The following is a 57,671-nucleotide window of genomic DNA, read 5'->3' as shown; positions in this document are numbered from 1 at the left end:
GCAAATAAATTGCAGCTCAGTGAAGTCACTACTGGAGAGATAAATACCGGTTTTAGACGCTAATAAAAATGAATTCTCACTGGTAAATGCAATGGCGGTCACGGGAATACCGACATCAAAACACTGGACAGTTTGGCTTAACAGCGCGAACTGAAATACTTGGCTCGCTTCGGCATCTACCCAATAAATAAAGTCTTCGTCAGCAATGGGCGATTCACCAATGATATTTCTATATTGCCGATGTGTGGTAATTCTATTCATAACAGATCTCAATTTTTTTAAAAGTGCATAAAAGGGCGAGCTTTCGCCCTTTGCTATGGTGGATGTTCAATTCAGATTGAATTAAACGATCTTAATTTGAAGGGTGCCTAAATTTCGCATCCGCCCAATTTGCATGATCATAACCATTGCCGGCACCTGACTTTGCTTTAAGTTCAATTTGCGTAACTAGCTCGCCTATTGGCACAACCACCTCCAATGCCCCATCGGCGCCAGTCAGCTCTGAGGAGCTGAAAGCAAGCGACCCATCAAGTAGGATATCAAACGCGACGCTGCCATTATTTCCGACCTCGTCATCTATCCCGACAAAGGCGCGAAATTGATCAAAGGAACCTGCCGTAAAGCTATAAATCACACTTGAGTCAGCATGAACGCCTATCCCTTTAGCGAAAGTTACCCCATTGATTGATTGGATGACACCATCACTAACAGCGGCTTCGCCATTTGAAAAGTCTTTTTCAATAGGTCCCCAGCCGTTGGTAGCGCTGGTTTCGGCCAAATCACTGGCGTAAGTGAATTGCTCAGGCAAGGTTGTGCTAAACAAATTACCCGATCCGTTATCTGTAGGATGAACCCAATTGGCTCCGCCATTTGGATCAAAACCAAAACCAATCGGACCTGACGGTCCACCTGGCCCACTGGTATTACCGATACGCAACTCAAATGAATGCCACCCCGGGCTAAGCGCTAAATTTCCCGTTGTCGTTTGTTGATTCCAAGCATCGTTATTTAGAACCAAGATGCCATCAATCCATAGCCTTGTATTGTCATCAATATTTTCCATGAATGCGATGTTGCCATCGGCGTCAAATACGTAACCCGAGAATACCCTTGTGGTATTAACCGGCAGTGACGTTTCAGTTTGCGCGAGGTCTAAGGTGATCGATGTGTTCGGATTAGCTTGAGTGGTATTCATTGCCCCTGCAATCTCACCTTGATGCAACCCAGGGTTTACTCCACCTACTACTTCACCTGGTAGACGCAATTTTGCATCGCCCCAATCGGCATGATCGCTGCCAACGCCATCATTTGCACCTGTCACAATAAGGCGAAGCTGACTAGCCATTGCAGGCAGGTTAACAAAGACAGCTTGGGCAACATCGGACCCCGTCAACGTGCCGCTTTGGAAACTCAAAACACCATCGACATACACTTCGAAAACTACAGAACCAGAGTCTCCTACTTCATCATCAACTCCAATAAATGCTTGAAAGCGATCATAGGGCTGGTCGGATATGTCATATCTAATATCCGAGTTTGCATGTACACCTAAACCTTTCTCATACTGCGAACCACCTATCGATAAGGTACCGCCATCATTGGCTGCATTTTCACCATTCGATGCATCTTTCTCAAAAGGTCCCCAACCGTTTGTCGCCGACGTTTCGGTACGGTCGCTTAAATAAAAGTACTGACTAGCTGCAGGCGGCGTAGGTACAATCACAGGCGGCCCTTCGTATTCAATTTGCTCAAGATAAGCCACTAACTGCGCTCGCTCAGTTGCATCATTCACACTGTGTTCCTGCCCCGTTTGCAGAACATCATTTAGTGTCGCTGCCTGACCGTTATGAAAATAAGGCGCTGATTCAAACAACCCTAAAAGTATTGGCGTTTTAAAACCAACGCCTGAAAGTGATTGCCCAATACCTAAACCAGACGACGGCTGAATTGTACCGACATCATGGCGCTGTTGATCGGTGAAAAAATCGCCGCTGTGACAACTTGCACAACCCTTTTGTATAAACAATTGCGCGCCAGCTTGTGCGGCATTCGTCAAAGACCCATTGGCATTTCTAAACGGGCTCAACGGGAACTCATTTAAACTTTCTAAGTAAATCGACAAATTGTCTAAGTCATCACTTAGACCAGCTTTTTTATCCCCTAACGGATTTTCAACGGAGGCAAATAAAGCATCATCAATAAACCCACGACCACCAAAGCCATGACGAATATCATTTTCAAAATCATGAATTTCGTCAAAATTGGCCGTCCAGTGCACATTGCCCAAACCCGTTCCAGTTCGGCCTTGCAGCACAATTGTATTACGCAAACCTTCACCGCGGTCTGTAAAATCCCATACCCGATGATCCGACCCAGCACCCGTATGGCAACTGGCGCAAGAAATGTAGCCATCTTGAGTCATACGTGCGTCTTCGGCGTTATAAAACAGTTGTTTACCTGCTAAAACTCTTGGATGCAAAACTTCATTTGCGACCGTTTCAATACTGGCGAGCTGACTTGAATTGCCAGTCCCACTGCCATTTTCAAATGATGACACATCAAAAACCGAAACAGTTCGCGACATAAAATTATGCACAAATAAGTTTGTACCTACTTTAACAAGGCCTCTAGGAGCCAACCCAGTGTGTGCTAATTCACTCGCTCGATTGTTAGAGTAAGCATCTCGTATTTCAACGCTATTTTGGCCTTCCAAGGCTACATAGACGTAATCACCCAATTCGCTGAACACAATCGCTTTTGGCTGAGCTCGATTGTCTATATCCAGTTGTTGATTACTCAGCTCAAGACCACTATTGATATCAATCTTTGCCGTTATGGCTCTTATAGTCGTCTCAAATGTTAATCGTTTTGTAACATCGTCTTCCAAAAACGGACCGCGATCGACATTGGCTTTATTTGCTGCGACCCAAGCGGTCTGTCCATCGGGTGCTATCGTAATACCACTTAAATAGTTTGGTATTCCTCGCGCACGGTCGGGACCATCCACAGTGGTCGTGTCTTTGGCCAACGCTATTGTTTTCGCTATCGTCATTGTCGCGATATTCACTTCGATAACTTCGGCTTGGCTTTGAGGAGACACAAAGCGAGTCACCAATGCCGTAGCTGAATTACTCGTGATTGCTATTGCACGTGCAGATTGGCCAACGTTAACGCGACCTAGTTCTTGTCTTGTATTGGTATCAAACTTCACCAGCTCACCCGTGCCTTGCAACGAAACCAATGCGATGGATTGATCTGGCGTAAAAGCAATTCCGTAAGCTTGACTGCCTCTTGGAAGGTCAATCGTCGTGATCGTGGTTCCTAATGCCGAAAGCACAGTAATTGCAGAGTCTTTTTCACTTACGACCCATACCGAGCTATCAGGAGCGAGTGCTAGCGTTCTAGGCTGCGCCGCAACGGGCGACTCCCAAAGTTTATTAAATGGAGATTGTGCATCAATTGCACTAACAGTGTTGTTATCTTCATTGACGACAAAAATCGTATCGCCATTATCTGCAATGGTGCTTGTTTGAGTGGGTGTGATTGCGTTAACTGGATTGTAAATAGTAATGGGGATAGACGCTGTTGTGTCTAGACCATTTTCTCGTGCCGTGACAATCGCCGTGTAATGACCTGGAGCGGCATAGCTGTGTGATGCAGATCCTTGGGAGCTAAATGCAGTGACATTGCCATCGCCAAAATCCCACGAATAACTTATCGCACCGCCTAGAATAGGCTGACTAGTAGCACTGACATTTATCATTTGTCCAGTTTGGATCGGTGACACATTATTAACGTTTATTGTATGCCCAGATGCATTACCAGTGGAAAACCGAAATTGTTGTGATGCAAGCGTATTGCCGGAAAAATCTTGAATACCGCTCAATTCAATTATATAAATTTGGTCGGCTTCAAGCGCATTTGTTGGAGCAAAATGAACAAAACCCAAATTGACTGAATATGTACCATTAAGTGGCGTATTGGTGCCCAGTTTTGTTACCTTAAAGGTCGAACTGTTCACCGACGCCATTAATATACTATCGGAAAGCGCCAAACCAATACGCGAAGTTAACGGTTGATTTGTCGATAAATGTTCAGGCACCATACGATTTAACGTTGGCGGCGTTAAATCTTGGCTGGAACTGTGTGCGATAAGACCACTGCCACTGCCATGGTCATTGCCGACCCACACCATATTACCAAAAGCAAATACTTGACCATGATCGACATCGGTTCCTGTTGCATTGAGTGACGCTGTCCCTTCAACAACAAAGCTATTGATGTCAGAAACATCGAGCATATTTATATCGTCTTGATTGCCTAAAAATAGTTTTTGATCTTGTAAGTTACAATATAAATTAACAAAACCATTCGTCTGATCATGAACTAACGCAATTGGCGTTTGGTTGGTATCATAGACACGCAACTGATCGCCTGCTGAGCGTGACGCGAAATAAGCTAGATTACCATCCCAACAACTGGCGTAATAAAGTTGAGGAATACTCGATACTGATTTTGTCAGTACAGGATTCACCGGGTCAGAAATATCAACCATGGAGAAGCCAGCCGTTCCCTCCATACTTGAAATGTATAACTCATTTCCTAACGCAAAAACAGGCCCTACATTAAAACCACCTAAAGCCGACCGTGGCACCGTTTTTTCAACATACGGACTCGCAATATTAGAGGTATTTACAATAGTTAAACCCGCATTTCCACGAGATACATAAAGATAAGGCGCCTGCCAAAACAGTTGCCAAGATACATTATTATAATCACCGAAATTAACACCTGAAATAGGCAGTTTAGAAACTTGAATTGGATTTTGTACATCTGACCAATCCCATATTTCAATGCCTTTGCCAGATTGTATGGCAATCAAATTACCTTCTGCTAATCCTAATGAATGAGGCTCTCGAAACTCTGCGGTACGTAAACCATTCCCAGTTCGATGTATATTAGTGGTATCTGGCTCGTAGACTTGTTTCACCAATTGGAGGTTTCGTGGATTAGAGGCATCTAATGCAATCCAGCCACCAGGTCCTCCACCACTGTCGGGTGCGAAAATCCCGATCATGTATCCATTCAACATCGTCATGACGTTAACGCCGTAGTGCTTAGACCCAGGGTAATCTGGCGGCAGTAATCCGGTACTATCATCCACTAAAGGTGTAGATACTTGAGTATTCACCTCCCCTGCGGAATAACTAAGATTACCTAGGCCAGGTCCTTGTACGGCATAAGTTGGTGCAGTGCTTGCAAATAATGCTAAGCCTACGCTCATTGAAGCCATTTTAATTAAACGGCTTTTCCTCTCTTTAGTTTTGTAAAACATAGCTAACCCTTTTTATTATTTTAGCCAAACACATGTTTGGCCAATTTTGGCTATGTACAGTATCCTTTGCGTTACTTCGTTCTTACTCCTTCTCCTAATACCATTTGCGACCTTTAATAATCATGGCGTTATAAGCTTTCGTTAACCGATCAACAATTTGTGGATCGACTGAACTGTTAAGTGCTAAATATAATTCAACGTGTGTTAGCTCTTGTGCTTCCATGATTTCTGGGAAGCCCGTTTCAAAGGCTAACTTAAATGCGCTGCTACGAGATGTGGCCCATAGATCGATCAGTCCGTAATTAAGACGATATGGGTTGACTCTGTCTTTCGATTCGACATTGATAGGTATGCCCGCATCACTTAAAAACATAGCGATGGGAGAGTCTTTTTGGGCGCCTATTTTAAATTTAGATAAATCACTCATCGAAGCGACGCTTAGACTGGATTGCCTGGTTTTATATAATGCCCAATAATCTCTAGCTATTGGGCCAAGCCAGATTAAATTATCTTCAGCAGAATCATCCCGGCTCATCGCAAAAAAACCGACGTTCGGCTCTGAATTAACGCGCCGAAGACCCACAGATAAATTTCTTAGTTTGATGTTGTATTCAACACCCGCTTCTTGAAATAGGTCTTTCACAAATTGTACGGCCATTCCAGAAATCATATCTGTATGATGTTCAAACTCTCGGCCATTGACACTGTGACTGTATATACCATTACTGCTGGTATATAAGGTAAGGTGGGCATCGGCAGTGGCACTGGATGCCAGTACCACCATCAAGATAAAGCCGTGCAAGAATACCATTAGCTGTTGCATTATTTTTGCCCTTTTGATGTTACTTCATCGTTGGCATAATGAAATCGGAGGTCACTTGCGAAACATGCGGCCAACGGGTCGTGATGGTCTTCATGCGGGTAAAGAACCGGACACCATCGGAGCCATGCATATGCAGTGGGCCAAATAACGATCGTTTCCAGCCGCCAAAACTGTGAAAAGCCATTGGCACTGGAATCGGTACGTTAATACCCACCATGCCGACTTGAATTTGATCACTAAACTCGCGGCTTGCCATACCATTTTGAGTGAATATCGAGGTACCATTGCCAAACTCATGATCGTTGATCAACGCAATCGCTTCATCCAGACTCTTAACACGCATAACACATAACACGGGTCCAAAAATTTCTTCTTGGTAGATCGACATTTCTTTGCTTACATGATCGAACAATGTGCCGCCAAGGAAGTAGCCCGACGACGTTTTAGTGACGTCATGTTCACGCCCGTCAACTAGCAAAGTTGCACCTTCGGCTTTTCCTGCAGCTATATATCCTTTCACCTTTTCGAGATGCGCCTCAGTCACAAGAGGACCCATTTCATTTTCTTCACTAACACCGTAACCCGGACCCACTTTCATTGTTTGCAGTTCATCACTTAATTGTGCGACCAAGGCATCTGCTACTTCATCACCAACTGCCACAGCAACAGAAATAGCCATACAACGCTCACCAGCAGAGCCATAAGCAGCGCCCATTAACGCGCCCGTCACTTGGCTGATATCGGCATCAGGCATCACCACCATGTGATTCTTTGCACCACCTAACGCTTGAACACGCTTACCGTACTGACTGCCTTTTTGATAGATATATTCTGCAATCGGAGTTGAACCGACAAAGCTAACAGCCTCTACCTGGCAATTTTCTAAAATTTCATCGACACTTTCTTTACCACCCTGTACAACATTAAAGACGCCGTCTGGCAAACCGGCTTGAGTTAATAATTCGGCCATGCGAATCGAGATCGACGGATTTTTTTCAGACGGTTTAAGGATGAAGGTATTACCCGTTGCAAGGGCAATTGGAAACATCCACATTGGCACCATCGCCGGGAAGTTGAAGGGCGTAATACCGGCACAAACACCCAAAGGCGTCATCAATGAATGCGAATCTACATTGCGGCCTACGTTACGGCTGTGTTCGCCTTTTTGTAAATGCGGAATACCACAGGCGAACTCAACAACTTCTAGCCCGCGAGTTAACTCGCCTTTCGCATCGCTTTCGACTTTGCCATGTTCTCGCGAAATCAAGTTCGCCAACTCATCAATATTGGCTTCCATTAAGTCTTTAAATTTAAATAAAATTCGCGAGCGATTAAGTGGTGTAATTTTTGACCAGGTTTCAAATGCCTTAGCAGCATTAGCAATTGCATCGCGCGTTGCTTGTGCTGATGACAATTGAACTTGCCCTGTAACTGCCCCTAATGCGGGGTCAAAAATTTCTGCTGTCGGTGCACTGTCATCTGTTACCCGTGCGCCGTTTATATAATTACCAATCATGATTAGGCTCCTAATGCCAAACTTTTCTATAGAGTTGAATAATGTCTTCTTTCGAAGGGACTTTTGGATTATTACCTGGTGAGCCTGATGCAATGGCTTGCTCGGCCATGAGGTCTAAGCTGTCAAAGTACTCGGCTTCCTTAACGCCGAATTCCGCTAAGCTCGGAACACCCAAGTCTGCATTAAGTTGCACAAGCTCTTCAATGAGTGCGGCAACGGCTACTTTGTCACTCTCATGCTTATCTGCAATACCCATAGCACGAGCACAATCTGCATACTTGTCAATTGCCGATGGTATAGAAAATTCGGTAATATCCGGTAGCAACATGGCATTGCTCATACCGTGTGGCACATGAAAATGCGCGCCAATCGGTCGACTCATACCATGCACCAATGCAACCGATGCATTCGAAAAAGCCATTCCTGCCATGTTGGCACCCAACATGATTTTTTCTTTTGCCAGTAAATTTTTCGGGTTATTCACCGCTTCACGAAGGTTGGGGGCAATTAGGCCCATGGCACTCAATGCAAGTTGCTCAGTAAACAGGCCAGCCTTTTGACTCACGTAGGCTTCGATGGCGTGTGTCAATGCATCGATCCCGGTGTCAGCAGCAATACGTGCAGGCGCCGTCATCGATAACTCATAGTCAATGATTGAGGCTACAGGCAGTAGACCCGGACCCATACACAACATTTTTTCATCGGTATCGTTATCGGTAATTATCGTCACTTTCGTGACTTCTGATCCTGTTCCTGCGGTGGTTGGTATCGCGACAATCGGCACAATTTCTTCGTTGACTATGTGCGGTACTTTATAATCTCTCATGCGCCCACCGTGTTTTGCGAGCAAACCAATGGCTTTTGCGCTGTCTATGACGCTGCCGCCACCTAATGCGATGATGCAATCAAACCCGCCTGACTTAAATAGCTCAACCGCTGGCAATAGTGAAGCTTCATCGGGTTCGGTCATGGTGTCTAGAAACTGATCACTTGCTATATCATGTTTAGCCAGAAGGTCGCGAATACGACTGACGTTTCCGATGTTATCCATGACTTTATCAGACAAAACTAGTGGTTTTTTACAACGTAAATCAGCCAACAATAATGGTAGATTAGCAACTGCGTTTGCGCCGATATCTAAGTATTTTGGCAAATAGATTCTTTGACTCATACACTATTCCTCTTAATGATACTTTTTGTATCGTTTTAATTTTTAAAAGGCAAAAAAAATTACCATTCATTAAGAAATGCGGAAATTTTTTGATACTTTTTTTGCCTCAGTGTCAGTAGTTCATGCTTATCTTTATTCGGGTGGAAGCAATGGTAGTCGCCGCGCATTGCAGAGACCGCAGATTCTAAACTGCTAAACAAACCCACAGCCGTGGCTGCGGCAATGGCAACGCCACGAGCCCCAGCTTCTTCACAAGGTGTGACATACACCTCAATGTTTAAAACATCTGCAAACAATTGACACCAAACCTTCGACCGTGAGCCACCACCGCTTAACACAACGTGATCGAAACCAATGTCAAAGCGAGCAAGCTTTTTAACATGTTCAAGGTGCCCAAAAACAATACCTTCATATACGGCATACAAAAGGTGTGCCCTATTATGCCAACCAGAGACACCAAAAAAATTTGCGCCGGTATGGGCATTGTCTTTAGATCCGTAAAGGTAAGGATGAAACAGTGGCAAGTTTTCTTCAAGCTCTACTTGCTCTACCAAGTCATTGCAAAATTCAAAAACTTTTTTATCTAAGACTTGTGCAACTTGCTTTTCAGTTTGAAAAAACTCACTAACAAACCATTCAAGATTCGACGCCGATGTCGCACTGTTCTCTAGGGCTAAAAACCGATCACCCGGAAACACACAGCACATAAAGAGCTCTGAAGTGGGCAGATGATTACTGACAACTTGATTGATACTCCACGTGCCTGCGATCATTGAGGCTTGTGCGTGCTCAAACACGCCTGTGCCAATGGCACTGCTGACAACATCAAACATTCCCGCTATAACGGGTGTTCCAACGCTTAATCCTGTTAATACCGCTGTCGATTCAATTACCTGACCAACAATTTCTTCAGAGCTATAGATAGTCGGCATTTTATCTGCGACTTCGCTTATATCGAACATCTGTAAAAGCTTTTCACTAACGGTGTGGGTTTGAAAATCGAACAATCCCGACGCACTTACATCGCCAAAGTCAGTCGCTAATTCACCGCTGAGTTTAAAATTCAGATAGTCTTTGCAAAACAACACCGTGGCACCCTCGGCGTAAGTTTCTGGCTCAACTATTTTTAGCCATTTAAGTAAGGTGGCAGTTTGCGATGGCCAAGCACCCTGATGGTTAACTTCTCTCAAATTGGCATAGTCATTACGGTCTTGAATTTCGTTGGCGAGTTTTTCTGCGCGGCTATCAAGTGATTTAATAGCTTTCAATGGCTCATTGCTACGGTCAAGCAAATAGAGTCCATTGCCGTGACCGCTGGTACCTATTGCTTTAATATCAGCTCCGGTTAAACGCGCTTTCGATAAAGCCGCACGTATTACGTCACTACAAGATTGCCAGAGCACATTTAGGTTTGATTCGGTATAGCCCGCTTGTGGAAAGAGTGTATCCACACGCGCACTTGCAACGGCTATTTCTTGACCTTTAAGATCAAAAATAGCCGCCTTAACCGCTGTATTCCCACAATCAATACCTAATACATATTCTGACATTTTTCTACTTCCTAGTTATGATAGATCGCTAATGCATCAGCTACCGAGGCATCGTCGTGAATCATCGCCATAAATGCTTTTACAACAAGGTCTGGTGCATCGTGTTGATAAATATTGCGTCCATAAACCATACCCAGTGCGCCTTGGTCAAGCAGTGCACGCGCTTTAGTAAATACAGAATCAATATCTTCTTTACCGCCACCACGAACTAATACCGGGCAACGTGCCGCTTCTACTACTTTATGGAAGTCATTAGCGTCAGATGTAGGGTCTGCTTTAATAATGTCAGCACCGAGCTCACGGCCCATACGAACCAACGTGACGATTTTTTCGCAATCGCCGTCTACCATATAGCCGCCGCGTCCATCATTGGGCAGCATAACCAAAGGCTCAATCATCAACGGCATGCCGTACTTTTCACAATCGAGCTTAACTTTACTGATGTTTTTTATGCACTGTCGGAATAGGTCTGGCTCATCAGGTAGCATAAACAAATTAACCACAACACAGGCAGCGTCCATTGCAACGGCTTGCAATACTGGATCAGACTCATTCTGCAGCAACGACCACATAACACGATGACGCTCGGCATTATATGGGTTACCCATATCAATACGCATGACCAAGGCCGGTTTATTTTTACCGTTGATAGATTGCAGAATGTCAGACTGGCCATAGGTCATTTGGATGGCGTCTGGGTTTGCATGGACAAGTTTTTTAATAACCTTGTCCATATCTTCAAGACCATCCAAAAACGATGGTTCATTGCACACACCATGGTCGATGGCGACATCTAAACAACGACCGTTCTTAAACAATCGCTGCATACGTGCTTTATTACTTACGAACATTTAGACTCTCCCGGTTTAATAAACTTTTTATAGCTTTCCAAAATTTTATCAACTTCTAATGCGCAACCGTTAAACGTACTCAATTGAGTTGCGCATTTTTTTAATTGCGCGATGGTATGGTTATCGCTCCAACCTAACTGCGTTTGCATTATTAGCGCTAATTCTACCAACGCCACATTATGTAACTGCCCTTCAATTGCTATATTCGTCCGACGCATGACTAGGTCTTCAAGCTCACGTGCGAACTCTACATTGACTAGGTATTGCATCTCCTGAATAAAGTAGCCGTCTACACCACTCAACGGAGTCAGTTCATTGGTGTCAGAAAACTCAAGTACCTTCGCCATTTCCATACCATAGCGGTCGAACAAAATATCTGCTTGCTGCTCAGTCACCGCATACCGTTCACGATAATTCTTTAACAGCTTACTCTTGACTTGCTCGTTTTCTGGATAGCCCACGCCACCACCAATGGTTTTATTTTGAGTTGAACAAACACGTTGCTTATTTAATAACGCTAAAGTTTGATCCGTTGCTTGCTCAGCAAAAGCTCTAAAGGTTGTCCACTTACCGCCAACCATAGAAATTACGGAATGGTTCTTTACTGAACTCACTTGCAGTTTGTGGGAACGAGGTATTTGCCCGGCGGTTTCTTTCGATGCAGACCCTAAAGGTCGCACCCCACTAAATTTGTACACTATTTGGGATTTATCAATGGTTATTCCAGGTAACACCGTTTTTAGCGATTCCAAGATGTAATCAACTTCTTCGTCTGTGCAAAAGACATTGCTTAAATCTTTAACTGGAATATCCGTCGAGCCGATCAACACCTTGCCCATATAAGGAAACAAGATACAAACACGATTTTCAGAGTTTTCGTAATAAAGCATACTGCCAGCCAGTTCATCATGTAATTCTTGATGATCAACAACAATATGTGAGCCCTTCGTTCCTGTTATAAACTCAGAATGAAAGCCAAGGTCTTGGTTCACTTCATCAATCCAAGCGCCTGTGGCATTTATGACTATCTCTGATGATATCGTTCGGCTACTACCATCGAGTTGACTTTTTAGTTTTATTTCTGAGCTGTTTTCGAGCGTCACTTCACAGTGATTTATTGCTCGTTGTGCACTTTGTGTTTCACTGCCTTCCTTTAAAAGCTCTAATGCAAGCCGTTCGGGAGAAGAAATCCATGCATCAAAATACTGTGCGGTACACTTAACCGACTCTCGCATGCTTGGAAACAGTTTCTTTGTTGCCTTTTTTCCGTAAAAAGTATGCTTTGGCAACACTTGATCTTTTCGTGTGAAAATATCGTAGAACATTAAGCCGATTTTCACGATCACAGAGCCACGATCGGAGGTAGATTGGCTTAAGCCAAAAAAGCGTAATCCGGCTGTCATTAGGCCCGCAAAATGTTCATTTACCGGCACCATGGTTCGTAACGGTTTGACCAAGTGTGGGGCATTTTTTAATAGATTATTTCTTTCTGCGAGAGACTCACGGACTAGATCAAATTCAGCATTTTCTAGATAGCGTAAACCGCCATGAATCATACGAGAAGGTGCTGAGCTCGCACCGCTACAGAAATCATTTTTATCTACGAGCAGAACACTGAGGCCTTGCAGCGCTAATTCACGGTACACGCCAATGCCATTGATGCCGCCGCCAATGACGACAACATCAAATTTTTCATTCATCTCAATACTGGCTAGGTGTTCTGTGTTCATTGTTTTACTCCTAGCGTTAAACTGCAACTTGCTTTAAGTGACTGTCGACCAGTGCTGTAATATTCTGCACCAACTGCGTATCAAGCTTCACTTGGCCTGCCATCGCATTTTCTTTTGCCTGTTGAGCGTTTCGAGCGCCACACAAAGAAAAGGTCACACCCGGCTGTGCAACTGTCCATGCAATCACTAATTGCGCGACTGACAAGTTGAGTTCAGAGGCAAGAGGTGCGAGCTGCTGGCAAAAGGCCTGGATGACTTTTCGATTCGCTAGAGAGAATAATGGATCTTCCAAACGCTGATCATCACCGCTAAAGGTTGTAGCTTCAGTGATTTTTCCAGATAAAATACCCAACGCCAACGACGAGTAACTTAAGCATGACACGCCTGTCTTTTGTGTATGCGGTAGTATCTCTGACTCCAATGCTCGGTCAATCGCGTTATAACGTTCTTGTACCGCATCAACCACACCATATTTTTGGTATTCTTTAAGTTCCGCTAAGCTGGCATTACTTATACCAATGGCCTTAATTTTACCTTCTTTCTTCAACGCTAGAAGTGTTTTCATGGTCTCTTCGATTGGCGTTGTGGGATCTTGCCAATGCGTAATGTATAGGTCAATGTAATCTGTTTGCAGTCGAGATAAGCTCTGTTCGAGTTCATGTCGAATAGAATTCTCGCCCAAGAAACGGTGCACGGGCTTGCCGTCTTCATCGAAAAAATGATTGCCTTCTTGGGTGTGCCAGACCAACCCACATTTGGTTGCCAACACGACATTGTCGCGCTGTCCTTTTATCGCTTTACCGACGATCTCTTCTGAACGACCAAGACCGTATGCCGGGGCGGTATCAATTAAATTGACACCTTGTTCTAAAGATTCTTTGAGTGCATGGATAGACTTCTCTTCGTCAGTACCACCCCACATCCAGCCGCCCATGGCCCAAGTGCCCACACCGATTACCGATGTATCTAAACCACTTTTACCTAACTCTCTAAAGTTCATGCTTATTTTCTCCAATTTTTTCAAGTACCAATTTTGCTGTTTGCTCGTCAGTGACTAGTGTTTTTACCATCCCGCTATGACTAATTGAGGTCACTGGTGCAATTTTTTCAAAACCCGATGCAATACCGACAGACACGGGTATTCTTTGTAACTCAGGCAAGGTTAAGCCAACCAGTTTTTCATTCAGCTCGTTAAAACAAGATCGTCCACCGCCATCTAGTAGATGAGCGAATACTTCAGCGACGCAGGCATATTTAGCCATCTGAGATTTCTCCTCGTCACTGAGTTGCCGTAAATCAAAATAGCTTTCATCACCTCGTGATACCGACCCTATGCCAAGAAGCGCAATATCGGCATTGCGTGCATGCTCCATGACCTCAGAAACACTGCGCATATTTATTAAGACATCTCGATCTTCTTTTGAATCGGCAAATAGCGGCGCATGCAATTGCATAGACTTACCGCCTAGCTTTTCAGCTAAGCGAAAAGCTAGGTGATTCACATCAGTATAGTGTTTGCCCTGCACCCCTCCAGTCGCAGGAACGACTGTTACATCGTAAGTACGGCTAGGCCTTATACTTTCAACCACATCAGAAATAGCTTTACCGCCAGATATGCAAATGGTGTCGCCATCGCGTATTTTTTCTAACAAGAACGCCGCCGCAGTCTCCGCCACAAACTTCACAACCACCTTAGGGTCATCCGAAACCGTGGGGCATACGACGATTTCCTTAAGACGGCTTGCTTGCACCAACTCTCTTTCCATTGCATATAAATTTGCATTGCCAATATTTAAGTTAACTTCAACTAAACCGTCTTCTCGTGCCTGACGAATGATGCGATTAACTTTTGTTGTCGATAGATTCAAAAGTTTGGCAATTTCTGCTTGGCTTTTGTTTTCCATATAATGCAAAGACAGTACCCGACCTACTAACCGATCGACACTTGCATGTTGTCCAGAGTACTTAGACATAAGCAATCCCTTAGTTTTAAGACTTTTTAGCGTGTAGAATATGATCCAGTGCTACCGCTATCAGTAATATCAGGCCCTTGATAAAATCTTGCCAATAAACGTTTACATCTAAAAGTATCAGCGAGCTGGACACTACGCTCAGCAAAGCAATACCTAAAATTGCACCAAAAACACTACCCTGCCCCCCATTAAAACTGGCCCCGCCAATTACCGCTGCGGCGATAATGTTTAGCTCTAGTCCAACACCAAAGTTAGGTGTTGCTGCTCCAAATTTGGACATATAAATTATGCCGCCCAAACCACACAACGATGAACACAGAACGGTGACACCAAATTTGACTCGATCAGTTCGTACGCCAGAGTATTCTGCTGCCTTTTCATTACTACCGGTGTAAAATATTTTTCGAAATGAAGTGGCATTACGCAATAAGTAGTCCGATATAATCACCACGACAAAGAATATTAGAATTGAAAAAGGCACCCCCCATATAGTCCCTTGGCCAACAAACTTGAATTCCGGTGGCAACGAAAATAATGAGATTGGCGTACCTTGGGTAATGATCATACTGGCACCGCGAGCAAGCCCCATAAACGCTAGAGTCACAATAAAATGATGCAACCCGATTTTAGTGACGCACAAGCCCATCAAAGCACCAATACCACCACAGAAAACGATAGATAGCGCGCTCGCCAACCAAGGGTTCATGCCCAAAATAAACATTTTGGCTGCCATAACCATGGCCAAACACATGACTGCCCCGACTGATAAATCAATCCCGCCGACGATGATAAGCATTGTCATACCTACGACGATGATGCCCTCAGTTGAGAATGACAGCAGCATGGCTTTCATATTTGCCCAGGTTAAAAAGTAAGGTGACGCAAAAGACATACTGATAAACAGTGCCGCGATGATTAAAATTAGCGTAAACTCTCGCATGTTCTTTGTTTGTGTAAAAAGCCGCATAAATCCTGAAGGACTCGCAATGGCCGTCTGAGTTGGGTCGATTACATTATTTGTCATTTTATTTTTCTCCACGACTAACTGGCCATGCTATTGGACGATAATGCTTCAGAACCAGAAGCCAGATGCATTATCGTTTCTTCATTAATTTGATCCGAATTTAAAATTCCGGCATTTTCACCTTCACACATCACCATGATGCGGTCGCTTAAACCAATTACTTCGGGTAACTCGGATGAGATCACAATAACCCCAACACCCGATTCTGCTAGGTCTCTTATCATTTTATGGATTTCAGATTTTGCACCAACATCAATACCTCGGGTTGGCTCATCTAAAATGATCAGTTTTGGGTTAATGGAGAGCATTTTTGCAATAGCAACTTTTTGTTGATTACCACCACTGAGAGAAGAAACCGGTGCGTGCACCCCGGCTGACTTCAAATTTAGCCTCTCCGTCAAACTTACCGCTTGATCATTTTCCGACTTATAATTGATAAGTCCGTATTTAGATATTTGTTCAGGACGCAATGCTGATATATTTTTGGCAATGGATAGTTCTAAAAATACACCGTCCTCTTTACGATCTTCTGATAAATAGACAATGCCGTTAGCAATACCATCTTGATACGATTCTATCTTTATTTCTTTGCCCATAAAGTTAACCGTACCCATGGTTCGTTTACGCAAGCCACAGATGGCTTTAACAAGCTCTGAGCGGCCCGCACCAATCAAGCCGGATATACCAAATATTTCTTTTTTATAAACATCAAAACTGACATTATTAAACATTTTGTTGTCAGAAAAATTATGAATAGTTAGCAATTTGTCTTGTGCGTAAACATCGCCTTCAAACTTAGAAGGGTATAATTTGTCAATGTCTCGGCCAACCATATAATTCACAACCTGCTCGGGGCTGGTATCTTCAATTTTTTGGGTTGTAACGTACTGGCCGTCTCGGAACACAGAGATTCGATCACACTCACTAAATATCTCTGCCATGCGGTGACTAATGTAAATAATGCTAATGCCTTGCGATTTCAGCTTTCGCATAATTGAAAATAAAATTTCAGATTCATTTTCAGTTAATGCCGCAGTAGGTTCATCTAAGATCAGTATTTTGCAGTCTGCAACGAGTGCTTTGGCTATTTCGACTAACTGTTGGTTAGAGATGCTTAGATCATTAACTAAACATCTAGGATCGATATCCGCTAATTGGGAAATGGCTTTTTCTGCCTCTTCAACCATTTGCTTAAAGTTCACGAAAAACTTTTTTGAGGCGTTAGTTTTCGCCATTACGATATTTTCAGCAACCGTAACATCGCCACAAAGTGCTATTTCTTGATGCACAAAATGAACACCTAACTTTTGAGCATGCAATGGGCCTTTAATTTTTTTTGCTCGACCATTGAAGTAGATCTTACCGGAATCTGGTTGGTAGATACCATCAATCACCTTCATTAGTGTTGACTTACCAGCGCCATTTTCACCGGCTAATGCGTGAATTTCACCTGGTAACAATTCAAAATCAACCCCATTCAGCGCCACTGTTGGCCCGAATGTTTTTGTAATGTTTTTTATTTCTAAAACGGGTTTTTGAGTAGACGACATAATTACTTCCTCTCACCATCTATGGGTCATAAAGCCGATATACTAATAAAAGGCTATCGGTTCAAAATCTGGCAAACGTGGCATGCCACTGCTTGCCAGCACATAGTTAGAGCTAATTTACTCGTTAATTCCCTTAGTTCCACGCTTAGCTAGGTATTTGTCCCAGTAGAAGTCAGATGCGTTGTCTTTGGTTACAATTGCGAAACCGTTGTCAACAAAAGGAACGGCCATTGGGTTTTTGCCAGAAGATTTGTAATCGTTCATTGGATCGATTAACTCAGGGTGCGCTGCCATATAGAGCAACATAAAGCCCATATAACCTTGCATACCTTGGTTCGGGTTTACCGCACCAAAGACTTCACCCGCTTTGATCATGTCAAGAATTTTGCCATTTACGTCAGCGTTCATAACACGAATGTTACCACCCAACTCTTTTGCTGCCTGTGCGGCACCTAAAGCCGATGTTGCTTCGGGCATAAACACGGCACCTAATTTAGGGTGTGCCTGCGCCATTGTCATAACTGCGTTATAGGCTTTAGTGACGTCAGAGTTACTCACAGCACGTGACACCAATTTCATGTCAGGCCACTTCTCTTCCATACGCGCAACGAAGGCACTAACACGACGGTCGTGGTTATCTTGACCTGGGTTTTCAAGTACGGCGTACTCACCCTTACCGCCCATGTCTTCCGCAACAGCATCTGCGGCGTACTTACCTTCTTCGTAGTTATCTGACGTAATAAAAGAAACACGGTCACTATTAGGTGAATCGGCTGCGAAAGTTACACTTGGGATGCCCATTTTAGCGGCACGGTTAATAGGCTCAATGAACGGATCAGGGTTCATTGGGTGTACTAAAATACCCGCAGGCTTCTTAGCAAGCACCTGTTCAAAGGTAGACAATTGCTTGTTAACATCATATTCCGGTGTGCCGGTATAAGAGGTTTCACATCCCATCGATTTTGCAGCTTCTTTGAACATTTCATAAACTGGGAACCAGTACTCAACACCTGAAAGCATTACGTTCATGTAATAGGTCTCACCTGGTGCACAGCGGAATGGTTCGTGATCGTGCGCTTTATCTGCGAGCGCGTTTGACGCACTCAATACTGCAAACGATGTAATCGCAACGGCGGCGGCTTTCTTTGCATTAAACTTCAATTTTTTGAATGACATTTGCCCACTCTCCTTATTGTTATTAAGTGGTCGATCTTGATTTAAATTTTTTATTATCAAACTGCTTTGCTCGGGCTTTCGATATTAAATTCGCCCCCGTGCAGAATTCTTTGTTTTGTGAAATAAATTTCACTGAAAGAAATATATGCCCATATATACTATTCGTCAACACTAAAATGATACAATTTGTTTCATAATAGGTTATTTTTCGGCATTGAAAGTTTGATCAAGTATGAGAAATAAATATAAACAGTTGGAAATCAAACACTTAGGAGTCAAGTCGTTAGCGTCGATTATGAATGGAAAACATTTTCTAGGTTCGCGATAAATAACATTGCTTAAAAATCATACACCCCCATATAAGTACTAATCGTGTGCTTTGTGTTAAAACCAGAAAAGCACCGTATTCGTTATGACTATTGAGTGGAGGGGCTATGGAATTTAAAGATTACTACCAAATATTGGGAGTAAGCAGTGACGCTGACGGTAAAGCCATTAAAGCCGCTTATCGTAAATTGGCGCAAAAATATCACCCCGATATGAATCAAGACGAAGGTGCTGAGGATAAATTCAAAGAAGTTGCGGAGGCCTACCAGGTCCTTAAAAGTGATAGCCGTCGCGCTGAGTTTGACGAATTACGCAAATATGGCCGCCAGTCTAAGTCTGGCTTTACGCCGCCTCCGGGTTGGCAACCAAAACAAGGCTCAGGCTTCCAGGGCTCCAGTGCGGCTGATGCTGATTTCTCAGACTTTTTTAACTCTATCTTTGGCTCAGGCCAAGGTTTTTCTGGGGCTAATTTCCGAGAGCCACAATCAACTCGTGGCCAAGATGTTGAGCTTGAGTTACCTATATTCTTAGAGGAAACGCTGGCTGCGTTTAAGAAAGTGGTCGAATATACGCTTAACGTCCAGGAAAATGGCCTAATCAAGCCGCTAAAAAAGCACTTGAACGTTACAATTCCTCAAGGTGTTGCCGATGGGCAGCGTATTCGTTTAGCGGGGCAAGGCGGACCGGGCACCAACAAGGGAGCTGCGGGTGATTTATACTTACATGTTCGCTTAGTGCCACACCCTATGTTTGATGTCAGCGGACACGACTTACTTATTACCGTTCCGGTGGCACCATGGGAGTCTGCTTTAGGCACCAAAGTTACGGTGCCAACTTTAACGGGCAAAATAAGTCTAACCATTCCTCCAAACACCCAAACCGGAAAGAGGTTTCGGATTAAAGGCAGAGGATTAAAAACTCGTTCGATAACTGGCGATTTATATGCCATTGTAAAGGTGGTGATGCCTGATAAAGCGAGCGTAAAAGCGGCTGAACATTGGCAAGCACTGGCAAACAGCGAGAACTTTAATCCACGCACAGATTGGGAGGTTTCATCATGACCGATAACCTCAACAACATTACTTACCATGAACTTTGCCGAACTGAAGGTATAGAGGGTGAATATATAGTCGCGATTGTTGAATACGGCATTGTGACCCCTAACAACCGAGCAGCTGTTGAAAAGTGGGAGTTTGAAGCCAGCAGTGTTTATTGGATTAAAAAGGCATCACGCTTACGCCTAGATTTTGAAATAGATTGGGTGGCCGTTTCTATGGTGATAAAGCTGTTGCGTCAAAAAGATGCTTTGGAAAAAGAGAACCGTCGTATTAACCGATTATTGCAACGTTTTGTAGATGAGGGTTAACTATTCTGCGTGTGTGAGTCTGCGCTGAGGTGTTGTAAAAATAAGGGCGCTGTGAACCCGTCCATGGGGGCTCGTCATTGGCATCCATGCCAATGAACGCCTTATTTTTACAACACCTCAGCTCCGGATAGTCTGTCGGAGGAATCCATTTTAAAAAATAAAAAAGCAGCTATGTTTAGCTGCCTTATGGGTTTTTAGAAAACGGGACTAAAGCCTTGAATGGTTACTTTATCCAAATTTGCTTTGCATTCACAAATTCTAGAATACCGTGCGGCCCTAGTTCACGACCGTAGCCTGAACGTTTAATGCCGCCACTTGGCAAACGTGGATCGGTTTTAACAATGCCGTTAATCGCCACCTGTCCGGACTCTATTTGCCAAGCCATTTGTTCCGCGGCTTTGGTGTCGGCGCTCCAAATACCTGCGCCTAAACCGTACTCGGTGTCGTTTGCCAAGGTTAACGCATGAGCTGAATCATCAGCCTTACACACAACCATCACTGGCCCAAACACTTCTTCAGTGAACGCACACATTCCGGGCTTAACATCGGCTAATAACGTGACTGGGTAAAAGAAACCTGGCCCTTCGGGACACTCTCCGCCCATGACCAGTTGCGCGCCTTGTTTTACCGTTTCTTGTACTTGGCGATGCAGGTTATCGCGTAAGTCTGCACGCGCTATCGGTCCTAAGTCGGTATCGGGTTGATTCGGGTCGCCTACCTTTAGTTTTGCTAAGCGTTGTTTTAACTTTTCGACAAATGCCTCGTAAACTGGTGCTTCAATAATGATCCGCTTTGCTGCAATACAAGATTGCCCGGCGTTTATGGTTCTTGATAAACAGGCGACGTCGGCAGCTGCGTCTAAGTCTGCATCGGCTAAGACGATAAACGGATCAGAACCGCCTAACTCCAATACCGCATGCTTTATTTCTGCAGCGGCAACTGAGGCAACAATGCCGCCTGCTTTCGCAGAACCCGTAAACGACACCGCTTGAACAGCCGGGTGGCGAATGGCGTGTGCTACATTTTCAGTCGCGATGGGCAAGTTCACCACGATGTCATCAGGTGCGCCAGCTTCAACAAAGGCATCCAAAATTGCCGCCGCACAACCGGGGACATGTGGGTCATGCTTCATGACACAGGTATTGCCAGCAATTAAGGCAGGGGTTAAGTATCGAAATGCAATCCACAGCGGCGCATTCCAAGGCAAGACACCTAAAAGCACACCTAAAGGTTGATGTTTCACATAGCTGAGCCCTGCGTCTGAGGGCAGCTCTCGATCTGCCAAATAGGCTTCGGCATTCGCCGCGTAAAAATCAATACAGCTGGCAGATTTTTCAACTTCTGGACCGGCTTCTTTTACGGGCTTACCCATTTCATCGGTCATCTGCTGGCCAATGGCTGCTTTGTTTTTTCGCAGCACAGCGGCGACCTTTAACAACACGGCAGCGCGTTGCTCTAAAGTGAATGAACGCCATGACAAAAATGCGGATTGAGCATTCTCTATCTGTGTATCTATTTCACTTTCAGTCAACACGGGGTACTCGTTAATCAACTGCCCGGTGCTGGGGTTAATCGTTTGTAACATAGTCACTCCTAGAAATTTTATTCAAGCATCGGTAGCTTTTTTCTTTTTATGTTTGCTGTCGTTTTCTTTACTCTGAACGTCTGGCAACTCAGGTTTCGATACTTTTGAGATATCTGTAATTATTTCATTCGAGTTTCCGGAGCCAGGATGTAGTGTGAAATCTTTATCCAGACTAAAGAAACTTTGAATACCCGTATCTGTAACGTAAATGGTGTCCGAAATACCGCAGGTTTTATTACCATCGACACCCCACATCCAAGGAATAATGTGAAACGTCATGCCTTCACGTAGGATAGTGGAATCCCCTTGTTTTAAACTGCAAATATAACCTTCGTCCCAACTCGGCGGAAAAGCGATACCGATGGAATAACCCGACCGAGTCACCAAGCGTGCACCGACATCATTGTGTGAAATAATATTGCGCACCAAATTATCGACATCTGAAACCGTCATGCCGGGTTGCACATAATCGTGCAAAGTGGTGAGCGCTAATTTCATCAACTCTTGAGACTTGTACATCGAGTCGGTGAGCTCTCCATTGATTGCCGTACGCATCATTGCGGTGTGGTAACGACGATAACAACCACCCACTTCAAGGAACACATGCTCTCCCGGTAATACTTTGCGCCCTTCCCAGGTGGCGTGGCCAATCATAGTGCGTGGCCCAGAAGTTACGTAAGGCATGACCGAAGGCGCTTCACCACCGGCACGAAACATAGCCGAACAAATTTCTGCGGCGATATCATTTTCTGTGACACCCGCTACCGATGCTGCAAGCCCTGCTTTCATGCCAGCCTCGGTAGCAAATGCAGCCTTTCTCATGAGTTCAATTTCAGCGGCAGATTTACAGATACGACCTTCTTCCACAATGCCAAAACAGTCCAGTAATTTCGCACTGGTTAAGGTGGTGTGAATAAAATCTTGTTGATAAGCTGGGAAAAAGTAACTGTTGCGTTCATAACCTATGCGCTTATCGGCTAAGTTAAATTCACGTAAGGCATCGACCAACATCTGAATAGCATCGCCCGTATCAGGGTACGGTCGTGTTACTTGCACCCATGTCCGATGAATGACATTCGACTCCTCTAACGCCCGAGTTATCATGAACGGCTCTTGCTCCAACGGCACAATTAGCGCCTGAAAGAACGAATAGCCGGTTGTCTGATAATCAGTTAAGTACATTATGTTTTCAGGGTCAGTGATGACCACCGCATCTAAACACCGTGCTTCAATACGTTGCCGTAATTCAAATAACCGACGCTCGTATTCTTCAGGTGCGAAGGTCATATCTTCTCTTTTGTTCATAACACCCCCAAGGCTTCAAGCGTTACGTTTATGATTGTATTCATGCCTTCCGTTAGGTCGGCATCGTCGATGGTGAGTGGCGGAATAAGTTTAATAACTCGGCCTCCCGTTCCACAGGCACCTAACAAGACGCCACCCTCAAAACAGCCCGCGACTATTTTTTTGGCAATGGCGCCGTCACCGACATCAATACCCATGATCATGCCCTTGCCGCGAATTTGTACGCCATCTATAGTGCCTAACTCTGCCAGCATGCCATTCATTAGTTCCGTTTTGCGTGCAACTTCTTTCATTAATACATCATCTTGGAAGTACTTAAGCGCTTCTGTTCCTGCAACAAATGAAATGCTCTGACCGCGGAAGGTACCCGTATGCTCCCCGGGCGATAAATGTTGATCTAATTCTGGCTTCACTAAGTTCATTGCCAGTGGTGTACCTAAACCACCTAAACCTTTTGCCATGCAAATTACATCTGGGTTTATGTCGTAGTCATCAAAGCTAAAGAACGAACCCGTGCGGCCCATCCCGACTTGAATTTCATCAACAATAAACAATGCGCCTACATCTTTAGCCAGTTTTTCAACTTCTTTTAACCAGTGTTTATCTGCTATGTTGACCCCACCTTCGGCTTGAATCACTTCCAACATAAAAGCGGCCGGCTTTTCTAAGCCAGAAGAGCCATCTTCAAGTTGCGCACGCAAAGCATCTAGGCTGTCCATGCCGCAGCCTAATTCACAGCCTTGGCACAGTTGCTCACAGCCAAATGGGTAATGGGAGACATGCGATAAAGGTACCCCAGAGGCACCACGAAAATATTCGTTAGCGGTAGCCGCCAATGAACCCAATGTCATCCCGTGGAATGCATGGTTAAAGGCAATTATGTTCTGTCGCCCAGTTACGCGACGTGCAAGCTTCATTGCGGCTTCCACGGCGTTGGTGCCGGTTGGCCCAACAAACTGCATTACATGCGGCATGCCTCTTGGCTTTAACACCACCTCTAAAAAAGTTTCCATAAAGGAGCGTTTGGCGGTAGTACTCATATCTAAGCTGTGCGTTACACCATTGCTCTGAATATATTCGATGACTGCTTTGGTCATTTTCTCATTATTGTGGCCAAAATTTAGAACACCTGCACCGGCGAAAAAGTCAATAAACTCGCGACCATTTTCATCTATCTGGCGTGCGTTTATCGCTTTATCAAAAACCGTTGGGTAAACACGGCTGTAAGCTCTAAGGTTTGATTCACGTTGTTCAAAAATACTCATGCATTTCCTCCACTGCAGATCTTTGCCTGCATTTATTTTGACTCTAGATTTGGTGTTTTTACACCGGCGAGGCGTGCGTACCAACGCACAACTTTTTCCAACAATTGATCATTGAAATCGTAATAGGGGCTATGACATGGGTGATGATGGTTTTCACCATCGTCAGCACCAATGAGAGCAAATGCCCCAGGAATTTTTTCTAGGTAATAACTGAAGTCTTCAGACGCCATTATTGGCAGTGCAATGTCGTCTGCTAAAGTTTGCTTACCAAACACAGAGCACCATGCTTGACGTGCCGTTGCGGCTTGCTCCGCATGGTTAATGGTGGCGTTGTAACGAGGCTGAATTTCAACACGACACTCCACGCCATAGGTTCGTGCAGTATCAATACTAATTTGCTCAATCCACTCATTTACTTGCTGTTTGGTTTTTTTGTCGGGGACACGAATAGAACCGGACAAAATCGCAGATTCGGGAATAACCGTTAACCCACTTGTCGCTTGAACATTGGTAACACTCACCACAACTGGCGATTGCGGTGCGCAACGGCGACTCACAATTTGCTGTAGATTTAGCGTGATAGCGGCAGCGGCGAGCACGGGGTCTGCGCAAATTTCAGGTTGACTCGCATGGCCCCCAATGCCGGTTAAATGGATAGTAAAGGTGCCATTGCCACACATGACTACACCATCGGGGCAAACCATTTCACCATATTTAATAGCGGGCCAATTATGCCAGCCATATATTTCATCAATTCCATCTAAAGCGCCTTCTTCGATCATGCGTTTAGCGCCATGACCGCCTTCTTCCGCTGGTTGGAAAATTAACGAGACTGGGCGCTCCAGTAACGATTCGTTATGCTTTAACCACCGAGCGCTCGCTAACAGTGCAGCGGTGTGCCCATCATGCCCACAGGCGTGCATTTTACCTTCATATTGCGAAGCCCACTCGACATTAGATTTTTCAAAAATAGCTAATGCGTCTATGTCTCCACGCAAGGCAATATGTTTACCGCTTTTTGAGCCCGCCAATGTGGCTAACGTTCCTGTTTCGGCACAAGCACGCCAAGGAATATCCAACGCCGTTAATTCTTGTCGAATCCGTTGAGCCGTATTGGTTTCTTGCCATGCGAGTTCCGGCTGCGTATGCAACGCACGCCGAAAATCACGGGCAAACACCAGTGTTTCCTGCCAATAGTTTTGCATAACATTCACTTCATAAAAAAAGGAGCCACATATCAAACATAACCAAGTGCTCACGCACCTGATGACTGATTAATAGATATTTAGAAAATGCTAGGTGTGCAGCCGAAAAGCTGCGAAGCCCACCGTTAAGCGGTGATGTTTTGCGGGGACATAAACTCAGGATTCAGCGCAGACACTGAATTTTTAGGGATAACTGCAAATACTTTAGCGCTTGAAGCCATGGCGATACCCTCCCTGATATTTATTATGTAAATGAGTTTTTAGGCTTTACTGCAACGCAAAAGTCACAGCACCAAAATCACATTGGCACAGTCTTTCAAATAATGCAAACTAACAATAGTCTAACAGTAAATTGAGTACTTAATTTTTTGTACTCAGGTTAATGTTCGCAAGCTGTATACTGCACTAATAAAGCACATTCGACCGTTTATCAAAATTGAACTGCGAAGGTGCAACTGATCACCCTTACGCTGGTTTATTTTTTCATGTCTATGCCGAACTACTGTCTTCATAATCATCCCAATAGGGAACTTCCCCATAGTAATGACTCAAAAAATCTATAAACACCCTTAGCTTTGTCGCTAACAATTTTCGATGCGGATACACAACGTACAAGCCAAGAGGCTCAGGTTGGAACTCTTTAAGTATTACCGTTAATTGCCCGCTCTTAATCGCACCACCAACCATAAAGGTTGGCTGTAATGCATAACCTTCACCGGCAATGGCAGCCGAGACAAGAATGTCTCCGTTATTGGAAGCAACACCGGAACTGCGTTCACGTGTTGATTGTTTTAGCGCATCTAGCAACGGTGACTTAGCCTGCCCACTGTCCATGTAGCTGTAGCGCAAGTAATGCTCGGGGATTAAATCACGAGGGTGCTCAGGTGTGCCATGCAGTTCAAGATATTCAGGTGAGGCACAAAGCACTAACTTGATTGGCACTATTTTTTTGGCAATCAAGGATGAGCTTTTTAATTGACCAATACGCAGTGCAACATCAAAACCCTCTTCAACCACATCAACTTTACGATCATTCACTTGAATGTCGATGCCCACAGCAGGGTTGGCGCGCTTAAAATCTCGAATTAACGGTGCTAGATGCATTATCGCAAATGAAACCGGTGCACTAATGTGCAAAAGCCCCTGTGCCTGGTTCATCAGTTCGCCTAAATCGCCTTCCATATCATTAATGCGTTCGAGAATGTCACGTGATTGATGGACACACTGCATACCCGCTTCCGTTAAGTGAACCTTACGGGTCGTGCGGTTAAAAAGGCGTACGCCTAAATGCTCTTCTAGCTGAGCGACATATTTACTGACCAGCTGGTTAGAGGTACCCAGCTTATCGGCAGCTTTGGTGAAACTGCCTTCATTGACAACGGCCACGAAGGCTTTCATTGCTTCAATTCGATCCATTTATCAGTTCCCAATCAACATTGCCAACGATTCATTGGGAGTTAATCATAAAAATAGCTGTTTATCTATGAATCTATGCTGCGTAACCTTTGTCTCAAACTGATTGAGGCTCATAAGAGCTGAACATACATTTACTAATTAATTGGAACTAAAACCATGAACAAGCAAACACTCGCAAAACTATTGAACTCTAACGCTGGTCTAGGCGCGACTATTCTACGCATACCTGTCGGCATCATCTTATCGGTTCATGGTGCTCAGAAACTCTTTGCATGGTTCGGTGGCTTTGGCTTGGAAGGCACCGGTCAATGGATGGCAAGCATTGGCTTAACACCCGGCTATTTAATGGCGTTGTTAGCGGGAAGTGCAGAATTTTTTGGAGGTATCGCACTTATCATTGGCTTACTCACGCGTCCAGCTGCATTAGTCAGTGCTTTTACGATGATAGTCGCTATTGTAACCGTGCATTTGAGCAGCGGCTTTTTATTAACTAACAATGGTTATGAATATGCATTAGCCTTGTTAGCTGCGACAGCAGCTCTGACTATTCAAGGTGCCGGTGCGTTCTCTATTGATAACGTTCTAGGCCGTAAATTGAAGTAAATTTTAGTGATAGAGGGCCTAAAGGTATAAGCAATTTACAGCGTTTATCTCTCTAGGCTCAAGTTCGTTTTAGATAGGGGTAATAATGAACAAGCAAAGTCATATTATGTATATCGCTCACGGTGGCGGCCCTTTGCCTTTATTAGGCGACCCTAATCACCAAGAGATGATCGATACTTTAAATTGCATGGCAACCCAAGTGGGCAAACCCAGCGCTATTTTAGTCATCAGCGCCCACTGGGAAGCCTCTGTTCCAACTATTACGGCCTCGGTAAAACCAGAGTTAATTTACGACTACGGCGGGTTTCCTGCAGAAGCTTATGAGATTAGATACCCTAGCTTTGGACAACCAGACCTAGCCAATAAAATCTATAGAGCCTTAACCAATGCAGGCATTGAAGCGGCTTTAGATGAACACCGAGGCTTTGATCATGGCATGTTTGTGCCCCTGAAAATTATGTTCCCAGAGGCTGATATTCCAGTGGTACAGCTTTCTTTGGTTCACACATTAGACGCACAAGCACATCTTGAAATTGGCAAAGCGTTACAAGCTTTAGATGTTGATAATTTATTGGTGATTGGCTCAGGGTTTTCATACCACAATATGCGCACGTTTTTTAATGCTGACGGCGAAATGGCGAATAGAAAGAACATCGCTTTTGACAACTGGCTAAAAGAAACAGTAACCGATACCGAGCTTTCTGAGGATGATCGATATAAACGCCTCGCTCAATGGGACGAAGCACCAGACGGTCGCTTTTGCCACCCTAGAGAAGAACATCTACTGCCACTTCATGTTTGCTACGGCATGGCCGGCAAAGCCAGCGATGGGTATTTCACGGCTGTTGTCATGAACAAGAAGGCTTCGATGTTTAGTTGGCAGGTTTAGCGGCTTCAATCTCACCTAATAACCAATTGAATAACACAACAGCTCACGCTATAAAAAAAGCTTGGAACACCCCGCTAGGGTTTTCCAAGCTTTTGAGTTTTAAGGTTCTTTTTTAAAACCTTACTTTATACTTTTATCTTAAACTTACGGAACACTGCAAGGAATGCAAACAATAGGATTGAAACAGCACCCATCGAGCCACCTTTCTTCTTCGCTGGAGTTGGTGCAGGCTCTGCTTTGACTAGATTAAATGCTGCAATAATCGGGTCGTGATCCGATGAATAAAACGGATCAATTTCAGCATACGTATCATTGCTATCATAAGGATCTAAGTTTGTATCATAATCAAAGGCTGGAGATTCGAGTGAGTTAATATGCCATGCATCAATACTCAACAGTTCATCAGTCAATTTGTCATTTGCAAGGATGTAATCTAAGCTTCCGAGCATGCCGCCATAACTGTAACTAAACGGCTTAGCTTCTGTGGCTTTGTCAGTCGATTTTAGATTAACGATGCCGGCTTCTTCAAATTTAGCAATTGGCGTTTCTTTCGCATAGGAATTCATATCGCCCATAATCAGTAGTCGACTTGCGTCAAGAGCGCTACTTTGGTTAATAAACTTAACTAAGCCCTCTACCGCACGCGTACGAGTCTCATTGCAATTGCCAGAGCCGTCCTCAAGCTCAGGATCGCCAAGCGATGCACAAGTGCTTCCCTTTGATTTTAAGTGGTTAATAGAAGCGGTAAAGGTTTCCCCAGTTTCAGTATGAACGAAGGTCTGAATTAACGATGGACGGTTTTTTGAATCTAGGAATAGAGCATCGCCATTGTCATCTACAGGAGAATTATCTGAATCCAAAATCAACGCTTGACCTTTTGGCGTTAACACACCAGAACGATATAGAAGCCCAACCGCAATGGCGTCAGTGCCAATTTTACCGGAAACCGTGTTTGGGTTTACGAAAGTATATTGCTGAGAGACTGGCATTTCAGCGTTCAAAGCCTTCACTAAGTCTTGAATTGCACTTAACTCACCGAAGCCATCGTTCTCTATCTCCATCAAACCAATTAGATCGGCATCGATTGCTGCCAGTGCTTTAACAATTTTACCTCGCTGTATCATGTAATCACTTTCGGAATAAGCGCCACGATAGTTATAGTTATTGTCACTCACTTCTTTTTTAGTCGGGAAAAAAGTCAAACCACCATTTACAGCAGAATCTTCTAGCCCATTAAAGAGGTTCAAGACATTCATACTGGCAACCGTCAGGTTTCCACTTCGGTCAACAGTTGGCTCTAACGTACGCTCAAAACCTGCCGAATCAAAAGTAGGGGCCGCAGATGGAATAAGAGCATAGGCAATCTTATCTTTGTAATACCCAGATCCATGTATTGCCCCTTCTAAACCAGATAATGTATAGCCAACTCGAATGTAGTTCGTATTGCTAAAACCAGCATCAGTCGGAAATGGCATTGAATCTGGGTTTTTCCACGATGTTCCGTCATCGACTAGAATGGAATCTAGAATTCGGTTGTCAACTGCGGTATCAAAAGCGACTTTAGACGGCACCGCTATGGCGTTAGGTTGGTAATGAAGCTGAGTTGAGGCGAGGAACTGGCCGTTTTTCATCCAGCTGTAGAAGTTCCCAAAAAAGTCGCTCACGAGCATGTTCGACGTAACATTGACTGACATGCCTTCCAAGGCTTCTAGTTGGTCTGCAGCGGCTAACGGAAACTCAATTGCAGTGGGCGCAACCACACTACCTTGCGCACAAACTGCTTGATCTGAAATATTGCCCAGCTGAGTGACATTGTTATATTCACTTACCTTGCCGGTCAAACGTAATTTGGTGCCAACATCTAGACTATGCGTTGCTACATAGGTGTCGTAGTCTGACCCTAAATAGACAAATAGACCTTCAGAGGTTTGTGGGTCGGCATCATAGTCAGCTGCTTCTTCCTGTATAAAAACGCCGCTATAACCAGATGCAAGCTGATGAATAACCGCCTCAACAACGTGGAAGTTATCTTTCTCTGGGCTGGCAGCTACCGAGCCCTGTATGGCAGAAATAAGTGTAGCGGCATCACCACAAACCCCGACCGGGACTGGTGATGGAGCCGGGGCAGCAACAGCAGGCAAAGTCGTTACGATCGCAAGCACTGACCCGAGCATTATTGGTAACGATGTTATTTTTTTTGTCATGGTTACATCCTAATTTTTTATGAACACAACGTTCTGGTTCGTAGACCAGAACCAATTTATTGACCAAACGGTTAGTTTTGGTTTGGGTAATCTGCCTTAAGCCATGCTCAATCACAACAACAACTGGACGAAACAATTTAAATTGGGGGAAAATATGATATAGGACATGCTTCTTTATTTTTTTACTGGATTAAATTTATGCGGGTTATCTAGCCGACCCTTCAGAGCTTGTCGTTTCCATTTCATTACTTTAAAAAGTACAAGCGCAACTGATCCAGGCCTAAACACAAAGCGAGCAACCCTTAGCTATAAATCAACTAATAGATATTGATCTATTCAAACCATAGAAAACATCTACTTAACTCTATGCTTACCAAGCAGTAACGTGAGCCTTCTTCTTGATATCAATACGGTCTTTTTACTATCGGCTCCACCTCAGTGAGCTCATAAGGTTAACCTATAGAATGACGGGCCGACCTTGCGCTTTCTAAGTTTACATTTTGATAATGGACCCCAGCTAGCTGCTCGCATTCGCTGAATGCGTCCAATTCAGCTAGGGTCTCTAGGTTAACGCCTGAGTCTTTCTCAACACGACAAACCTTCAAGCTGATGTCTTGCTCCAAATACGCAATGATTGACTCGCCCAAGTTGCTTTCATCTGCCAATAAAAAGCTAAATTCAAGGGAAGCGCTTAGCTTAGTTACCTCTTGTACCAGGGGCCCGGTGACCACGTGACGCTTTATGGTGATATTTTTGTGAGTCTCCTCTATTGCACATGAAATTCGATCTAATAATTCGTGTTTCAAATACTTATACAGACGAATTAGCTGAACTTGGTGGTTCGATAGCGTCGACGCATCTCCAAACTCGACTGGGTCTAACTCAAATTCAGTGACCAAATGTAACGTTGCATGCTGAGCGTCTAATAAGTCGAGAATAGATTTATACTGACCGCCAACCTTTAGAAAACCAATCACAGGCATAATTACGTTGATATTGTTCATTGGGTTTCTCCTATGTTGAACACAAAATCTATATTGGTTATATTCCCACATAAATAAAAATAGATAATTTTGATCTTATTCATAGATTAAAAGCTATATTGAGTGAGCTAACCAATGAATATCAATCGCTTAGGAACCCTGCGGCAATTCCAAATTTTGCTCGAAGTCTACAAATTAAGCTCAATTTCAAAAGCAGCCGTCAGTCTTGGTTTAACCCAGCCGACGGTTTCTATGCAATTGAAAAAGCTCGCAGATCAACATGACATTCAGTTATATAACCAAATTGGCAAGCGATTAGTTTTCTCCGATGCAGGGATAATGCTGGTGAATTCCGCCAAAATCATCGTTCATGAGCTTGAGACTTTACACAGCAACATGTCTCAAATGCATGGCTTAACCCGAGGAACGTTAAATTTATCCGTCGTTACCTCCGCTAAATACTTTATTCCCCACCTAATAGGTCCTTTTTGTCAACGTTATCCAAATATCGATGTACAATTAAATGTGGGCAATAGGGAACAAGCCGTCAATCGCTTAAAAAACGGCGAAGACGACTTATATGTTTTTAGCCATATTCCAAACGTAGAAAACATTGAAGCCATAAGATTTGCACCAAACCCCTTGATCCCCATTGTGTCTACGAACAACCCCCTAGCACGCAAGGCAAAAGTTAGTTTGTCTGAGCTATTAAAGCTCGACTTTTTAGTTCGTGAACCAGGTTCAGGAACTCGATTTGCAATCGATCAGCACTTTAAAGAACACAAGGTTAATAAAAAAATCAGAATGACCATTGAAAGCAATGAAGCCATACGGCATTGCGTCATGGAAGACTTAGGTTTTTCTATTTTATCTGAACATGCCTTAAGCTATGGCGGCGATGAGGGCGTTAAGCGGCTGACGATTGAAGACTTTCCAATCCTAAGCCAGTGGTCGTTTGTTTGGTCATCGACAATGAGCTTTTCACCCATTGCACGGGTATTTTTAGAATACATACGAACGGAAGGCCTGACGTTGCTACCTAAATTAAGCTAACAAAGCCTTAGGCTTAGTGCTTGCAATACTTATTAACGATAATGTTATTATGTCGACAACAATTATTAATAATCACTCACTTTTTAAAGGCTCTTTTATGACGATCGAACGATTTGAGACCAAGCAACGCATGAGTCGTGCGGTGGTGCACAACAACACCGTTTATCTATGTGGCCAAGTTGCCGCTGACGCATCCGCTGATATCACCGGCCAAACCGAAACAACTTTAGCAAAAATTGACGAGCTGCTAGCGTCTGTCGGAACCGACAAGACACGCTTACTGTCGGTTACCATTTACGTCAGTTCAATGGACCACTTTCAGGGCATGAATGCAGTTTGGGATGCATGGGTACCTGAAGGTTTAGCGCCCGCACGAGCTTGTGTTGAAGCTAAAATGGCTCGGCCTGAGCTGTTGGTTGAAATGAGTGTGATTGCGGCAGTATAAGCTTCAAATTGATTTAGGGGCATACTGCCCCTTTCCTCTTCAACAACAAATGAAAACAGATCTCTTCCCTCCGCTATAAATGCATTTCGGCAGATATAGACTATGCTTTACGTGTGTATGGTTTCAGGGCGATCAAAAGCAACACCACCGGCGCTACCGAAGTGTCTATCGTGCAAAGGAACTTGCTATCAAAAGCTTGAGTAAGAGGACTTCTATGCAAGCACCAGAAATACCTGAGAACGAAGCTGAGCGACTTCATGCCCTGCAAACACTAAAAATTTTAGATTCTTCGAATGAAGAGCGTTTTGACCGAATTACGCGTATGGCTAAGCGAATGTTTGGTGTGTCAGTCTCATTAGTGAGTCTGATAGATGAACATAGGCAATGGTTTAAGTCTAAACAAGGGGTAGATGTAACGGAGACTCCTCGTGACATTTCCTTTTGTGGTCATGCTATTTTAGAAGACGAACTCTTTGTTGTGCCAAACGTTATTGAAGATCATAGATTCTACGATAACCCTTTAGTTACAGCCGACCCTAATATTCGTTTTTATGCAGGCTATCCTTTAAAGCTGAGACAAGGCATCAATATTGGTACCTTGTGTATTATCGACGATAAGCCAAGAGATTTGGATGAAGAAGATAAGCAGTTATTACGTGATTTAGGTGGCATGATAGAACAAGAGATTCAAGCTATTGAGACAGCAACCCTAGATGAGCTGACGTTAATCTCAAATAGGCGTGGGTTTCTATCACTCGCAGAACACACGCAGAAATTTGCAAACCGAAAAGAGATGTCTCTTACAACTATATTTTTAGATTTAGACAAACTAAAAATCATAAACGATACCTATGGGCATCATGAAGGTGATTATGCTCTAAAAAAATTCGCCCAAGTACTCTTAAATACAATTCGGGAGTGTGACGTAGCCGGCCGATGGGGTGGAGATGAATTTATTGCTCTGTTAACCGATTCTAACGAGCAAAAGGTTCATTCCGTTTTAGAGCGCCTGAAGAAAAATTTAGATGAATTCAACTTATCCAGCAAGAAACCATTTAAAATTGAGTACAGTGTAGGCGTCGCTCACTTTCCTCATCACAGTGAGATACCACTAGAGGCCATGATAGAACAGGCCGATGCAGAAATGTACAAACATAAAAGGAGCGATACCAGTGAATAGTGCTTTACTTATTATAGACATGCAAAATGCCTTTATTGAAGAGTACTCCGATTCCCAAGTAATCAATGATACTTGCGAAGTTATAAACTATTGCAGCCAATTAATGAGAAACGCCGGACAAACGGTCATTCACATTCGGGACGTCAGTGAAGCCGATGAATTAACTGCGAATGATTTAAAGATTTATAACGAAATTACTGTAAAGGAATCTGATTTACACATAGAGAAAGAATACTCCAACGCTTTTTTCAAGACCAATTTAACAGATACTTTAAAAGATCTAGACATAGACTTTATCATTTTATGCGGCCAAGCTGCGGAACAATGTGTGGTCTTTACTTATAATGGGGCTAGCGAAGTTGGAATAACGGCGACCGTACTACAAGAAGGTGTTATGAGCCCTAAGCCCCTACGTGCCGAAATGTTAATGCAAGATCGAAATTTGATTTCTCACGCGGCTATTCGGGCGCTCATTCGAAAAACGCCCTAAATATAAACTATTTTTCTACCGTAAGTTATGGTGTGAAATAGATACGGTGGCTTACTCTAGTATTATCACCTTAGATCTCAAGCCACTCAGGCTAGGAATCTAAACACGATAATAATTCAACCTCTAAGTCATCACGAATACTGTCAGCGATGATTTCAATACGGCTTTCAAGGCACTCTTGTAAATCAGTTGCCGTCAACGCATCTGTTGTTAGGTTATAACCAATTAGGCCGTTATCGGTTATAAAAGACCCTTTCATTCGTTCTACCTTCAGGTCAGCTAAGAAGGAAAACAAACGACGGTGATTAAATATTTTATCCGCCGAGAAACGCCAGCCAATACTGCTGAACCCCTCGCCCTGATTTGTCGCTTTAATGAATCCGCATTCGGGTATCGGAAGGTCAGCTGCTAAGGTTTGACTATCGTGAGAGTGATGATGACTGGCGGCTGCTACAGAATCAGTCAGGTTACTACCTTGTAACAAAGACAAGTCGATTTCACCCTGTTGCGTAAACTCAATTTGTGCGCTTGCTTTGCCAATCGCTTTCACATAAGCCAATAAATTCGCTTGGTCCTCACCTTGATATAAATCTAATTTGTTGCCAATAATAATATCGGCCATGGCAATTTGTTGGTTAAATGTATCATGGCTGGTGTATCTCAGATCCGTTAGCTTTCGGGCATCGACAAGTGTTATAGTTTTCTGCAACAGAAGAGATTCTTTATAATGTTCTGACTTCAAAACTTGCAACACTTCCAGTGGATGACCAAGACCGGTTGGCTCAATCAATAATCTATCTGGTTTCGCTTTTAGAAGAAGCTGGTTCAATGCAACCTGCATGGGAACACCCGCCGCACAGCACATGCACCCGCCAGGCACTTCACGAATAAAAAAACCTTGCTCTTCCGATTGCTGACCTTTGAACAAGCTACCATCAATTCCAATTTCACCAAACTCATTAACTAAAATCGCCCAACGCTCAGCTTTGGGCTTTTGTTTCAACAAATGCATAATCGCAGACGTTTTACCTACGCCTAAAAAGCCCGTGATAATGTTTGTCGGTACCGCGTGAATTTGATGCTTGTTCATAGTGCGCTCTTTTACAGGAGTTAAAAAAATGGGAATTACAGCTCTATGTGATCAATAAAGACAAAAGGACCAATCATTCTATATGTTGCGTTGGGTAAGATACGGCCAACGTAGAAGCCATCGAAATCTTCTTGACGTGTTTTTAATACAAAGGCCATAATACTTCCCTACCTGTAGATTCATCAGTTCAGTTTAATGCTGTTATTTATCTTAGATCGCTTTTTTTCGGATGGCTAGTGACTTGGGGAGTATGATTAAAATACTTGGCAAAACCTGTCAGTAGCCTTTAGTGGCATAGTTGTTACTGTCAATTACATCGAAAGAAAGACTAGCACCCTCTATTGTAATTAATCTGCATAGGTTTTGAATATCTCAGACCTTATATCTTCTTCCAAAACTTTACGGGCTAATAAAATGGGTAAAAGGCCTAGAGGTAAAAAGAGAAGGTTTCCGAAGAAGACTAGCAAAAAACCAAATTTACTATATCCACCTTGCATCAAGGCAACCCCCACTAAACCAATGGTCAGAATTGCGATGCTAGCATAGGCCAAATTTATATCTAAGCCTCCTTCAACTACAGCAAAGTATAGTGCAAGGCACAATATCGCCAATACAATAATTGACCAACAAAGTAGCTTAGATACTCTCATAGCTTAGCTCCCTCCTCTAACGTAACAAGACGGGCCAAATTGGCCTTTAACTCTGCCAAACTATCTCCATCAAAAAGCCTATGAGGTATTTTTAGTCTCTTGTTCTGGTGATAAATTATTACTATTTTGTTTCGTAAAAATGAACAGCTTGAAATGTCATCAAGCTTCAAAAAAGCAGGGAATGCGATGGGTGAAGGCTTAATTTCAATATGTTGTTTGAAAATGGCAACGATGGGTTCTTCACAACATACGCAGTAGGTAAAGTAAAATGTTATCACTAATAGGCCAGGGCCGAGTCTAGCGAATGCCAACATATCTCTTTTATTGGCAATATCTAGAACCATAACAATGAAGAGTGAATGAACAATGAAGAATAATATCCAATGACGTACTTTATGATTTGAGTTGATAAAAAAACTAGTTGAGCTTTTTGGGTTAATCATATTCAATCCTTTTAAGTAAAAAGGGCTTCTTGCCCTAGTTTTTAGCTAAATTCATGTGCGTATATTACAGGTGTTTTACCTGAATTATTGTGACTATATTATCAGTTCTAAAGATCGGACACTTTTATCGCTATTAACGTGGTTAATGATAATTGGGCACACTGTGATCACTGTATAGCCAAGTATCAACATCCCGATTGAGCTTTACAATACCCCCAGGATAGTGAGTTTCAAAAAATCGAATGTTATCAATTACCTCACACTTATTCTGTACGATATGAGTCAGGTATTCAGACATGATATTTCGTCTGCTTTTAGTCATCAAGAAATATGACAGTGCCCATGAATTTGCGTAGTATTTTGATCTCATACTCCCCTTCCACTGTCCGTAATCAGCGGTCAATAAGTGGCGAGTAGCCAGCCTATTTTGTTTATTCCTTAAAAAACCTAGGTAGTATTCATTAATCGGCACAAAACTTGAATTCCCTAGTGTTTCTATGTGCTCAAAATACTCAGCAACACCTTCCGTAAACCAACCGCCCGCCCGCGCAAATTGCTTCGCTTGAATTGCATGCGTAATTTCGTGGAGCGTGGTCTGAATGGTTTGTTTGTCGTCACCTTGGTGCAAAACCATAATCTGATTAAGCCGACCTGAATAGAATCCATTGATACTTGAAGAACTTATGTCGGTATGTTGAATTCGATAATCATGAAATGCTTTGGAGTTGTTATAAATGGTAACCTGAAGGTGGGTTTTAGCCAAAACCTGGTTTGGCAGCAAACCTTCGATGGCTTTGATGACTGCTTTGCCTCCGTTTTCAGCCTTATTATTAAAATAGGGAGGAAAATTTCGACCTTTATAGTCGAAACTCAAAGAAAAATAGTCCTTTCGTGAATCGGGCAGAGTTTCATGCTTGTAGTCGCCAACATCAGGAGGCTGATCAGCAAAGTGAACAGTCCCATCTGAATCTCTCCAAGTGTAATACTGCCCCTGTTTGACAGCAACTACATCACTTTTGTCTATGCAGTTGATGCCGACAAAATTGGATTCAGATTCGATATTCGGCAACTTTAGATTTGGAACATTGCTTATGCTTGGAATAACTTCCTGTGAGGATAAAAGAGGTGAAATTTTATTCTCATAAATGTAGCTTAGATAATGGGTGGTACCCGTTACCTCTAAAACTAAAAAAATGGTAGTAAGCCATAAGACAATACGTAGAACGACTCTCATAATATTCCCCGCATAGACACTTGCTGTGTTATATCAATTAAAACTATATCCCTTTAGAAGCCTGCACTGGAAGCTTTTCTACTTTTCTTTGCCATGGTGTAGGTTGTTTCATTTTATATATAAGCAAATAAGGCACTTTTGTAGATTAACTTAGATGTAACGCTATTTTGGAGTGGATTTCAAATTGAATAGTCTAAAATCTGGGGTTATTTTAGGTTTTTCTTGATTGCTTTAGTGTTTCGTTGACTTAAGCAGTTACAAGGAAAAGGTGAATAGGTTCCCCCATTCACCTTTTTAGACTGGCATTAGCGTTGATTATACTCTCAATTTTCCTGTAATTGGCGACTCTCGAAACGTGCCTTCAACAAGAAGTAACCAACACCGGTGACTAATGAACCGGCGGCGATGGCTGCAACGTATAAAGCAACATGAGTAATCGCATTTGGAATAAATAAAACAAAGATGCCGCCATGTGGTGCCAATAATTCAGCATTGACCAACATGGATAGCGCGCCCGTTATCGCACCCCCGAACATCGCGACTGGGATTACACGCAATGGATCTTTTGCAGCAAACGGAATCGCACCTTCGGAGATAAAACATAAGCCGAGTACAAACGATGCTTTACCAGCTTCGTTCTCTGCAGAGGTAAAGTATTTCTTGCCCAAGAATGTTGCAATACCCATACCGATTGCAGGCGTCATTCCCGCTGCCATAACCGCTGCCATAGGAGCGTATGTTTGTGTCGCTAATAAACCTACTCCGAAGGTATAAGCAGCTTTATTTACTGGCCCACCTAAATCGAAGCACATCATAGCGCCAAGAATTAAACCAAGGCCAACTGCATTCGCTGATCCCATGCCTGTTAAGAAGTCCGTTAGCGCATTCATAATTGCCGCTACAGGCCCACCGACAATGTAGATCATCACCAAACCAGTGGCCAAAGTTGCCAACAATGGAATAATCAAAATTGGTTTTAATGCTTCCATTGTTGATGGTAGCGAAATTTTTTCAGCTAAAAACTTGGCACTGTAACCGGCCAAAAAACCAGCTGCGATACCACCTAAGAAACCTGCACCGATGGAGCTGGCCAACATACCTCCGACAAGGCCGGGGGCTAATCCTGGCCGATCTGCAATTGAAAACGCAATGTACCCAGCGAGCACTGGAATCATTAACGCAAAGGCAGATCCACCACCTATTTGCATCAGCGCGGCAGCGAGCGTGCCTTCAGTTTTAAATGCTTCAATACCAAAGATAAATGAAAGAGCAATGATCAAACCGCCAGCAACGACCACGGGCAACATGAAAGACACTCCCGTCATCAAGTGTTTATACGCCCCAGTTTTTTCCTTTTTGAATCCACTTGCCGCATCTGCTTCTTGGGTGCTTTCAACAGTAGCTTCATTAATCGCGGTCTCAATCACTGCATCAGATTTTTTAAGCGCATTCCCTGTACTGGTACGGTAGATACGCTTACCTGAAAACTGTGTCGTATCAACCTCGATATCAACGGCCAGTATAACCAAATCAGCTTGAGCAATATCATCGCTGGTCAGTTTATTTTCGGCTCCAATTGAACCGCGAGTTTCAACTTTGATCGAATGTCCCTTCGCTTCAGCAGCCGTTTTTAAAGCCTCAGCTGACATAAAGGTATGTGCCACCCCTGTAGGGCAAGCAGTTACAGCGACGATATTTAACGCATCCATTGAAATTACCTCTTTTACTCTTGTTATTGTTGGTTTATGTTTTGTGTTAGAAAGAAACGCTTGGTTTGCCGTTCCATTCGGTTTGAAAATATTTTAGCCAGTGATAGTACCCATTAATGCAGAGGTCACTCCCCAGCTAAAGATTCGAATGTCAGTGGCGTCAACGTCACTTCGCGTTGTAAATCTTTAAGGCGATTCATATCGACAATACCAACACCTACTTGCTCCACGGCATGCGCCGAAATTGCCGCCGCCCGTTCCAAAGTTTGTTTTGGGCTTTCGCCTCGAGCAAGACCATAGGCTAGGCTGGCAACAAGACTGTCGCCCGCGCCGACCGTACTGACCATAGATACTTTTGGTGACGTCACATGGTAAATGGCATTTTCGCCATACCAACGAAAGCCATTTTTACCATCAGACACAACCACCTGCTTAATACCATAGGACTGCAATTTCAAAGCGGCTCTCTGTTCATCTTGAATGTCATTGACTGGACGTCCGAGCCATTGTGCAAGTTCTTCACGATTCGGTTTCACCATGGTCGGACCCGCCTTTACGGCTTCAGAAAATGCTTCGCCGCTGGTATCTAAAATGGTTAAACAACCCAGCGTTTTTACTTGGCTAATTAAATCAGCGTAAATAGATTGACTGATTCCGCATGGCAAACTTCCTGAAAAAACGACCACTTTGAACTGCTCGGCTAAATTAAAGACGGTTTGTCTAAATCGCGCTAAGGTATTGGAGCTGATATCAATACCAGGCAAATTTATATCCGTTGTGCGCTGGTTACTTTCGGTCAATTTAACATTAATGCGCGTATTGCCCGCTTCGCGACAAAACTCATTCCTAATATTTTTTTCACGAAAAAGATCTGTAAACGCCTGTTCATTGCTTGCGCCTAAAATACCTGTCGCTGTCACATTCATTTGCAAGTCAACTAACACTCTAGCAACATTGATACCTTTACCAGCGGCATGAAGTGTGCCGTGCTGTGCAATATTCACTTCGCCCAAATGAATAATCTCAGTGTTTACTGTGAGATCGAGCGCCGGGTTAAGCGTTATGGTCAATATCTTGTTGTCATTCATGCTGTCACTCCCGTACGATCTAAAGCTCGGATCGCCTCGGTGCTTTCCGCGTCCAAAGCTGCCGTCGCAAGTATCTTAGCTTGGGAACTATCTATGCTGCGAATCTTCGCTTTTATTTGAGGAATAGCAGTTTGTGACATACTCAATTCACGTACACCTAACCCCAGTAAAATCACGGCCGCTAAAGGGTCTGCTGCGAGCTCACCACAAACACCAACCCAAATATCGTTACGTTTGGCTGCATCAACCGTGGTTTTAATTAAACGTAAAATTGCTGGGTGAAGAGAATCGGCTTGCTTAGACAACACTGGATGGCCGCGATCCACCGCCATGGTATACTGAGTTAAGTCGTTGGTACCGACTGAGAAGAAGTCCAATTCTTTCGCGAATACGTCAGCCATCAACGCGGCACTTGGCACTTCAATCATCATGCCTAGCTCTAGTTGAATACCTGGATACTCCTCAGCAACTTCGTTATAAATCTCTTTGATTGCACGCCATTCTGTAATGTCAGAAAGCATCGGAAACATGATCCGCAATAAGCCTCGGTCTGCGGCCTCAAACAAAGCACGTAATTGACGCTTCAACATATCAGGATATAACAAGGATAAACGAGCACCACGCACACCTAAAAATGGATTCTCTTCCTGAGGCATTGCTAGATAGGGTAATGGCTTATCACCACCGACATCTAAAGTACGCACAATAAGTGGTTGATTTTCGGTCGCCATGGCATCCAATGCCGCTTTATATTCCGCGACTTGCTGCTCATGAGTTGGCTCCTGAGGATGAGCCATATATAAAAATTCAGACCGGAATAGGCCAACACCTTCGGAGCCAAAGCCCAAACTATCTTCTACTTGGCTAGAGCTTGATATATTTGCAACCACTTCAATGTTGACACCGTCAACAGTAGTAGCCGGCAAAAAACGATCCTCGAAAGCGCGTTCATATTCAGCTTTACGCTGCTTCTGTTCCTCACGTAAACCGTTAAGTGCCGAGTCGGATTCAACCGCCATAAAATAGCGATTATCACAGTCGACGACCAAAGGTGTGCCATCGGCAATGTTTAAAACGACCGGACCACAACCAACCAATAACGGAATGCCAGCAGCTCTGGCTAGAATAGCCGCATGTGAAGTCACTCCTCCTTTAGCAGTAACAATGGCTTGAACAATATTTTTATCGAACTTCACTACATCCGACGGATTAATTTCATCGGCAATTACAATGTGCGGCTGAGCTTCTGTCGATTGCTCTTGTTGTCCAGTTAAAATCATCATCAACTGGTAACCCAGATCGCGATAATCACTGGCACGTTCAGCAAGTAATGCCTCAGAATGTTGCTCCAACGACGCTGCAATTCCTTCAACCGAAGCCATCCAAGACCATTCCGCAGTTTTGCCAGAGGAAATAAATTCCTGCGTCGCTTCAACAAATTCAGGATCATCCAATAACTCAATGTGCATGGTTAGAATTTGCATCTTGGCTTCATTAGTTTCGTGTGCCAATGAACCCTTTAATGTCTTATTTAGTTGCTGCAAGGCATCTTGAAAACGTTTGGATTCGTCAGGTCGATTTTCACTGTTTTCAGGATAGCTAAAATCTTGTTTAATTTTTACGCGTGCAGTACCTATGGCCAATCCAGGAGCGCCACATAATCCAGAAATTTTTTCATTGTATTCAACGCGCTCTTGAGCAGGCGCTTCAACAACGGTTGATGAAACCTGGGGAGAATGATCCACTGGAATTGGTTTAACTTCGTCACCCAATCCTTCAGAGACAGCAGTACTTAATTGGCGCAGTGCAGATTGCGGATCATCACTCTTAGTAACAGTAAAACGCATGAGATCACCATGCGAAAAACCCAAACCAATTAATCGCGCAACGCTAGTACCAAGCACCGCACCGTCATTACCGTCAAGATTCTCTACCCATATGTCGGCGTTCAATTGCTTAATGAGTTTTGCCAAATGCGATGCTGGGCGAGCATGTAATCCTTGCTCAATCGGCAGGCGTATTTCAATAGACTCGCCTTCCAAAGCCTCCATTTTTAGCAAACGTAATAACTTGTCAGCATTTTTCTCAGTCGTCAATTGGGACAGTTTTCCATCCCGCTGTAACTGTAAAAGACGATCATATAAGGGCTTGTGAACTTTACCGTTTGATGTAAGTGACAAAAGGATATTAAACGGCCCTGATGCCTCTTGAACCGTCGCTTGGCTTGAAACAATGGCCAGCGCAGGTCGCAAATTTGTAGTTTTGACCGTGTTAATCCAAACACCTTCACCAAAATCTAGTGCTTCGCTGTTAATCAATTCGTCACGCTCTTGCGTTGAACAGAGCCCTTGTGCAAACAACGCAGAGGCAGCCAATGAAATAGCTTCAGTCACATACTGGACATCCACATTGGTACGAATTAAGTGAGTATCCATGTGCAGCGTAGGTTCGAACTGTTCGCCCTTTAAAATGCTTAGCACTTCAGCTACTTGCTCAGTTTTATGCAGTCGCTCTGACAGCTCATCATTCACGATGACATGCGTTAATTGACGCAATATCGTCAGGTGCTCATCCGATTTCGCGGCAATACCAATGGCGGTATATACGATTTGGCCATCGCCCCAGTCAATACCCTGCTTAAAGCGTAGAACTTTTATGCCGGTTTTTAACACTTGATCTTTCGTTTCGGGGGTTCCATGCGGAATCGCTATTCCATTACCCAAGTATGTAGATGTTTGAGTTTCACGAACGTGCATCCCCGCCTCATAGCCAGGTGCCACCATACCATCGGCAACCATGTCCGCTACGATCAGTGAGATCGCTACCGATTTATCTGCAGCCTCTGCATCGAGTCGGATATCCGAGCTTTTTAGTTCCAACATAATATACTCACCTAATTCTTGTTTTGCTGTATCGATTTAGCAAGCATACTGAATCCATTTAGCAAAAAGTTCAACCTCTATTTCGTAACAAAACGTATGAAGTACCTAAAAGCACTGATACATATCAACTTTCATCCTCATTTTAAGTCTGTACATGGTCAGTAGATAAGAAAATAAGGTTTGTCTTGCTGAATGGATTCAGTACTATTACTGCTCTTCCTGTATGACATTTGAGAACCTATCAGTAATGGCCAACCCATTGAATCTAGAAGATATCGCCAAGCTCGCTGGCGTTTCTAAAACCACGGTCAGCAGTGTACTGAACGGAAAAGCCGACAAATATCGCATTAGTAAAGCGACTCAAGCTAAGGTATTGGCTGTAGCTGAGCAAAACAATTACCAACCCAACCATTCTGCAGCCGCACTAAGACGCGGAAAGAGCCATTCTGTTGGCTTCATCGTGCCAGATTTCGAAAACCGCAGTTATTTACGAATAGCCGCACGGCTCGAGAAATTAGCACGTCATAATGGTTTTCAGCTCATCATTGCTTCTTCCGATGACAATCCTGAAAACGAAAAGCAAGCGGCGCAAATGTTGATATCTCGTGGCGTTGATGCACTTTTAGTATCAACTTGCTTGAACGATTTCACCCCTTATCGACGGTTTTTAGCCGCTGGCACGCCGATCATCTCTCTTGACCGAGCCATGACAGAGGAATTCTCAAACGTAATCAGCGATGACCGCCAAGGCGCACGAGCTTTAACACAAGCCTTAGCGTTAAAAGACACGACGAGTGTTTGCCTTATTGGCGCTATGAAAGACCTAGAAATTAGCCAATTGCGACAAGCTGGCTTCTACGACGCACTAAAAAATACACCAGAAATAAAAGGCCGTTGCTTTTATGGCGAACATTTTGATGCCGCCAGTGGTGCGGCCGCGTTTGCTCAAGCATTAAAGGCACATAACGGATTACCACCCGCCCTTATTTGCACCTCCTACAGCTTGCTTGAAGGTGTTATTGAAACCTTGCAGCGAGATTTTCGTGAAGTTTTTAGCATACAACCAACGCCCATCCAATTAGCGACCTTTGGTAACAGCCGTTTACTCGACTTCTTACCAATCCCGGTTGTATCATTACCTCAACAATATGAACAAATTGCCGAGTCTTCTTGGATGCTAGTTCAACAAGCGATTGAAAATAGCTATCAACCACAAAAAATAGTTATTCGTCGCAAACTGCTGCATCACCTTCGGTAACGCACAACATGGCAAACTAAAGTCGATCTTCAGAGTTACTTTAGACTGTAAACCCAACGGCGTAGAAGCTACCAGCCTACTCAAGTCGCACAAAACCATGATGCTTTGCACAAGGTCGAACAATGCTTAGTTAGAGTAGAACCGAATCGCAGTAAAATGATGGCGTTTATTGTAAGCGATCAAATAAACACATCTTTACGCTCACTCATTAGCTGTATTAGTTACGATACCTTACAGACACAAAAAAGCCCAAACTCTTAATGAATTCGGGCTTTTAGGGACATTCTAGAACTTCCTAAAACATCATATTGGTGGGGCGGCGGGAACTGAATTAACGATATAAACTATTGTTTTATAACAACTTATTAAATATAAAAACAGACCAGTACCACTAACGGTACCACTAAAACTAAAAGTCACCCCTTAAAACCAAACAATTCGGTCAATCCTATCGCTTACCAATAAGACCACCTTCTACCTATAACATCCACCAAATTTAAGTTAATCTATCTCTATTACTTAAGTCATCATTTAGGAAGTTCTTTACTATGACAGCCCTACAACAAATTCTCGACGCATACCGCACCAACTCACAGACTGAGCGCGAGAAAGGCACCTATTTTGAAGAGTTAATTCGTACCTATTTTCGCCACGAAGCAACCTATGCCGATTTATATAGTGATGTCTGGTTATTTGGTGATTGGGCAAAGGCTCACCCTGAATTCAACATTAGCGCAAAAGATACCGGTATTGATCTTGTAGCCCTGACCCGAGGCTCTGGTGAATATCATGCGATTCAATGTAAATGCTATGCCGAAGACTACCGTTTACAGAAACGCGATATAGACAGCTTTTTCACAGCCTCAGGGCAAAAGCCTTTTTCACATCGTGTGATTGTTACGACCACAAACAATTGGAGTGACAACGCAGAAGCTTCAATGTTCAACCAACAACCACCCGTTACCAAAATAGATTTACATGATTTAGAAACCAGCCAAATAGATTGGTCGCAATACAAACCCGATCAAGCGCCAGTGTTGAAACCTAAGTTTGGCCCACGGCCACATCAAGAGACTGCAATCAATGCGGTTATAGCTGGCCTTAAAACCGAAGATCGCGGCAAGCTTATTATGGCATGTGGTACAGGTAAAACATTCACCAGTTTAAAAATTGCCGAACAGTTAGCCGGTAAAGGTAAGCGCGTCTTGTTTTTGGTTCCTAGCCTTTCCCTGCTCTCTCAAACCTTAACTGAATGGACTCAACAAAGCGTAACGCCGTTGCATAACTTTGCCGTTTGCTCCGATAGTGATGTGGGCAAGAAACGTAAAAAAGATGACGATGCAGTTCAAACCTTTGCACATGAATTGAGATACCCCGCCACAACACAGGCCGATAAGCTTGCACAAGAAATAGACAAACGGCACGACAATGCCCACATGAGCGTTGTTTACTCTACTTACCATTCAATAGATGTAATCAGCAAAGCACAGCACCAATTTAACTTAGCAGATTTCGACCTAATCATTTGCGATGAAGCCCACCGTACCACCGGCTCTAAATTTACTGGCGAAGATGAGAGTAATTTCGTAAAAGTCCATGATGGTGATTTTATCAAAGCTGCTAAACGCCTATACATGACAGCGACCCCTCGTATTTTTGGTGACAGCGCCAAAATTAAAGAAGAACAAGGCGAAGTTGCCCTGTTCTCTATGGACAACGAAAAACATTACGGGAAAGTATTACACACCATTAACTTTTCTGAGGCCGTTAGCCGTGGGTTATTGTGTGACTATAAAGTCATTGTATTAACCGTTGAAGAATCCCACATTAACAAACGCCTTCAAGGTCTATTATCAGACGAAAATAACAGTTTAAAAGTTGATGATGCCGCCAAAATTATTGGTTGTTGGAAAGCGTTAAATAAGCAAGGCATGGAAGCCGATTTAGGTGACGATACCAACCCTATGAAGCGCGCAGTCGCCTTCTGCCAAGTGATTGAACCTAACGCCAGCAAAGCAGCCAAAACTCATAAAGTAAGCTCAAAACAAATCTCGAACATGTTTCAAGAGGTTGTTGAAGCTTACCAAGAAGCTGAACTCGAACATGGCCGTGAACACGGAACGCTTTTCTGTGAAGCGTCTCATATCGACGGCAGCATGAATGCAACAGCCAAAGAGCAGCAGATTAATTGGCTAAAAGCCGATACTCCCGAAAATACCTGCCGAATCCTAAGTAATGTTCGTTGCTTATCTGAAGGTGTAGACGTACCCGCTTTAGATTCGGTTTTATTCCTAACCCCTCGTAACTCTCAGGTTGACGTTGTTCAATCCGTTGGCCGCGTTATGCGTAACGCACCGAATAAAAAGCTTGGCTATGTAATATTACCGGTTGTTATACCCACCGGCATGGAGCCACATGAAGCCTTAAACGACAACAAAACTTATAAGGTTGTATGGGAAGTGCTACAAGCACTTAGATCACACGATGACCGCTTTGATGCGATGATCAATAAGCTAGACCTCATTGGTAAAGACAACAAAAAAATGGAAGTTATCGCCATTACCGATGATGTTCAAAAACGCAGTGATAATACAAGCAAAAACAAGAAGAAAGGCAGCGACGCTAAAGGCCAATTTGGCATAGGTGAAAACCACCCAGATTATAAAGCACCTGAACAAGCGCAGCTTCAATTTGAAGTTGGGGAGTTAGAACGCGCCTTATATGCAAAAGTGGTTAAAAAGTGCGGCAACCGTAACCACTGGGAAACGTGGGCGAATGATATCGCCAAAATAGCCAATACCCATATTGACCGTATAACCAATATTGTTAACGACGATTCACACCCCGAAAGCCAAAAAGCCTTTAAGAGCTTTGCCGATGAATTGCGCGACGACCTAAACGACAGCATTACCGATGAAGAAGTAATCGAAATGCTCGCGCAACACCTTATAACCAAGCCGGTATTTGATGCTTTGTTTGAAGGCTATAGCTTTGCGAGTAACAACCCCGTTTCAAAAGCAATGCAACACGTTCTCGACGTACTAGAAGAACATCAACTCGATAAAGAAGCTGACACCTTAGAAAAGTTCTATGCCAGCGTAAAAATGCGCGCAGAAGGAATTAACAATGCTGAAGGCAAACAGAAAATTGTTGTTGAGCTATACGATAAATTCTTTCGCAACGCTTTCCCTCGTATGACGGAACGCCTAGGCATTGTTTACACCCCAGTGGAAGTGGTGGACTTTATCATTCACAGTGTTAATGGCTTACTTCAACAAGAGTTTGGTCAAACATTGGGCAGTGAAGGTGTGCACATTATTGACCCATTCACCGGCACAGGCACCTTTATTACTCGATTACTGCAAAGCGGCCTAATCAAAAAAGAGCAGCTTGCTCACAAATATAAAAATGAAATTCACTGCAATGAAATTGTATTGCTGGCTTACTACATTGCAGCGATAAACATTGAAGCGGTCTACCACGCTATTTTACATGACGGCGATAAAGTAAGGGAACACGCCTATGAACCCTTTGAAGGCATTTGTTTAACTGATACCTTTCAGCTTTATGAAAAGGAAGATCTTGTAAGTGAGTTATTGGCTGATAATAGTGATCGTCGAAATCGCCAAAAGAATTTAGATATACGCGTTATTATGGGCAATCCCCCGTATTCATCAGGGCAAACCAACGCTAACGATAATAATGCTAATATTAACTACAAAACCTTAGATGGACGTATTCGAGACACCTATGCGGCGCATTCGAAAGCAACCTTAAAAAACAGCCTTTACGACTCTTATATTCGAGCAATTCGTTGGGCAAGTGATCGCATAGGTACTTGCGGGGTTATAGGTTTTGTGACTAATGCAGGTTTTTTAGAAGCAAATGCATCTGATGGTTTACGAAAGTGCTTGAGTGAAGAGTTCAGCTCAATATATGTTTTTCATTTACGTGGCAATCAACGAACTTCTGGCGAGTTGAGCCGAAAAGAAGGAGGAAAAATATTTGGTAGTGGAAGCCGTGCTCCGATAGCCATAACAATGCTTGTTAAAAACCCCAATGCCGAAGCGTTTGGAAAAATCTATTTTCATGATATTGGCAACTATCTAACACAAAACCAAAAACTCGAGATAGTCGCTGACTTTAAGAACACAACGGAAATGACTAAAGCTGGTGTTTGGCGAATCATCAAACCAGACGTTCACCATGACTGGATTAATCAGCGAGACTCTACATTTAACAAATTCGTAAAAATAGGGGATAAAAAGGGCGAAAATAAAATTTCTATATTTTCAAATTATTCGAGAGGTGTCATGACATCAAAAGATGCTTGGCTGTTTAACTTCTCAGCTGAAAAGCTAACCACCAACGCTAGTGGTATGGTGAAATTCTATAATGAAGAACTAGAACGGTTTGTAAATAAAAATAACAATTTGAAAGGAAAAGATTTTTTTAGCCATGATCCAGCTAAAATTTCATGGGATGGTGAGTTATTAGTCAAATGCGAAAAAGGAAAGCGCATACAATTTGATAAGAAAAAAGTTATACCTTCAATTTACAGACCTTTTACCAAGCAATATTTTTACTCCGATAATGACGTAAATTTACGACTCTACCAGATGCCCAAGATTTTCCCAGCGGAATACCAAAATACCGTCATCTGGATTACAGGGGTTGGCGCATCAGTGCCATTCTCAACTTGGGCAAGTGACACTATTTGTAGTCTTCAACAAGGTCCCGCAGCAGTTCAACACTTCCCTCTCTACCTCTACGAAAAAATAGAAGATGATAAAATCGATTTTGGTGAAAGTGGTGAACTATTCACCAGTGAGCCCCAAGCTACTGACGACAATGGCTACGTGAAAAAAGACGGCATAAGTAATGAAGGCTTAACCCATTTCGAAAAAGCCTATCCAAATGAAAGCATCAGCAAAGAAGATATTTTCTACTATGTGTATGGCTTGTTGCACTCTCTTGAATACCGAGATTGCTACGCAGATAACCTAAATAAAGAACTACCACGAATCCCCTGTGTTAAAACAGCGAATGGCTTTTGGGGCTATTCTCAGGCCGGACGGGACCTTGCCGAGCTTCACTTAAACTATGAAACTGTTCAAAAGCATCCTGTAACTTTAGATTGTGGCAAGCGCGCTATATCAGAACTCAGTGCGCAAGAGTATTACGTTAAAAAGATGAAGCACCCTAAGGTTAAAAACGATGAAGGCAAAAGCGTTAATGACCTTAGCACCGTAATCTATAACGAATTCATCACAGTGCGAGATATTCCTATAGAAGCCTACGAATACGTTGTAAATGGCAAACCCGCTATTGAATGGGTTATAGAGCGCCAAGCTGTTACCACGGATAAAAAGAGCGGTATTGTGAACGACGCTAACGACTGGGCAATTGAAACCATGAACAACCCGAAATATCCTTTGGAGCTTTTACAACGAGTAATCACCGTTAGTTTAGAAACGATGAAAATAGTGAAAGACCTACCTAAGTTGGATATTGATTAATAAAAGAAGGAAGTAGCATGAACATATGGGGCATACATATGGGTGAAAAGGTAGGTGCTTCACCCATCGACAACAAATACATTGCAATTGGCTGGCATCAGTTAGGTAATTTAGATCAATATGCGAACTCGCGGGATGAACTTAAAGACGCTCTAAGTCTTACTTACCCTAACATCAAAAAAGGCGCTATCCCTCAAAATGCAGGTGTCCTATTTCGATTCGTCAATGAAATGAGAGAAGGCGATATCGTTGTTTACCCATCAAAAGATAGAGATGTGAACATTGGCCGCATAGTTGGCGAGTATATCTATGTTGAAGACAATGAATACGACTACCCCAACCAAAGAGCGGTTGAATGGATTGGCAGCTTTTCTAGAAATGAGTTCAGCCAATCTGCCTTATATGAAATTGGCTCTGCCTTAACACTTTTTTCGGTTAAAAGTCATGCCAATGAGTTTTTAAGTAAAGTCGGGCTCACTATCGAAAGCGAAAAAACCGCCGATAGTGAAATTGAAGTTATCGACGATGATAGTGTGACCGAAAGTATATCCAATCAAGCACAGCAAACTACTGAAGACTTCATAATAAAACAGCTAACTAACAATTTGGACGGTTACGAGTTTGAACATTTTGTTGCACATATGTTGGAGTGTATGGGCTATAAGGCGCGAGTGTCGTCAAAATCAGGAGACGGAGGGGTTGATGTAATCGCCCATAAAGATGAACTAGGCTTTGAGCCACCAATTATTAAAGTACAGTGTAAAAAATCTATAAACTCCAATGGCGAGCCTGAGGTAAATCAGCTATTAGGGGCACTTGGGGAGGGGGAATACGGGCTTTTTGTAAACTTAGGCTCTTATTCCAGGCCCGCTCGATTACTAGAGAGAAATAAAGCTAAATTACGATTAATTGATGGCGATGAACTGGTTGATCTGATATTGGAAAACTACGCCAAACTGTCACCCAAATACAGGGTGCTATTACCTTTAAAACAGATTTATGTGGCTGATTTATCGTAGATATTTTTAAAAGGAACTTAAAGCATGGCGGCACAATACTCAAATAAGCAGTTTTTCAGAAAAACACCAAATACTTATCTTAGCCAGTATTTTGCCGCTAAAAACGTTTTAGCAGACCTTAACTTGGCTGATTTCAAGGAAACGGACGTTGAACCTATTCAATTAGCTCTTAACACTCTACCCGATAGCGAAGTAGCGAGCATTGAGGCTGAATTTCAAGATATAAGCGCTCTTGCATGCGAAGGAGGTATTGCGGCCTTAGTAGACGAAGCCGCCTTCTTCAATGACAAGCCATTTATTGAAAGCATTGCTGATATTGATGGTTTTCATGCCAAAGCCATTTGGGCATTTTTGCACAAACCACAATATTGGCGGGGAGCTTCACGTTTTTTACATGCTGACAACGTGAGTGCGTCATATTGGAAGAAACGCCATGATTTACCTCATGTTTCGCCACTGGTTGAAACCGAAAACATAGAGGCTTTAGCTGAGTCCATTAGTGAATATTTTCATACTAAAGAAGGTCGAGGTAAAAACTGTATTGTTGAACCTTATCGCCGCAATGATAAAGAGTATTTCTTTGCCTACCCTGAAGACTTCGCACAATCAGCCATTGAATGGGTAGGTGGTTCACTTAAAAATCAGGCTCACCACCCCGCTTTTGAAATTATATTTGTATACAGTGAAAGTGAAGGCTCACTCGATATTTACGCACCGCGAAACACTAAAGCTATTGAAGACCTTCAGGCCATGTTTGCGAAGCATATTCTTAACTTAGGCACATTGAGCAAAGGCAAAATCGATAAGCGCGTATATGAGCTTGCGCCGGTGGTTGAACAAGACTTCAAATTTCAGATTGAACCAACTTCAGGTATTGCACGGGTATTGGTGGCACGGCTTAGAGTGACACTGAAGAATGACAACAAAAAGCGCATCATAGTTGAGGCCGATGCCTATAAGAACGAAAATGCGGTTTATGACCTGTTGGCCGAATTGAAGTTACCTCCTTATTTTGTTACCCAAGTTACCATCAAGGTCATATTTGAGCCCATTGGCAACGCAAAAGCTAAGACAAAGAGCGTTAATATCACCTACCCCAATTCATGCGCTTTGAACCACGACGGAAACGATTTAAAAATTCGCCAAATGCTTGCCCAATCGGGCTTAGAACCAAAAGCATTGGAAAAATAAGCCACTATGGATATTCATATCATTCTTAGCACCTTGATAACTTGTTTAAACGACTCACAGAAGCCCGTTTACATTGGTTATGATGAAGTGCAAGAATGGCAAGAAAGTGCTCTAGAAACCCTAGTAAACAGCAAGTTACTCACAAAAACTATAGTTGCCCAATCGCTTCAATGTTTTGGCTGTGAAAACCACTGTTATATGCCTATAGATTACTCAGAATCACACGATAGAGCTTTTATTGTTTGCGATGACCCAGAAAAGCAAAGCCAAATGGGGCGAATAAACATACCTTTAGAGCGGCTTGCCCAGTGGCAAACCAGTGCAAAACTATTTGCAAAGGCCTTAATCAAGCTGCTGAGGCTAGAGACTAAACCCGAATTCAACAGTGTCAGCAGCTTTTATTCTCTAGGCTTTGTAAGGGGCATTAAAGGGCGGCGTATTGCGAGCCTAAACACTCACCCACTCGAACTTGTCATAAATCACAATCACCAAGCCTTAATTGAGCTAATTTACTTTGAAAACGGCAGTCTTACGATTGACCTGAACTCCTTAAAGCAGTTGGCCAATGCCGATCCTCATAAGGGCAAAAAATACGACCCTAACGTGGACCGCCAACTTGAACGCAAGCAAAAAACCCAAGCCATGTATAAAGATTGGCAAGATGCCTATCTCAAGCTTTCTAAATCCGACCCAACTAAGCCCGACTCTTGGATTGCAAATCAAATATCAAAACAGGACATAGCACAGGGAAAGTCACCCGAAACAATACGAAAGAACATGAAATAATCCAAATAATTGGGCGGAAATTTTGCGCACAACTAACCCTTTGATTTCGTTGAATATTTCGGCCAATCCTCGCCTATCACTACCAAGTTTTTTATACAAAAAACGCCTTCTGCCTGCATAGTTCGGCACTAAGTAACTGAAAGCCAGACCCTATTTTCGCCCAAATCGCACAGTCACGATTCAACCTCATTCCTAAGAACGACCATGAGGTTTCACAATGACACACACTATTTTAAGACTTCCCGAAGTAAAAACACGTACTGGCCTTTCACGCAGCAGCATTTATTTGCGCATGGCAAACAATGAGTTTCCTAAACCTATTTCGCTTGGTGGGCGCGCTGTAGGGTGGGTCGAGCATGACGTAGATGACTGGATTGTAGAACGCATTGAATTAAGCCGGTTAAACGACCATGAGTAATTACAATCCTAATTTGGTGAAAATAAACCGTAGCTATACCTTTGAGGAACTAGCAACGGTTTATGGTATCCATAAAAACACCGTTGCCAGTTGGGTGAAAAACGGTTTGCCATGCCTCAAAGATATGCGCCCGTTTCTTATTCTGGGTGCAGAAGCTAAGGCCTATTTACAAAATAAACGGGGACAAAACAAGCAAAAATGCAAGCCGAATCAATTGTATTGTATGCGCTGTAAAGCACCCAAAATGCCCCTCGACAACTTCGTTGAATATTCGCCTATGACAACCACCAAAGGCCTATTAACCGGCTTCTGCAGTCACTGTGATTGTGTTGTGAATAAGTTTATTGGGGTGAAGAGTTTAAAAGACTATTCCAATATTTTTGACTTAAAAATCCCGATAGCAGCAAACAACATAAACGATAGTAACAACCCTCTCTAAAACAGTGACATTGATAAGTGAGTTATTCCTATGAAAAAGTACAACGCAAACAACGAACGAATTAAACGAAAATACTTAACTTTTTTGAAGCAGGCGAAGGGGCAAAATGAAGCCTCTATCGACACCGTGGCTAAGGCCATTATTCGTTTTGAAGAATACAATCAATTTAAGGATTTCAAAGCCTTTCATTTTCAACAAGCGATTAACTTTAAAGCATATCTTGCTAAACAGAAAAACCTTAACACGGGGCAACCACTTAGCCTTGCAACCTTGCATGGAACCACTCGCCATTTAAAAGCATTCTTTCAATGGCTATCGCAAGAGGTCGGCTATAAATCGCGAATAAAGTACTCAGATGCCGAATACTTTAATATTTCCGAAAAAGAAACCCGCACCGCTAAAGCAAAGCGTCAAAAGCCGGTGGCGACCATTGAACAAATAAAACATACCCTAAACCTAATGCCGTTTGAGACTCCAATTCAAAAACGTGATAAAGCCATAATCGCGTTTACTTTGCTTACTGGTGCGCGGGATAGTGCCATTGCTTCACTAAAACTAAAACACGTCGATTTAAGTACCGATATGCTCTATCAAGATGCACGGGAAGTTAATACCAAGTTCAGTAAAACCTTTCACACCTACTTTTTCCCTGTTGGCGATGAGGTTCGAGCTATTGTTGATAACTGGATAACCTACTTAAAAAATGATCTTTTGTTTGGCAATGAAGACCCGCTGTTCCCAAAAACCGAAATAGGACTTAGCAAAGCTTCAAACTTTGAAGCAACGGGGTTATCTAAAGATCATTGGAGTAGCGCGGCAACCATTCGTAAGATATTCAAAGCAGCATTTACTGCCGCCGATCTACCCACGTTCAACCCCCATAGCTTTCGCAATACCTTAGCCGCATTAGGTGAGGCCTTGTGTCAATCGCCCGAAGAGTTCAAAGCATGGAGCCAAAATTTAGGCCATGAGGGCGTGCTAACAACGTTCTATAGCTATGGTGATGTTCAAGTAAGTAGACAGGCCGAACTGTTTAAACAATTCAAAGAGCCTAGGACAAGCGCTGCCAACCCTTCCGTTACTGAGTTAGCTAAGGCTTTAGCAAAAGAAATGGCAACTCAACATGCTTAATTGGCGGCCTTCACAAGTGAAAGGGATTTTTTACTGGCTAAACTCATATTACCGGCTGCGGCTTTTTCAATATATTCACTCCACCAGCACATCATGGGAATACGGCGCTTTATGTATTCAGAACGGTTATAGGCATTTCGTACTTCATTATCACCAACGTGAGCAAGCGCGGCTTCTACAATATCACCATCAAAGCCTTGTTCGTTTAGAGTAGTACTCGCTAGCGACCGTAAACCATGTGCAACTAACTGCCCATCAAACCCCATACGCTTAAGAGCAACGTTGGCGGTAGAGGCATTCATGTGTTTGTGGAAGTTTCGATCTGAAGGGAACACAAAAGGTGATTTACCGCTAATTGGTCGCATTAACTCAAGTAACGCGAGGCTTTGAGGCGATAACGGCACGGCATGGGCTTTCTTTTTCTTCATTCGCTCTGCCGGTATGTTCCATAGGCCATTGTCTAAGTCTAATTCATCCCATCGTGTGCCAGCGGCTTCACTTGGCCGAACCATTGTATGCAATTGCCATTCAATCAAACAACGGGTGGTTATTTTGATACTCGCAACCGATAGAGCCGCCATGAGTGTGGGTAGTTGATCTGGTTTTAACGTTGGTAAGTGCTTCTTAACTGGCGTTTGGAAAGCTTTATTTATACCTGTTAAAGGGTTGGCTTGAAGTAAGCCGGTATTCACTGAATAAACCATAATTTCATTTAAACGCTGACAAAGCCGTTTTACCGTTTCAAGACTACCACGCATAGCAATAGGTTTGATTGTATCTATCGTTTTTATCGCTGAAATTTTGTGTATAGGTAATTTGCCCAGTGTTGGAAATATGTGAAGTTCTAGTGAACGCCAAGTATCTTGCGAGTGGCTTTCTGATACTGTGCTCTTCTTAACTTCAAGCCATTGGGCGGCAATGTGCTCAAGAGTGTTGCTATTCGCAGTGGCGTTTTTCAGCTCTAATTCGGCACGGTGTTCTTTTGGGTCAATATTTTGAGCGAGTAGCGCTTTCGCGGCGTCTCTTTGTTTTCGAGCTTCAGCTATCGATACGCTAGGGTAACTACCAAAACTAAGCGTGGTTCGCGTCTTTGTGAATGGACGGTAGTAATCTAAAAACCAGAGTTTTGATCCGTTAGGTTTAACTCGAAGTTGTAAACCACCCCCATCAGACAACTTATAAACTTTGTCTTTCGGTTTAGCTTGTTTAACTTCAGTATTTGTAAGGGGTTTAGTGATTCTAGCCATTTTAGGGGTACCAGCTTTAACGATTCCTATACAGTACCCCTAAACGTACCCCTAAAACAATAGGATTCTATTAGACCCCATAGAACCTTACAGGCACAAAAAAGCCCAACAACCTAGGGTTTATCGGGCTTTCAGGGATGTTTGAGCATTACCTAAAACATCATATTGGTGGAGGCGGCGGGAATCGAACCCGCGTCCGCAAATCCGCCACTCGCGGTCCTACATGTTTAGTCACTTCTTTAATTTACCCTTGCCGTTACCGAAGGACAGGTGCGACTCGGGGAGCCAGGGATTAAATTGTCGGTGATCCGGCCTTGGCAACCTTTTCACTTATCTTGAATATTTGACAGTCAGTAGGCCCGTTCAAGCACAGACCAGTGACCGCCGGATCCGAGGATCCAGTTTTGAAGAATTATGCGGCTAGCGCGTAACCTTCGAAGTTGTCATCATTTGCAACTATTAGTTTGCAGCTTTCGATTTACGTGTTTCGCTACCAACACGACATGCACCTGGAGCTTAGTAATCCACGTCGAAGCCAGGTCGCCCCCTTTA

Annotated in this window: 45 protein-coding genes and 1 other RNA gene (1 of these 46 running past the window's edge); 16 read left to right on the top strand and 30 right to left on the bottom strand. The window is 43.3% G+C overall.

Annotated features, from left to right (window positions below; translation table 11 throughout):
• The 13 genes from ACI882_RS08280 to ACI882_RS08220 all read right to left on the bottom strand — a co-directional run.
• Positions 1–261, bottom strand: partial view of an SMP-30/gluconolactonase/LRE family protein gene (locus tag ACI882_RS08280; protein WP_411742893.1) — the start only. 612 nt of this gene lie to the left of the window's left edge; 261 of the gene's 873 nt are visible here — the first part of the coding sequence; the start codon lies at positions 259–261; the stop codon falls past the left edge of the window.
• Positions 262–352: 91 nt separating this feature from the next.
• Positions 353–5,335, bottom strand: a complete 4,983-nt coding sequence (locus ACI882_RS08275; RefSeq protein ID WP_411742892.1) for an NPCBM/NEW2 domain-containing protein — start codon at positions 5,333–5,335, stop codon at positions 353–355.
• Between the two features lie 94 nt (positions 5,336–5,429).
• Complete coding sequence (locus tag ACI882_RS08270) at positions 5,430–6,158, bottom strand: substrate-binding periplasmic protein (RefSeq protein WP_411742891.1); 729 nt, start codon at positions 6,156–6,158, stop codon at positions 5,430–5,432.
• A gap of 19 nt (positions 6,159–6,177) precedes the next feature.
• Positions 6,178–7,674 carry a CoA-acylating methylmalonate-semialdehyde dehydrogenase gene (locus ACI882_RS08265; protein WP_411742890.1) on the bottom strand — a complete coding sequence of 499 codons (1,497 nt, stop codon included), beginning with the start codon at positions 7,672–7,674 and terminating at the stop codon, positions 6,178–6,180.
• Positions 7,675–7,684: 10 nt separating this feature from the next.
• A complete protein-coding gene (locus ACI882_RS08260; protein WP_411742889.1) occupies positions 7,685–8,845 on the bottom strand; it encodes an iron-containing alcohol dehydrogenase in 1,161 nt (386 codons plus the stop codon).
• A gap of 59 nt (positions 8,846–8,904) precedes the next feature.
• Entirely contained in the window at positions 8,905–10,395 is a 1,491-nt protein-coding gene (locus ACI882_RS08255) for an FGGY-family carbohydrate kinase (RefSeq protein ID WP_411742888.1), read from the bottom strand.
• An 11-nt stretch (positions 10,396–10,406) separates the two neighbouring features.
• Positions 10,407–11,246 (bottom strand): class I fructose-bisphosphate aldolase, encoded by an 840-nt coding sequence (locus ACI882_RS08250; RefSeq protein ID WP_411742887.1) that lies wholly within the window; start codon positions 11,244–11,246, stop codon positions 10,407–10,409.
• A complete protein-coding gene (locus tag ACI882_RS08245; RefSeq protein WP_411742886.1) occupies positions 11,237–12,976 on the bottom strand; it encodes a glycerol-3-phosphate dehydrogenase/oxidase in 1,740 nt (579 codons plus the stop codon). Before ACI882_RS08245 ends, ACI882_RS08250 begins: the two co-directional genes overlap by 10 nt.
• A 16-nt stretch (positions 12,977–12,992) precedes the next feature.
• On the bottom strand, positions 12,993–13,976 hold the full coding sequence (locus ACI882_RS08240; protein ID WP_411742885.1) for an aldo/keto reductase: 984 nt from the start codon (positions 13,974–13,976) through the stop codon (positions 12,993–12,995).
• Positions 13,966–14,949, bottom strand: coding sequence for a sugar-binding transcriptional regulator (locus ACI882_RS08235; RefSeq protein ID WP_411742884.1), 984 nt, complete (start codon positions 14,947–14,949; stop codon positions 13,966–13,968). Before ACI882_RS08235 ends, ACI882_RS08240 begins: the two co-directional genes overlap by 11 nt.
• Before the next feature lie 16 nt (positions 14,950–14,965).
• Entirely contained in the window at positions 14,966–15,973 is a 1,008-nt protein-coding gene (locus tag ACI882_RS08230; RefSeq protein ID WP_411742883.1) for an ABC transporter permease, read from the bottom strand.
• Between the two features lie 17 nt (positions 15,974–15,990).
• Positions 15,991–17,523, bottom strand: coding sequence for a sugar ABC transporter ATP-binding protein (locus ACI882_RS08225; RefSeq protein ID WP_411742882.1), 1,533 nt, complete (start codon positions 17,521–17,523; stop codon positions 15,991–15,993).
• 117 nt (positions 17,524–17,640) lie between these two features.
• Positions 17,641–18,699: a substrate-binding domain-containing protein gene (locus ACI882_RS08220; protein ID WP_411742881.1), complete on the bottom strand. Its 1,059-nt coding sequence runs from the start codon at positions 18,697–18,699 to the stop codon at positions 17,641–17,643.
• A gap of 434 nt (positions 18,700–19,133) precedes the next feature.
• Between ACI882_RS08220 and ACI882_RS08215 the strand changes: the two genes are divergently transcribed.
• Together ACI882_RS08215 and ACI882_RS08210 are read left to right on the top strand one after the other, a co-directional pair.
• Positions 19,134–20,087 (top strand): DnaJ C-terminal domain-containing protein, encoded by a 954-nt coding sequence (locus tag ACI882_RS08215; protein WP_411742880.1) that lies wholly within the window; start codon positions 19,134–19,136, stop codon positions 20,085–20,087.
• Entirely contained in the window at positions 20,084–20,392 is a 309-nt protein-coding gene (locus ACI882_RS08210; RefSeq protein ID WP_411742879.1) for a chaperone modulator CbpM, read from the top strand. Before ACI882_RS08215 ends, ACI882_RS08210 begins: the two co-directional genes overlap by 4 nt.
• A 223-nt stretch (positions 20,393–20,615) precedes the next feature.
• Here the strand turns inward: ACI882_RS08210 and ACI882_RS08205 are convergent, their stop codons facing one another.
• From ACI882_RS08205 to ACI882_RS08185, 5 genes are all read right to left on the bottom strand, one after another.
• The gene (locus tag ACI882_RS08205) at positions 20,616–21,977 is read right to left on the bottom strand and encodes an NAD-dependent succinate-semialdehyde dehydrogenase (RefSeq protein WP_411742878.1); all 1,362 of its coding nucleotides are present in this window, start codon (positions 21,975–21,977) and stop codon (positions 20,616–20,618) included.
• 21 nt (positions 21,978–21,998) lie between these two features.
• A complete protein-coding gene (gene doeA, locus ACI882_RS08200) occupies positions 21,999–23,282 on the bottom strand; it encodes an ectoine hydrolase (protein WP_411742877.1) in 1,284 nt (427 codons plus the stop codon).
• A complete protein-coding gene (locus ACI882_RS08195; protein ID WP_411742876.1) occupies positions 23,279–24,547 on the bottom strand; it encodes an aspartate aminotransferase family protein in 1,269 nt (422 codons plus the stop codon). The genes doeA and ACI882_RS08195 overlap by 4 nt, the downstream gene beginning before the upstream one ends.
• A 32-nt stretch (positions 24,548–24,579) precedes the next feature.
• On the bottom strand, positions 24,580–25,752 hold the full coding sequence (gene doeB2 / locus ACI882_RS08190; protein WP_411742875.1) for a N(2)-acetyl-L-2,4-diaminobutanoate deacetylase DoeB2: 1,173 nt from the start codon (positions 25,750–25,752) through the stop codon (positions 24,580–24,582).
• A gap of 489 nt (positions 25,753–26,241) precedes the next feature.
• On the bottom strand, positions 26,242–27,168 hold the full coding sequence (locus ACI882_RS08185) for a LysR family transcriptional regulator (protein WP_411742874.1): 927 nt from the start codon (positions 27,166–27,168) through the stop codon (positions 26,242–26,244).
• A 156-nt stretch (positions 27,169–27,324) separates the two neighbouring features.
• Here ACI882_RS08185 and ACI882_RS08180 point away from each other — a divergent pair, with 156 nt between their 5' ends.
• Both ACI882_RS08180 and ACI882_RS08175 read left to right on the top strand, forming a co-directional pair.
• Entirely contained in the window at positions 27,325–27,771 is a 447-nt protein-coding gene (locus ACI882_RS08180; protein WP_411742873.1) for a DoxX family protein, read from the top strand.
• 85 nt (positions 27,772–27,856) lie between these two features.
• Positions 27,857–28,660 (top strand): DODA-type extradiol aromatic ring-opening family dioxygenase, encoded by an 804-nt coding sequence (locus ACI882_RS08175; RefSeq protein ID WP_411742872.1) that lies wholly within the window; start codon positions 27,857–27,859, stop codon positions 28,658–28,660.
• Between the two features lie 125 nt (positions 28,661–28,785).
• On the opposite strand, the gene ACI882_RS08170 is transcribed toward ACI882_RS08175, so the two are convergent.
• Positions 28,786–30,864, bottom strand: coding sequence for an ExeM/NucH family extracellular endonuclease (locus ACI882_RS08170; RefSeq protein ID WP_411742871.1), 2,079 nt, complete (start codon positions 30,862–30,864; stop codon positions 28,786–28,788).
• Positions 30,865–31,316: 452 nt separating this feature from the next.
• Positions 31,317–31,868, bottom strand: coding sequence for a hypothetical protein (locus ACI882_RS08165; protein WP_411742870.1), 552 nt, complete (start codon positions 31,866–31,868; stop codon positions 31,317–31,319).
• A 114-nt stretch (positions 31,869–31,982) separates the two neighbouring features.
• Here ACI882_RS08165 and ACI882_RS08160 point away from each other — a divergent pair, with 114 nt between their 5' ends.
• The 4 genes from ACI882_RS08160 to ACI882_RS08145 all read left to right on the top strand — a co-directional run bounded on the left by ACI882_RS08160 (position 31,983) and on the right by ACI882_RS08145 (position 35,015).
• A complete protein-coding gene (locus ACI882_RS08160; protein ID WP_411742869.1) occupies positions 31,983–32,900 on the top strand; it encodes a LysR family transcriptional regulator in 918 nt (305 codons plus the stop codon).
• A gap of 97 nt (positions 32,901–32,997) precedes the next feature.
• Positions 32,998–33,345, top strand: a complete 348-nt coding sequence (locus ACI882_RS08155) for a RidA family protein (RefSeq protein WP_411742868.1) — start codon at positions 32,998–33,000, stop codon at positions 33,343–33,345.
• Between the two features lie 214 nt (positions 33,346–33,559).
• Complete coding sequence (locus ACI882_RS08150; RefSeq protein ID WP_411742867.1) at positions 33,560–34,525, top strand: sensor domain-containing diguanylate cyclase; 966 nt, start codon at positions 33,560–33,562, stop codon at positions 34,523–34,525.
• On the top strand, positions 34,518–35,015 hold the full coding sequence (locus ACI882_RS08145; RefSeq protein WP_411742866.1) for a cysteine hydrolase family protein: 498 nt from the start codon (positions 34,518–34,520) through the stop codon (positions 35,013–35,015). The genes ACI882_RS08150 and ACI882_RS08145 overlap by 8 nt, the downstream gene beginning before the upstream one ends.
• Before the next feature lie 91 nt (positions 35,016–35,106).
• On the opposite strand, the gene ACI882_RS08140 is transcribed toward ACI882_RS08145, so the two are convergent.
• The 8 genes from ACI882_RS08140 to ptsP form a co-directional block, all read right to left on the bottom strand.
• The gene (locus tag ACI882_RS08140; RefSeq protein ID WP_411742865.1) at positions 35,107–36,105 is read right to left on the bottom strand and encodes a CobW family GTP-binding protein; all 999 of its coding nucleotides are present in this window, start codon (positions 36,103–36,105) and stop codon (positions 35,107–35,109) included.
• A gap of 35 nt (positions 36,106–36,140) precedes the next feature.
• Positions 36,141–36,263, bottom strand: a complete 123-nt coding sequence (locus ACI882_RS08135) for a hypothetical protein (RefSeq protein WP_411742864.1) — start codon at positions 36,261–36,263, stop codon at positions 36,141–36,143.
• Positions 36,264–36,452: 189 nt separating this feature from the next.
• Positions 36,453–36,755 carry a hypothetical protein gene (locus ACI882_RS08130; RefSeq protein WP_411742863.1) on the bottom strand — a complete coding sequence of 101 codons (303 nt, stop codon included), beginning with the start codon at positions 36,753–36,755 and terminating at the stop codon, positions 36,453–36,455.
• On the bottom strand, positions 36,752–37,198 hold the full coding sequence (locus tag ACI882_RS08125; RefSeq protein ID WP_411742862.1) for a hypothetical protein: 447 nt from the start codon (positions 37,196–37,198) through the stop codon (positions 36,752–36,754). Before ACI882_RS08125 ends, ACI882_RS08130 begins: the two co-directional genes overlap by 4 nt.
• A 142-nt stretch (positions 37,199–37,340) precedes the next feature.
• Positions 37,341–38,432: a DUF1570 domain-containing protein gene (locus ACI882_RS08120; RefSeq protein ID WP_411742861.1), complete on the bottom strand. Its 1,092-nt coding sequence runs from the start codon at positions 38,430–38,432 to the stop codon at positions 37,341–37,343.
• 323 nt (positions 38,433–38,755) lie between these two features.
• Positions 38,756–40,141, bottom strand: coding sequence for a fructose-specific PTS transporter subunit EIIC (locus ACI882_RS08115; protein ID WP_411742860.1), 1,386 nt, complete (start codon positions 40,139–40,141; stop codon positions 38,756–38,758).
• A gap of 125 nt (positions 40,142–40,266) precedes the next feature.
• Positions 40,267–41,229, bottom strand: coding sequence for a 1-phosphofructokinase (pfkB, locus tag ACI882_RS08110; protein WP_411742859.1), 963 nt, complete (start codon positions 41,227–41,229; stop codon positions 40,267–40,269).
• Complete coding sequence (ptsP, locus tag ACI882_RS08105) at positions 41,226–44,111, bottom strand: phosphoenolpyruvate--protein phosphotransferase (RefSeq protein WP_411742858.1); 2,886 nt, start codon at positions 44,109–44,111, stop codon at positions 41,226–41,228. Before ptsP ends, pfkB begins: the two co-directional genes overlap by 4 nt.
• 247 nt (positions 44,112–44,358) lie before the next feature.
• Between ptsP and ACI882_RS08100 the strand changes: the two genes are divergently transcribed.
• The 8 genes from ACI882_RS08100 (at position 44,359) to ACI882_RS08065 (ending at position 55,872) form a co-directional block, all read left to right on the top strand.
• A complete protein-coding gene (locus ACI882_RS08100) occupies positions 44,359–45,369 on the top strand; it encodes a LacI family DNA-binding transcriptional regulator (protein ID WP_411742857.1) in 1,011 nt (336 codons plus the stop codon).
• Between the two features lie 548 nt (positions 45,370–45,917).
• Positions 45,918–50,888, top strand: a complete 4,971-nt coding sequence (locus ACI882_RS08095; protein ID WP_411742856.1) for a DEAD/DEAH box helicase — start codon at positions 45,918–45,920, stop codon at positions 50,886–50,888.
• Positions 50,889–50,905: 17 nt separating this feature from the next.
• Positions 50,906–51,907 carry a restriction endonuclease gene (locus ACI882_RS08090; protein ID WP_411746265.1) on the top strand — a complete coding sequence of 334 codons (1,002 nt, stop codon included), beginning with the start codon at positions 50,906–50,908 and terminating at the stop codon, positions 51,905–51,907.
• A gap of 24 nt (positions 51,908–51,931) precedes the next feature.
• A complete protein-coding gene (locus ACI882_RS08085; protein ID WP_411746264.1) occupies positions 51,932–53,098 on the top strand; it encodes a hypothetical protein in 1,167 nt (388 codons plus the stop codon).
• A 6-nt stretch (positions 53,099–53,104) separates the two neighbouring features.
• Positions 53,105–53,884, top strand: a complete 780-nt coding sequence (locus ACI882_RS08080) for a hypothetical protein (RefSeq protein ID WP_411746263.1) — start codon at positions 53,105–53,107, stop codon at positions 53,882–53,884.
• 217 nt (positions 53,885–54,101) lie between these two features.
• Positions 54,102–54,302, top strand: a complete 201-nt coding sequence (locus ACI882_RS08075; protein WP_411746262.1) for a helix-turn-helix transcriptional regulator — start codon at positions 54,102–54,104, stop codon at positions 54,300–54,302.
• Complete coding sequence (locus ACI882_RS08070; protein WP_411746261.1) at positions 54,295–54,741, top strand: helix-turn-helix domain-containing protein; 447 nt, start codon at positions 54,295–54,297, stop codon at positions 54,739–54,741. Before ACI882_RS08075 ends, ACI882_RS08070 begins: the two co-directional genes overlap by 8 nt.
• Before the next feature lie 30 nt (positions 54,742–54,771).
• On the top strand, positions 54,772–55,872 hold the full coding sequence (locus ACI882_RS08065; RefSeq protein ID WP_411745052.1) for a tyrosine-type recombinase/integrase: 1,101 nt from the start codon (positions 54,772–54,774) through the stop codon (positions 55,870–55,872).
• On the opposite strand, the gene ACI882_RS08060 is transcribed toward ACI882_RS08065, so the two are convergent.
• Positions 55,869–57,119 carry an integrase domain-containing protein gene (locus ACI882_RS08060; protein WP_411745053.1) on the bottom strand — a complete coding sequence of 417 codons (1,251 nt, stop codon included), beginning with the start codon at positions 57,117–57,119 and terminating at the stop codon, positions 55,869–55,871. The genes ACI882_RS08065 and ACI882_RS08060 overlap by 4 nt on opposite strands.
• Positions 57,120–57,285: 166 nt before the next feature.
• Positions 57,286–57,667, bottom strand: a transfer-messenger RNA (tmRNA) gene (gene ssrA / locus ACI882_RS08055).
• Between the last annotated feature and the right edge of the window lie 4 nt (positions 57,668–57,671).

It is taken from the genome of Reinekea sp. (assembly GCF_046710285.1).
In the GTDB taxonomy this organism is placed as follows: Bacteria; Pseudomonadota; Gammaproteobacteria; order Pseudomonadales; family Natronospirillaceae; genus Reinekea.
Note: the sequence above shows the minus strand (reverse complement) of the source record. Positions and strands in the feature narration are given on the sequence as shown.

Coding starts and splice junctions, on each gene's coding strand:
- ACI882_RS08080 (WP_411746263.1), top strand. CDS start 53,105: ATGGATATTCATATCATTCTTAGCACCTTGATAACTTGTTTAAACGAC.
- ACI882_RS08170 (WP_411742871.1), bottom strand. CDS start 30,864: ATGACAAAAAAAATAACATCGTTACCAATAATGCTCGGGTCAGTGCTT.
- ACI882_RS08065 (WP_411745052.1), top strand. CDS start 54,772: ATGAAAAAGTACAACGCAAACAACGAACGAATTAAACGAAAATACTTA.
- ACI882_RS08155 (WP_411742868.1), top strand. CDS start 32,998: ATGACGATCGAACGATTTGAGACCAAGCAACGCATGAGTCGTGCGGTG.
- ACI882_RS08195 (WP_411742876.1), bottom strand. CDS start 24,547: ATGAGTATTTTTGAACAACGTGAATCAAACCTTAGAGCTTACAGCCGT.
- ACI882_RS08100 (WP_411742857.1), top strand. CDS start 44,359: ATGGCCAACCCATTGAATCTAGAAGATATCGCCAAGCTCGCTGGCGTT.
- ACI882_RS08215 (WP_411742880.1), top strand. CDS start 19,134: ATGGAATTTAAAGATTACTACCAAATATTGGGAGTAAGCAGTGACGCT.
- ACI882_RS08125 (WP_411742862.1), bottom strand. CDS start 37,198: ATGATTAACCCAAAAAGCTCAACTAGTTTTTTTATCAACTCAAATCAT.
- ACI882_RS08230 (WP_411742883.1), bottom strand. CDS start 15,973: ATGACAAATAATGTAATCGACCCAACTCAGACGGCCATTGCGAGTCCT.
- ACI882_RS08095 (WP_411742856.1), top strand. CDS start 45,918: ATGACAGCCCTACAACAAATTCTCGACGCATACCGCACCAACTCACAG.
- ACI882_RS08120 (WP_411742861.1), bottom strand. CDS start 38,432: ATGAGAGTCGTTCTACGTATTGTCTTATGGCTTACTACCATTTTTTTA.
- ACI882_RS08275 (WP_411742892.1), bottom strand. CDS start 5,335: ATGTTTTACAAAACTAAAGAGAGGAAAAGCCGTTTAATTAAAATGGCT.
- ACI882_RS08130 (WP_411742863.1), bottom strand. CDS start 36,755: ATGAGAGTATCTAAGCTACTTTGTTGGTCAATTATTGTATTGGCGATA.
- ptsP (WP_411742858.1), bottom strand. CDS start 44,111: ATGTTGGAACTAAAAAGCTCGGATATCCGACTCGATGCAGAGGCTGCA.
- ACI882_RS08185 (WP_411742874.1), bottom strand. CDS start 27,168: ATGGATCGAATTGAAGCAATGAAAGCCTTCGTGGCCGTTGTCAATGAA.
- ACI882_RS08245 (WP_411742886.1), bottom strand. CDS start 12,976: ATGAACACAGAACACCTAGCCAGTATTGAGATGAATGAAAAATTTGAT.
- ACI882_RS08270 (WP_411742891.1), bottom strand. CDS start 6,158: ATGCAACAGCTAATGGTATTCTTGCACGGCTTTATCTTGATGGTGGTA.
- ACI882_RS08265 (WP_411742890.1), bottom strand. CDS start 7,674: ATGATTGGTAATTATATAAACGGCGCACGGGTAACAGATGACAGTGCA.
- ACI882_RS08115 (WP_411742860.1), bottom strand. CDS start 40,141: ATGGATGCGTTAAATATCGTCGCTGTAACTGCTTGCCCTACAGGGGTG.
- pfkB (WP_411742859.1), bottom strand. CDS start 41,229: ATGAATGACAACAAGATATTGACCATAACGCTTAACCCGGCGCTCGAT.
- ACI882_RS08150 (WP_411742867.1), top strand. CDS start 33,560: ATGCAAGCACCAGAAATACCTGAGAACGAAGCTGAGCGACTTCATGCC.
- ACI882_RS08075 (WP_411746262.1), top strand. CDS start 54,102: ATGACACACACTATTTTAAGACTTCCCGAAGTAAAAACACGTACTGGC.
- ACI882_RS08165 (WP_411742870.1), bottom strand. CDS start 31,868: ATGAACAATATCAACGTAATTATGCCTGTGATTGGTTTTCTAAAGGTT.
- ACI882_RS08135 (WP_411742864.1), bottom strand. CDS start 36,263: ATGGCCTTTGTATTAAAAACACGTCAAGAAGATTTCGATGGCTTCTAC.
- ACI882_RS08175 (WP_411742872.1), top strand. CDS start 27,857: ATGAACAAGCAAAGTCATATTATGTATATCGCTCACGGTGGCGGCCCT.
- ACI882_RS08240 (WP_411742885.1), bottom strand. CDS start 13,976: ATGAACTTTAGAGAGTTAGGTAAAAGTGGTTTAGATACATCGGTAATC.
- ACI882_RS08160 (WP_411742869.1), top strand. CDS start 31,983: ATGAATATCAATCGCTTAGGAACCCTGCGGCAATTCCAAATTTTGCTC.
- doeB2 (WP_411742875.1), bottom strand. CDS start 25,752: ATGCAAAACTATTGGCAGGAAACACTGGTGTTTGCCCGTGATTTTCGG.
- doeA (WP_411742877.1), bottom strand. CDS start 23,282: ATGAACAAAAGAGAAGATATGACCTTCGCACCTGAAGAATACGAGCGT.
- ACI882_RS08220 (WP_411742881.1), bottom strand. CDS start 18,699: ATGTCATTCAAAAAATTGAAGTTTAATGCAAAGAAAGCCGCCGCCGTT.
- ACI882_RS08060 (WP_411745053.1), bottom strand. CDS start 57,119: ATGGCTAGAATCACTAAACCCCTTACAAATACTGAAGTTAAACAAGCT.
- ACI882_RS08140 (WP_411742865.1), bottom strand. CDS start 36,105: ATGAACAAGCATCAAATTCACGCGGTACCGACAAACATTATCACGGGC.
- ACI882_RS08225 (WP_411742882.1), bottom strand. CDS start 17,523: ATGTCGTCTACTCAAAAACCCGTTTTAGAAATAAAAAACATTACAAAA.
- ACI882_RS08180 (WP_411742873.1), top strand. CDS start 27,325: ATGAACAAGCAAACACTCGCAAAACTATTGAACTCTAACGCTGGTCTA.
- ACI882_RS08070 (WP_411746261.1), top strand. CDS start 54,295: ATGAGTAATTACAATCCTAATTTGGTGAAAATAAACCGTAGCTATACC.
- ACI882_RS08210 (WP_411742879.1), top strand. CDS start 20,084: ATGACCGATAACCTCAACAACATTACTTACCATGAACTTTGCCGAACT.
- ACI882_RS08090 (WP_411746265.1), top strand. CDS start 50,906: ATGAACATATGGGGCATACATATGGGTGAAAAGGTAGGTGCTTCACCC.
- ACI882_RS08250 (WP_411742887.1), bottom strand. CDS start 11,246: ATGTTCGTAAGTAATAAAGCACGTATGCAGCGATTGTTTAAGAACGGT.
- ACI882_RS08235 (WP_411742884.1), bottom strand. CDS start 14,949: ATGTCTAAGTACTCTGGACAACATGCAAGTGTCGATCGGTTAGTAGGT.
- ACI882_RS08085 (WP_411746264.1), top strand. CDS start 51,932: ATGGCGGCACAATACTCAAATAAGCAGTTTTTCAGAAAAACACCAAAT.
- ACI882_RS08255 (WP_411742888.1), bottom strand. CDS start 10,395: ATGTCAGAATATGTATTAGGTATTGATTGTGGGAATACAGCGGTTAAG.
- ACI882_RS08205 (WP_411742878.1), bottom strand. CDS start 21,977: ATGTTACAAACGATTAACCCCAGCACCGGGCAGTTGATTAACGAGTAC.
- ACI882_RS08260 (WP_411742889.1), bottom strand. CDS start 8,845: ATGAGTCAAAGAATCTATTTGCCAAAATACTTAGATATCGGCGCAAAC.